This window comes from Streptomyces sp. CB03238 (genome assembly GCF_002099185.1).
GTDB lineage: Bacteria > Actinomycetota > Actinomycetes > Streptomycetales > Streptomycetaceae > Streptomyces.
In genome coordinates, this window is the sequence record NZ_NBCN01000014.1 from 1 (window position 1) to 57,671 (window position 57,671).

The window sequence follows — 57,671 nt, forward strand, 5'->3', positions numbered from 1 at the left end:
TCTTGATCATCACGGCATGAGGCGTGGATCGGAACCCGATCTAAAACACGGCCTAGCAGCCCGACGCGCCCGAGGCCGGCGCGCCCGAGTCGGGCGTGCCCCAAGCCGACGTACCCGAGCGGCCGGTGTGCCCGAGCGGCCGGCGCGCCCACTCCGCGTGCACGCGGCCAACCTGCCCAAGCTCGGCGTGCACGCGGCCAGGGCCCCCGAGCGGCCGGCGCGCCCAAGCTCGGCGTGCACGCGGCCGGTGTGCCCCGCAGGCCGGCGTAGCCGAGCGGCCGGCGTGGCCCCGCAGGCCGACGTACACGAGGGGCCGGCGTGCCCCAGGACGGCGTGCCTGGGGGCTGAATCGGGTGCCCGTGCATCGGGCGTTCGGGTGAACGGCATACTGACCGACCGGGCGCGATCACTTTCGACATGCTAGGAGCAGCCATGGTTGACCGGATCGCCACCGAGAAGACGACCTTCAGGCCGGTCTTCGAGGTGGGGTCGTCCTTCATGGAGCAGGCGCAGGGCGTCGAGGCCAGGTTCCAGCACGCGATCGCCCCGGCGACGGTGGATTTCGACTTCGGTGAGATCAGCCGGGCGGCGAGCGGTATCCCGGACAGCTCGACCGTGAAGATCATTCGCGGCTGGGGTCTGCAGGAGACGGCTCCCGTCAGCGTGATGGTCCTCTCCCTCAGGGAGGCCGTACGCCAGGCCCTTCCGCAGCCGTTCGCGAACCCCGCCTTCTGGGAGAAGGTCGAGCAGGCGCTCACCGACGCCTTCGTGGGACTGCACGGGCAGACGGGCACCCACCTCTCCTTCTACCGGGAGGACCCGGACAACACGAGCTACTACTACAACGTGTTGTTCGCCCTCCAGGACGAGGAGACCGACGACTCCCTGTACGCCGTCGCCTTCTGTGCCAATGTGACGGTTGCTCTGAGCCCGGAGGAGGTCAGGACCCTGACGGTCGAGGACACCGCCCAGTACACGATCCGTCTCAACGCCATCACCGTGCAGCGGAAGCTGCCGTCCGCCGGCTGATCGGGAGGGATACGGCCGCCGGGGCGGCGCCGTGCCTACGCGCTCGTCGCGGGGCGCGGCGCCTCGGCGGGGGCGGTGACGCGGTCGGGGAGGCGGTTGCCGATGCTGCGGTACGTGAGGGGCAGGCCGGCCAGCCGTTCGGGAAGCAGGCAGTTCTTCCCGTCCACGACGACCGCGGGCGGCGCCATTCTGGCGGCCATCAGGGACCAGTCGGCCTCGATGGTCTCCGGCCACTCGGTGAGGACGACCGCCGCCCGGGCGCCCTGGACGGCGGCGCGCAGTTCAGGGCACGGTCGGGCGCCCGGAAACAGCCGTTGCAGGTGTTCGGGGTCCGTGGCCGGGTCCCAGATGCGTACGGCCGCCGCCTCGGCGACCAGCTGGGGCACGAGGACCCGGCTGGGCGCCGCCCGCATGTCGTCGCTCCACGGCTCGTAGCGGGCTCCGAGGACGGCGATCTCGCAGTCGGCGAGCTGCTCGCCCAGCTCCTCACGGAGCACGTCGCGCACGAGTCCGGGCTGGGCGCGGTTGACGGCGATGGTCGCGTCGAGGAGAGGCGTGGCCACGCCGCGGCCGGCCGCCCAGTGCGCCAGTGCCTCGGTGTCCTTGGGGAGGCACGAATCGCCGAAGCCGAGCCCCGGCTGGAGGAAGGCGTGCCCGATACGCGGATCGAGGCCCGCGCCCTGCATCACCTTGTCGATGTTGAGGTCCGGCGCGGCGCACAGTCGTGCGAACTCGTTCGCGAAACTGATCTTCATGGCGAGGAAGGTGTTGCCGGCGTACTTGATCATCTCGGCGGTGTCGGGCGTGGTCACCACCCAGGGGCACGTCTGCTCCCCGTACAACTGGTGGAGCACCGGCAGCGCGCCCGGCGACCAGAGGCCCACCACCGTCCGGGACGGGGTGGTCCAGTCGTCCAGGGCACTGCCCTGGTTCAGGAACTCGGGGTTGTAGGCGTAGCGGTCGCGCATCTGCGGATGGGCCTGGAGGAGCCGGGCGCTGGTGCCGGGCGGCACCGTGGACTTCAGCACCACGGCCGGTGGCGGCAGCAGGGCCGCCACGGCCGCGAGGGCCGACGTCACTTGTGACAGGTCCGCGGCCCCGGTCTCGTCGGGCGGTGTCCCCACGGTGATCAGGACGACCTCGAAGGGCTGTCTGAGGTGCGTGTGCGCCAGGTCGGACGCGAAGGTGAGCCGCCCGGTCTCCCTCGCCAGCGACAGCTCCTGTTGCAGACCCGGCTCGGACACCGGCGTGCGCCCCGCCTCCAGCGAGGCCAGCCGGGCCGGCTCGCGCTCGATGCCCGTCACATGGTGCCCCTGCCGGGCGAGGGCGACGGCCCCGGTCACTCCGACATAACCCTGCCCAACGATGGCGACCCGCACGTGACTCTCCCGACACCCCGGCGATACCAGCAGGACCTGCTGCCGCTCCGTACGTGGAAACGCCAGCTTGCGGTCGCCGATACCGCCGGTCCACCGGTCCCGGGCAGACGGGTGACGGCTGAGGGCTGACGGGTCCGGGTGGCGGGTGCCGGGGTCAGCCCCTGGTGCCGGTGAACCAGGTGAATCCGTCGCCTTCCTGGTCCCCGTCCTTGTCGAGGGCCGGGCCGCCTCCACCGCCGCCGGCCGTGTCGGCGCCGTTCGGCAGCAGGAGTTCGACCCGTACGGTCCCGGTTTCGCGCTGCTGGGCGACGAACTCGTCGATCTGCGTCCGGCAGGCGTGGTCCAGGTGTGTCATGGCCGTCAGGTCGAGGCGGATACGGGGCGTCCCGGCGGTTGCGAGCGCTTCGAGGGCCTCCAGCGCCTCCAGCAGCTGCGGGAGCCTGACGAAGGTGGCGCTGCCGGCGATGGTCAGCTTCGCCGTTTCCCCGTCGCTCGTCCGCCGCACGGTCGTCCGCGACATGCGCAGCACGGCCAGCAGGGTCCCTGCCGCGGGCCGATCAGTACGCCTTCCAGCAGTGCCGTACCGAAGATGGCGAGGGTGGTGATCCGAGATGGCCTGGAACATGCGGCCCAGCCGGATGATCGCGAGGGCGATCTGGAGCAGGCCGCTGACCGTGACGATGATTCCGAGCATGGCCGGCCCGTGCTTCAGCACGGCTTCGGCCACCAGTGCCGCGAGGCCCGCGGCGGGGCCGCTCACCTGGAGCGCACTGCCGCGCATGAGGCCGACCACGAGGCCGCCCACGATGCCGGAGACGATGCCCAGCTCGGGCGGCGCGCCGGAGGCGACGGCGATGCCGATGCACAGCGGCAGGGCGACCAGGAAGACGACGAACGAGGCGGTGACCTCCGTACCGATGCGCACGCCGCGCAGTTCGGCGGCGAGACCGGGAGCCGGCGCGGGGCTGGGGGCGGGGTCGGAGGTGGGCGTGGTGGAACGGCCGGTGGGGCGGGCGTGCCGGGCGCGCTGCCGGGGTGGGGACGGGGAGGACTGGCCGTCGGCGAGGCGCCGGTAGGTGTCACCGGCGTCGGCCACCTGACGGTGGAACGGGCGTGGTCGAGAAGGGCCTGCATGTGTCCTCCTGGTCGACGAACGCCGCAGACAACCGGGCACACGCGATGCGTTGCGTTGCGATGTTGCGATGCGTTGCGGGGCCGTGCCGTGCCTGCGGACCGTGCGGACGACTCTAGGAAGTCGTCTTCCAGGCGAAGGCCGGCGTTTGGTCAGGACGAGCCCAGCAGCCGCCCAGATTTTCGCCGCCGGAATCTGTGAGCTATCGCTCGAAGAGCGGAAGTGGCGGCGTGTGGCGACGGGTCCTGCTGTACGGTGCGGAATCCGAACAGGCGGTTCGAGAACCGGTGTTGACGCATTCCGGGCGCCGTGCGGCGAGTTGTGCGCCGGTGTGAACCGGAAGGACGGGAACGACTCATGCGGGTGCTGCTCATCGAGGACGACGAGACGATCGCCGAACCACTGGCCGAGGGGCTCTCCCGCTACGGACTCACGGTCGGACGCGTGGCGAGACGTCCATGTGGCGGCGCTGCGGCGCAAGCTGGGGGACTTCGGCTGGATCCATACGGTACGAGGGGTGGGGTTCCGCCTCGTCGTCCCGGCGTCGCAGGGCTGACGGGCGGGGCCCGCCATGACCCGACGCCTGCTCCTGAGCTACCTGACGGTGGCCCTGCTGGTTCTACTGTGCCTGGAGGTGCCTTTGGGCATCGTTTACAGCCGGGCCGAGCAACAGCGCGCCACCCAGGCCGCCGAGGACGAGGCGGAGTCGCTCGCGGCGTACGCGGCGGTCTCCCTCGAAGGAAACCGGACCGAGGCCCTGAACGACCGTGTGGCGCACTGCGCCCAACGCATCGGCGGAGAGGTGTTCGTCTTCGACGCGAGGGGCCGCCTCACCGCCTCCTCCCGGTCCCTGGCGCCGGACGAGGCCCGGGACATGGCCGGCCGGCGGGAGGTACGGTCCGCGTTGCGCGGGCGAGCCGCCATCGACGTACGCACCCGGACGGTGAGCGGCGGGGTGCGTGTGCCGGCCGCCGCGGCGCCGGTGCCGCTGGGCGCCTCCCGCTTCGGGGCCGTACGCGTCACCCTTCCCACGGACACGGTGCGGGAGCGGATCCACGGGGTGTGGCTGACCCTGGCCGGGGTGGGGCTGCTGGCGCTGGCGGCCGTGGCGGGGGTGGCGTTCGGGCTGGCCCGCTGGACGAGCCGGCCCATCCTGGAACTGGAGCGGGCCACGGCCCGCCTGGCCGAAGGCGACCTCCCCGTACGGGCGACCCTGGCCACGCCGACCGGCCCGCCGGAGGTACGCAGGCTCGCGGTCACCTTCAACGAGACGGCCGCTCGCCTGGAGCACCTGCTGGAATCGCAGCGCGCCTTCGCCGGCGAGGCCTCCCACCAGCTCAAGACGCCGCTGGCCGCGCTCCGGCTGCGGCTGCGGCTGGACAACCTGGAGCCCGACGTGGCCGTCCACGCCAGGAGCGGCCTGACGGCGGCGATGACGGAGACCGAACGCCTGGCTCGTATGGTCGAGGGGCTGCTGGCGATGGCCCGGCTCGACGAGAAGGCCGTCATGCGCGTGCCCGTGGATCTCGACCGCGTCGCTCTCGACCGCTTACGGACCTGGACCCCCGTGTTCGAGGCGCGGGGCTGCCGGCTGGCGCTGGGGGTGGAGCACGCCGGGCAGGCCCTCGCCGTGCCGGGTGCCGTGGAACAGATCCTGGACAACCTGCTGTCCAACGCCCTGCGGGCGTCGCCTCCCGGGTCCGTGGTGCTGGTGGACCGCCGGCTCCCCCGCCCGGTACGCAGGTCCCCTCGCGAACACCGGCCGGTGTGGGCCGAGTTGCATGTGATCGACGAAGGCCCCGGGATGCCTCCCGAACAGCGTGCACGCGCCTTCGACCGGTTCTGGCGCGCACCGGGATCGACCGAGGTGGGCAGCGGAATCGGTCTCTCCCTGGTGCGGCGGCTCGCGGCCGCCTGCGGCGGCAACGCCGCCCTGGAAGAGGCCTCCCGGGGCGGCATCGACGCGGTGGTCAGGCTGCCCTCGATCCCGTCACGCGGCAGTGGGACCGGGCCGGCTCCGGGGCTGGTCGAGGCGGTGAGGCAGTGGCCCGCCCGGAGGACCGTCCCCGTGCCGCGTCTCCGTACCAGGCACACCGTCTCCCGGCCGCGCTCCACCGACCCGGGAAGGCTCTGACCGCCTACGCCGGCCGGTCGGGGCGCGCGGCCGGAAGGTGGACCACGATCAGGGCGAACGCCGCCAGTACGACGTAACGCAGTGCCGAGTCCAGCCCGTTCCAGTCCGAGGACTGCCACATGACGAACCACTCTCCGCCGATGCCGAAGAAGCCGAGCCCGAACAGCAGCAGGACCATCACCAGGCCGGCGGTGCTCGCCCGGCGGGCACGGTCGTAGGCTCTCCGCCGCAGCCCCACCGCCCAGAGCCAGGTGGCGACCACGAGGACGGACGCGGTGAGGACCTCCCAGACGATGATGGCGAGGTACGCCGCGTTCTGGAGGGCGGGCGAGGTGATCGCCCGCCACATCAATTGCGGGTCCTTGAACGTGGTGTCCATGGCCAGGACGTGCTGGACGAACTGCTGGTTGGACCCGAAGTCCGTGATGTTGCCGAAGGCCACCAGAACCATGGACAGCGCCACGGTCCCCGTCAGCGCGGCCGCCGCGACGGCGAGGGTGCCGAGCGATAGGAGCCGGTCCAGTGGGCTGTCGGTACGTTCGGTGGTGCCTGCCACGTCAAATCCCTCTCAATGGTTGGGTGGTCGCGCGCAACCTCTTGCCGCTGGTTCACATCATCCTCCCTGCGACAGGTCAACACAGCAGTGGGGGAACGGACGATGGACCGGACGACGACACCGGGAAGCGGCACGCGAACGGAACCGGGCGGCGGGCCGAGCCGTCGTCGCCTTCTGGGCGCCGGTGCCGGCGCCGCCCTCTCCGGGGCGTTCCTCACGGGGGTGGCGGGCACCCGGGCGTCGGGCGCGGGAACCGGTACGGCGGGCAGGGCGCCGGGCGCGCCCCGCCCGGCGGACTGGGCGGCGCTGGCCAAGGGACTGGACGGGACGCTGGTCCGGCCGGGCGACCGCGACTACGACGTGGCCCGTACGTTGTTCAACCCCCGCTTCGACGCCGTGCGCCCGGCCGGGATCGCCTACTGCGCCCGGCCCGAGGACGTGCGCGGCTGCCTGGAGTTCGCCCGCCGGCACGGGGTGCCGGTCGCGGTGCGCAGCGGCGGGCACTCGTACGCGGGCTGGTCGTCGGGGCCGGGTCTGATCGTCGACGTACAGAGGATGGCGTCCGTCTCCCTGACGGGTGGTACCGCGACGATCGGCGCGGGCGCGAAACTCATCGACGTCTACGACCGGTTGACCGCCCGTGGCCGGACCGTACCGGCCGGGTCCTGTCCCACGGTGGGCGTCGCCGGTCTGGCGCTCGGCGGTGGTATCGGCGTCGTCAGCCGGGCCTACGGGCTGACCAGCGACAGCCTGACGGGCGCCAGGATCGTGACCGCCGACGGCCGGATCCGGGACGTGGACGCCCGCCGCGACCCCGATCTGTTCTGGGCGCTGCGCGGCGGCGGCAACGCGCAGTTCGGGGTCGTCACCGAGATGCGGATGCGGACGCACGCGGCGCCGGAGTGCACCACGTTCTTCCTCCGCTGGACATGGTCGCGTGCCGCCGCGGTGGTACGTGAGTGGCAGCGCTGGGCTCCCACCGCGCCGGACGGGATCTGGGCCAACCTCCATCTGGCCGCCCCGGTGGGCGGGCGGCCCGGGTCGGTCCGCGTCGGCGGTCTGGCCCTGACGGGCCGGCGGGACCTGGAGAACCGGCTCGACCGGCTGGCCGGCGCCGTCGGCGCGCCGCCCACGTCGGAGTCGATCCGTACCCGCCCGTTCATGGACGCGATGAAGGTGATGGGCGGGGTGTCCGGCATGACCGTCCCGCAGGCCCACCAGAAGGGGACCCTGCCGGGCCGCACCCCGCAGGGCCGGGTGGCGCGCGAGTCGTACGCCGCGCGCTCCGACTTCTACACACGCCCCGTTCCGGCCGACGGCGTCAAGGCGCTGATCGCCCGGGTGGAACAGCTGGCGCGGCTCAGCGGCGGCGGGGCGGGCAGTGTCGCGCTGGACGCGATGGGCGGCGCGGTGAACCGGGTCCGGGCGGCCGACACCGCGTTCGTCCACCGCGACGCGCTCTTCCTGGCCCAGTACATCGTCTCCTGGCCCGACCGCGCCCCCGCCGCCACGGTGGCCCGTCACCGGGCCTGGCTGGACGCCACGTACGACGTGATGCGGCCGTGGGCGAGCGGCCAGGCGTACCAGAACTACACCGACCCTGCCCTGCGGGACTGGCGCCGTGCCTATTACGGCGCGAACATCGACCGACTGGTGAAGGTGAAGGCGACGTACGACCCCGGGCATCTCTTCCGCCACACCCACACCTTCTGAAGCCCTCTCACCGGTTCGTCCCTCCCGGAGGGCGAATGTCAGTGGGGGGTGTCACGCTGCTGCCGTACGCGATTTCCGTGACACCCGCGAAACGAGGCATGCGCCGTGATCACCACTGACTTCGCCCCCGGCTCCCCCTGCTGGCTCGACCTCGGCGCGCCCGATGTCCCGGCGGCGGCCGATTTCTACGCCTCGGTGTTCGGCTGGGAGTTCCAGCCGTTCACCCCGGAGGAGGGGGACTACGGCTTCTTCAAGCTGGACGGCAGGACGGTCGCCGGGCTCGGGAAGCTCACCGAGCAGGGCGCCCGTTCGGCCTGGATGATCTACTTCAGCACGCCCGACGCCGACGCCACGACCGAAGCGGTGCAGCGCTCGGGCGGCACGGTACGGGTCGCCCCGATGGACGCCGACGGCGAGGGCCGGATGGCCCAGTACACCGACCCGCAGGGGGGCCAGTTCGCCGTGTGGCAGCCTGGGTCGACCAAGGGCGTGGAGGCGGTGGACGGGCCGGGCAGCCTGGGCTGGATCGAGCTGTACACGACGGACGCGGCCGCCGCCAAGGACTTCTACGCGAACCTGTTCGGCTGGCAGACCCAGGACATGGAGCTGCCGGGCGGCGGTGGGACGTACTCGCTGATCACTCCGGCAGGCCTGCCTCCGGAGCGTATGCACGGCGGTGTGATGCAGCTTCCGCCCGACGCGCTCGCCCTGACCGGCGGCCGCCCCTACTGGCACCCCGTCTTCGGCACCACCGACTGCGACGCGACGGTCGCCAAGGTCAGGGAGAAGGGCGGCACCATCCAGATGGGCCCCGAGGACGCGCAGGACGTCGGACGGCTCGCCGTCTGCGTCGACCCGGCCGGGGCCGACTTCGTGGTCCTCACCCCCGCCCAGGGCTGAGCAGACCGGCCGCCCGGCCGTTCGCGCCGGTACGGGGGGTCGCCGTCATCAGCAGCCGGTCGGGGAACGTCGTGACGCCGCCCACCGCGCGTACCGGGCGGTGGGGGTCGGCAGGGCGGAGGCGGAAGCGGGTGGCGATGGCCGCCAGGGCGACCGGGGCGGCGAGGGAGGTGAACGGGGCGCCCACGCAGCGGTGCGCGGCCGCGCCGAAGGGCAGGTAGGCGGTGCGCGGCACCGGGTGCGGGGCGTCGGGTGACCAGCGGTCGGGGTCGAAGGCGGACGGGTGGGGGTACACGGCGGGGTCGCGGTGCATGGCGTACAGGTTGAGGACGACCACGGCTCCGCGCGGGAGGCGGAAGCCGCCGACCGTCACCTCGCGCAGCGCTTCGCGGGGCAGCACCGGGACGGGATAGAGCCGGAGGACCTCGGAGATGACGCGGCTGGTGAGAGGCAGGGCGTCGAGGACGCTCGTCGGCAGGGGCCGGCCGCTGAGGAACAGGGCGTCGGCCTCGCGCTGTACGGCTTCCTCCAGGCGGTGGTTCGCGGCCAGTTCGTGGCAGGCCCAGGCCACTGCCCGGCCCGTGGTGCCGACGCCCGCCAGGAAGAAGGTGGCCATCTCGTCGAGTACCGTCGCGCGCGTGATGCCGGGGGTTCCGTCGCGGGGTGTTCCGTCGGGGGGTGTCCCCTCGTCGGCCGTCCCCTCGCGGGGTGTTCCCTCGCCGGCCGTCCCCTCGCCGGGGCACGCGGCGCGGTTCAGCAGGCTCAGCAGGTCGCCGCCGCAGGCGGGCGGGGCGTGGTGTGCGTACAGCGCCTCCAGGGCCTCCCGCAGCAGGCGTACCGCTCGCCGGTAGGCGAGGTTCCCGGGGGTCGGCACGCGGGAGTACCACCGCGGTGCGACGCCCCGCAGCCGGGTGCCTTTCGACAGCATGGCCCCACTGCCCACGAGGCGTGCCACCCATTCCGTCGACGCCTCGGAGCGGAACAGGGCACGTACCGTGAGAGCGGTGCTCAGCTTCAGCGCCTCGTCGCCCACGTCGAACGCCGTGCGCACCGGCCACTGCCCGGCGACGTCCGACGCGACCCGGCACATCAGGGGCGCGGTGGCGGCCAGGGAGGCACGTCCGAACGCGGGCTGCACGATCCTTCGGCGCTCTCGGTGGATCTCCGCCTCGACGGTGAACAGCCCGTCCCCCATGGCCTCCCGCATTCCCCGGGCGACTCGCTCGCGGCCGAAGGCGGCGGCCCGGTCGGCCAGGACCTCGTGCGTGAGGTCACCGTCGCTCACCACGTACACGGTGGTGGTGCCCAGTCGGGCCCGCACCATGGGCCCGGCGGCGCCCAGCTTTAGAAGTGCGGGCAGCAGTCCGCGCCGCAGCAGCGGCAGGTGGCCCAGCGGCCCCCGGTGTCCGGGGGCCCAGGGCACCTCACGCACCTCACGCGTCACGGCGGCGTTCACCGGCCCGCCGGACCGCGTCCGGCCTCCGCGCCGTCGTCGGGGCGCAGGCTCAGCCGCTGGTGGACGAGGCGGGCGACGTCGGCCAGCGTCAGGCCGCTGCCCATGAGTTCGGCGGGCGAGATGAGCAGGTCGAAGCGGTTGCGGACGGCGACGAGGAGTTCGGCGCCCATGAGCGAGTCCAGCCCGTAGTCCTCCAGGCGGCGACGGGGGTCCAGTTCGTCGCCGCTCATGTGCAGTACGCCTGCCAGGAGGGTGGCGAGCATGGCGGTGACGGCCGCCTCGGCGTCGTCCGGTGCCATGCGCGCGAGTTCCCGCAGCACGTCGGCGTGGGGGCGGCTGGTGTCGTCCGTGTCGTCCGGCACGAGCCGGTGGAAGCGGGGGCCTGCGAGCAGCGGGAACAGGTCCTTGGCGCGTGCCCAGTCGCAGCGCTCGACACCGGCGACGGCGGTCTCGCCGGCCGGCAGAGCGCCGGCCGCGGTGAACGCCTCCCGTGGTGTGAGGGGGACCATTCCGGCTCGTGCGAGGGACTGCTCCATGTCGTGGCGGGCCACGTACCCCGCCTCCCCGATGACGCCCCACGCGATCGTCGTGGCGGGCAGGCCGGCGGCCCTGCGGTGCCGGGCGAGCGCTTCCAGATAGGCGTTGCCGGCCGCGTAGGGCGCCTGCGTGATGTTGCCGAGGGAGGCGGTGAGCGACGAGTACGCGAGGAACAGGTCCAGCGGCCGGTCACGGGTGAGCAGGTCCAGCAGGGCGCCGCCCGTCGTCTTGGGAGCCAGGACGGCGCCGACGCGCTCGTCGGTGAGCTCGGTCAGGCGCGCATCGTCCAGGTGCATGGCGCAGTGCACCAGCCCGCGCAGCGCGTGGCCGGTGGCGTCGATGTCCCGCAGGAGCCGCCGTACGGCGTCCGGGTCGGTGACGTCGGCCGCGTACGCGGTGGCCGTCACGCCCCGCTCGGTGAGGCGTGCCAGGACGGCGGCCGCTTCGGGGGCCCGGTCGCCGCGCCTGCTCACCAGGGCGAGGTGCCGGGCCCCGAGGTCGGCCAGCCGGGTCGCGGTCGCGGCACCGAAGCCGCCCAGGCCGCCGGTGACGAGGTAGGTGCCGGACGGGTCGAGGGCGGGCGCCGCGCCTCCGGCGGTCACCTGGACCGGCTCGTCCAGGGGGTCGAACGTGACGACGACCTTGCCGATGTGGCGGGAGTGCTGGAGGAGGCGGAAGGCCTCGTCGACGCGTGCGGCCGGGTAGGCGCTGTGCGGCAGCGGCCGGTACGTTCCCGCCGCCACGCGGTCCGACACCTCGGCGAACAGGGCGCCGTTGCCGGGTGCTTCGGGCGGCAGCGTGTTGAGGTCGACGCCGAAGAAGGCGATGTTGTGGTTGAAGGGGCGCAGCGACAGCGGCTTGTTCTCGTAGATGTCGCGTTTGCCGAGTTCGATGAAGCGTCCGCCCGGCCGCAACAGGTCCATGCTGCGGGCGATGGCCTCACCGGCGAGGGAGTTGACGACCACGTCGACCCCGGCGCCGTCGGTGATCCGGCGTACCTCGGGTGCGAAGTCCAGGCTGCGGGAGTCCAGGACGTGTGCGACGCCCAGGGCGTGCAGCCAGTCCCGTTTGGCTTCGCTGCCCGCGGTGGCGATCACCCGGGCGCCGCAGGAGCGGGCGTACTGGAGGGTGGCGAGGCCGATGCCTCCGGCGCCGCCGTGGACGAGCACCGTCTCCCCCGGTGCGAGCCGGGCGAGGCGGTGCAGGCTGTGGTGGACGGTGGCGTGGACGACGGGGAGCGTCGCCGCTTCCGCGAAGCCCATCCCGTCGGGGATCCGGCCGAGGGCCTCCTCGGAGGTGACGGTGTGCGAGGCCAGCGCGGCGGGAGCGAGACCGAACACCCGGTCCCCCACCGCCCATCGCGTCACACCAGGGCCCACCTCGGTGACGACGCCGGCGCACTCCAAGCCGGGGCCTTGCGCGCTGGGGGTGCCCTCTACCGCTTCCTGTGGCAGCAGCCCGTTCGCGTTCAGCGTGTCACGGTAGTTGAGCCCCGCTGCCCGTACGGCGACGGCCACCTGTCCGGCGCCGGGCCGGACGGGGGTGGTGCGCTGCCAGGTGAGGCGGTAGTGGAGGCCGGGGTCGCACACGCGGAGGGTGTACGCGTCGGTGGGCGCGGTCGCGGGCGTCGTAACGGCCGCGGTCACGGGCGCGGGCGCGGTCACGGGCGCGGTCACGGGCGCGGGCGCGGTCACGGGCGTGGTCACGGGCGCGGGCGCGGTCACGGGCGTGGTCTGCGGTACGAGGCCCGGCCGGGTGTGCGTCTCGCGCGGTACGAAGCGGCCATTGCGGGTGAGGACGATCTCGTCCTCGTCACCGGGAGCGAGTAGTTCGGCGGCCAGCCGCCGGGCATCGGTGTCCGGTTCGCCGCAGCGCTCCAGGCTGACGCGGCGGATGCCGAGCGCGGGCTGCTCGTTGGCGAGGGAGCGGGCCATGCCCCAGACGGGGGCGTCAGCGGGGAAGGCGGGGTTCTCCGGGGCGGGGAACAGCCCGCTGGGCCGCGTGACGAGCCAGAGCCGGACGGTGACGCCCTCGGGCAGGTCGTCCCGGCAGGCGGAGGCCACGGCGCGCAGGAGGGCGGCCCTGCGGGTGGCCTGTGCGGTCGTACGGGCCGGGTCGGTCTCCGGTTCGGCGAACAGGATGGTGAGGGCCACCCCCTGGGCGCCCGTCGTCAGCAGGCGGGCGTAGGACTCGGGTGCGGTGTCGGCGACGAGGGTGGTGACGGTGGCGGGGGCCTCGGAGGACGCGTGCCGTAGCTGTTCGGCGACCGCACGGCCCATCGCGGTCTCCCGCTCGCTCTCGACGGCGACGATCCAGGCGGTGTGCCCGTCCGGGGCGGGCGACGGCGCCGGGGCGGCGGGCCCCTCGGCGGCCGGAGCCGCGGCGAGCAGGACGGAGTAGTCGTCGCGCGTGGGCTGCCGGTCGTCGCCGCTGAGGACGACGTCGGTGAAGCCGCACTCCTCCAGCAGCGGTGGCCACTGGTCGCGGGCGAGCAGGATCGAGTGCGGGCGCAGATGCTGGTCGGCGCGCTGCCAGAAACTCTCCAGGGTGCCGAAGACGGCGCTCAGCTGTTCCGTGTCGTGGGGTTCCAGGGCCAGCAGCAGTCCGCCCGGCGCCAGGAGGGTCCGGACCCGGCGCAGCGCGGCGGCCACATCGGTGGTGGCGTGCAGGGCGTGCGCGGACACGACCAGGTCGAAGGCGCCTTCGGTGAAGCCTTGCGAGCCGGGGTCGGCGTTGAGGTCGAGGGTGCGGTAGTGGAGGAAGTCGTAGGCGGCGAAGCGGTGTTCGGCGCGGGTGAGGAAGGCGGCGGAGACGTCCGTGTACGTGTAGTGGGTGCGCTCCGGCGGCAGGAACGGCAGCAGAGCGGCCGTGGTGCCGCCGGTCCCGGCGCCGACCTCCAGGACCCGCAGCGGCCGGTCGCCCGGCCACGCCTCGACGAGGCCGCGCACCAGTGACTGGGCGACGCGGTTGTGGAACCGGGTCACCGGTGCGAGGTCGTAGGACTGTTCGTACGCGGAACCGTCGGACGCCAGGAGCTCCAAAGGGTCCCGGGTGCCGCGCAGAACCGCGTCCAGGTGCCGTGCCCGCCGGGCGTAGAGGGCCGCCTGGGAGCAGAAGGCCGGGTGGTCGGCCACGAACGCGCGCAGCAGTTCGGCGGCGCGGAAGGTGCCGGTCGTCAGCCGCCACCGCCCGTCCGGCAGGGACGACAGCAGGCCGTGCCGCTCCATCAGGGGCAGCATCAGCTTGACCAGGCGGCGATGGCGCATCTGGAGCCCGGCCGCCGTGAGCGTCCGCATGTCGAAGGCCGCGCCCGGCTCGGGCAGGAAGCCGCTCAGTACGTCGCCCCAGAGGTGGGCGAGGCCTTCCTTCGACGCGGTGACGAACGCCTCGTAGGGCGTTTCCCGCCAGGCGGTACGCAGCGCGGTGATCCGCTCGGCGGCCGCCGCCGCGATGCCGGAGGGTGTGAGCGGCGGGAACACCGGCGCGGGGCTGTCGGGGCGGGGCGCGGCGCGCAGCACGGTGTGGCGCAGCATGACGGGTGCCGTCTCGGCCTCGGCGAGGCGCCGCAGCCGGCAGCCCGCCATCTCCACGGTGACGGTGCCGTCCTCGTCGGTGACGGTGATGTCCCAGCAGACCTCGGCCGCGGTACGGGATCGCTCCCGTACGTGCACCAGGCCGGTGGCGGAGGGGGTGCGCCAGACGCGTACGGCGCCGATGGCCGACGGGAGGTAGGCGGCCCTGGCGGCCGGGTCGTCGTACAGCAGGGGCGCTCCTGCCTGCAACGCGCCGTCCAGCAGGGCGGGGTGGGCCTCGTAGGGGTTTTCCTCGGCGGTGCTGTCCTCGTGCCGGTAGGAGGCGAGCACTTCGCCGCTGCCCACCCGCAGGTCCATGAGCACGCGGAAGGCGGTCCCGTAGGTCAGGCCCGCGCGGTCGCAGGCCCGGTAGTGGTCGATGCCGCTGACGGTGCGCTGGCACCGGTCGCGTACGGCGGTGGCGTCGAGCGACCGGGGGCGCGCGCCGAGCAGGGCGCGCACCTGGGCCCGTACGTGTACGCGCGGTTCGTCGCCACGTGCGTCGGTGCTGGTGACCGTGAGGACTCCGTCGTCCGGTGTCACCGCCACCTGCGTACCCAGCGACTCGGGGTCGGGCCACGGCACCGCCAGGGGGCGGTGGATCTGGACGTACGCCACCTCGGCCGGGGAGGCGAAGGTGCGCCGCCCGGCCGCCAGGGCCATCTCGACGTAGCCGGTCGCGGGCATGACGACGGTCCCGGCCACCTTGTGGTCGGCGAGCCAGGGGACGAGGGAGGGGTCCACCTGGCCGGACCACAAGGGCTGCGGGGCGGGGATCCGCTCGCCGAGCAGCGGGTGGTCGATCCGGCCGTTGCCGCCGGTGCGCAGCGCCCAGTTCTCGGGGGCGCCGTTCCAGTGGCGTTCGCGCTGCCACGGGTACGCCGGCAGGTCGGCGGGGAGGGCGGGCCTCGGGAAGTGGCGGTCCCAGTCCACCCGGGCGCCCGCCGCGAGCAGTGCCGCCAGGGCGTCCGCCAGGCCGGCCGGGCCGTCGGCGTCGCGGTGCAGCGTCGGTACGTACGTCCTGTGTGCGGCGCGCCGCAGGTAGGGGCGCAGCACCGGGTGCGGGCCGATCTCGAGGAGGATGTCGGCGCCGTCGGCGAGGGCGCGGTCGACGGCCTGGGCGAACCGTACGTGTTCGCGGACGTTGCGCCACCAGTAGTCCGCGGTCAGTTCCTCGCCGGGGACGGGTTCGCCGGTGACGGTGGAGACCATCGGCAGCCGTGTCGCGGTGGGGGCGAGGCCCGTCAGGGCGTGCGCGAGCGGTTCGCGCAGCGCGTCCATGGCGCGGCTGTGGAACGCGTAGTCGAGGCCCAGGTCGCGGAAGAAGACCTGGCGGGAGGCGAGTTCCTCGCCGAGGGCGGCGAGGGCTTCGGGGTCTCCGGCGACGGTGACGTCCCGGCCACTGTTGATCCCGGCGACCTCCAGCCGCCCTTCGTACGCGGCGAGGACCTCGCGTACGCCGGCCTCGCCGAGACCCACGGCGGCCATCCGTCCGCTGCCCGCCGTAGCGGCCTGGGTGCGGCTGCGCTCGGCGATCACGCGTGCGGCGGAGGGCAGGTCCAGCGCCCCGGCGGCGTGGGCGGCGGCCACTTCGCCGACGCTGTGCCCGATGACGGTGGAGGGGCGCACGCCCCGCTCCGCCAGCAGGGCGACCAGGCCGGCCTGCACGGTGAACAGCATCGGCTGGGCGATCTCGGTGCGCTGCCAGTGGGTGCGGTCGCCGGTCTCCAGCCGTTTGGCCACCGACCATCCGAGGTGGGGGGCGAGGGCCGTGTCCACCTCGTCGACGGCGGCTGCGAAGACCGGTTCGTGCGCCATGAGGTCGGCGGCCATGCCGGGCCATTGCGAGCCGTTGCCGGAGAAGACGAACGCCACCGTGCCGTTTCCGGTCGTCTCGCCGACGGCCCCGGCGGCGGCTTCGCCGGTGCGGCCCGGGGCGTTGCTGTCGCCGTCGCCCGGGAACAGTCGCGTCAGCCGGGCCGCCGCCTCCCGGGCCCCGCTCGCCAGGACGACGGCGCGGTGCGGGTGCGCGCTCCGCCGGAGGCACGTGGTGTGGGCCAGGTCGTAGAACTCGCCCGGGTCGGCGGTGGCGAGGCGCTCCGACACCCTGGCGGCCGCTTCGCGCAGCGCCTGTGCCGAGCGCGCGGAGACGAGCACCGGCAGCGGCCGGTCGCCGTCCGGTGCCGTGGCCTGCCGGGGCAGCGGGGCGGCGGCGGGCGGAGGGGTCAGGACGACGTGGGCGTTGGCACCGCCGAACCCGAAGGAGTTCACGCCCACGGCGGACCGCTCGGTCACCGTGACGGGGTGGGGCTCGACGGCCGGGGCGAGCCCCAGGCCGGGGAAGTCGATGTCCGGGTGGAGCGGCGCGGCGTGCAGGGACGCGGGGACGTGCCCGTGGCGGAGGACGAGCAGGGCCTTGAACAGGCCGGCCATGCCGGACGCGGGCTCCAGGTGCCCGAGGTTCGACTTGACGGAGCCCAGCGGCAGCGAGCCCACGCTGCGGCGCCGCCCCAGCGCGTGGCCGACGGCGCGGGCCTCGACGGGGTCACCGGCCGGGGTGCCCGTGCCGTGTGCCTCGAAGTAGACCAGGTCGTCGGGGTCCACTCCCGCCTCCGCGTAGACGGAGCGCAGCAGTTCCTCCTGCGCCGACGCGCTGGGCAGCGCCACGCCCTGCGTCCTGCCGTCACAGTTGCTGCCCGAGCCGGCGATCACCGCGTGGACGCGGTCGCCGTCGGCCATGGCGTCGGCCAGGCGCTTGAGGACCACCACGCCCCCGCCCTCGGCGCGTACGAAACCGTCGGCCTCGGCGGAGAACGCCGCACACCGCTCGCGCCGCGACAGCATGCCCGCCTGGGAGAAACCCACGTAACAGAGAGGGCTGATCAGGAGGTTGACGCCACCGGCCAGCACCGTACGGCCGCCGCCCTCCTTCAGGAAGCGGCATGCCCGGTCCAGTGCCACCAGTGAGGAGGAGCAGGCCGTGTCGATCGCCATGCTGGGCCCGCGTACGTCCAGGAAATGCGACAGGCGGTTGGCCCCGAGGGCGGCCGCGCCACCGACCATGGTGTACGGGTTCACGCCGGCGGGCAGCGAGAGCTGCAGCGTGCCGTACGAATGGTCGGACATTCCGATGAACACACCGGTATTCGAACCGGTGAGTGACGAGGCCGGGATTCCGGCGTCGTCCAGCGCCTCGACCGCCATTTCCAGCAGCAGCCGGTGCTGGGGGTCCAACTGCGCCGCCTCCCTGGGGGAGATGCCGAAATAGCCCGCGTCGAATCCGGCGACATCGGAAAGGAATCCACCTGCGGCCGTGTACGCCTTTCCGGGCCGCGGCGTACGCCTGTCGACGAACCGCGGCACGTCGAAGCGGTCGTCCGGCACCTGGCCGACCAGATCCCGCCCGTCCCGCAGAGCACCCCACAGGCCGCTCAAGTCGTTGATGTCACCCGGCAGTCTGCATCCGACACCGACCACAGCCACGGCACCGTCAGAACCGTCGACGTCGGTAAATCCCATGAGTATGCCTTCCGTAGGAGTACACGGCCGTGGGGCATCACAGTCCTCGAATCTTCAACCTACGGCCGTCGGCGGAAGGCGTTCGGCGCACACGCCGGGCTCCCCCGGATCGGCAAACTTCCCTCCTTTGGAGGGAATACGATGTCCGTATTCCCGGACTGATCCGGTACGACTCCGAAATCGATACCGTGGCGCAATGCTGCCTCCCACACGCGCCCGCCTCTCCGGTCTCGCGGTCTCGCTTCCCGCCCAGTACCGGACCATGGAAAAGACCCGCGAGGAGATCGCGCGTCAGAGCCCCTTCGTCCCGCCACCGGGGGCGCTCGAAGACCTGACCGGTATCCGTGGGGTACATGTCAGGGATGCGGGTGAACAGGCCTCCGATCTGGCCGTCTCCGCCGCCACAAAGGCCATGGCGGAAGCGGGCGTCGGGGCCGAGGACCTCGATCTGCTGCTGTTCGCGTCGTGCTGCCAGGACCTCTTCGAGCCGGCCACCGCGCACATCGTGGCCGCCAAACTCGGCGCCGGCTGCCCCGTGTTCGACGTCAAGAACGCGTGCAACAGCGTGCTCAACGGGCTCGAAGTGGCAAGCGCCTTCATCGAGTCGGGCCGGTACCGCACGGTACTCATCGCGTGCGGGGAAACGCCCACCATGACCACCCGCTGGCGCGTGCCCGACCAGGAGGCGTTCCTCCGCGCCCTGCCCGGATACACCCTGTCCGACGCCGGAGCCGCCCTCCTCCTGACCGCCGGACCGGCCGGCGCCGACGACCCGGGCGTACTGACCACCCACTTCGGGGCCGACTCCACCGCCTGGGACGCGTGCACCGTGGAGAGCGGCGGCTCCCTGCACTTCCGCCCGGCCGACGACGAGCCCACCTACATCCGGCTCAACGGCGACCTGCTGCGCAGCGCCGCCCTCGACATGGCGCCCCGGGCCTTCGGCCGCGTACCGGAGGAGCTGCGACGGGCCCGCGAGAGCGCGTTCATCGCCTTCCACCAGATCTCGCGCCGGCAGTACGACGAAGTCCTCACCGCCCTCGACCTGCCCGCCGACCGCTGCCTGCCGGCGGTGGTCGACCACGGCAACACCGCGTCCGCCTCGCTTCCCCTCCAGCTCGTCCGTGCCCGGGAGAGCGACCGGACCGAACCCGGGGATGAGGTGGCCCTCATCGGCATGGCGAGCGGCTTCAGCGCCGGACTGGCCCTCATCCGGCTGTGACGTCCTGTTCCTCCCGGGCCACCAGGCGGGACAGTTCGACGCGGGAGCGCACCCCGAGGAGCGAGAAGACGTTGCGCAGGTGGTGGTCGACGGTACGGGGGCTGATGGACAGCCGCAGCGCCACCTCGCGGTTGGTCGCCCCTTCGGCGACGCACCGGGCGATCCGGAGCTGCTGCGGGGTGAGGCACGCCAGCGGACCGGCCGCCTCCCGTGCGGCGGCCGCGCCGGTGGCGCGCAGTTCGGCCCGGGTCTGTTCGGCCCACACCCGGGCACCGGAGCGCTCGAAGGCGTAGAGCGCGTCCTTGAGCCGGCCCCTGGCCTCACGCGGCCTTCGCCGCCGCCGCAGCCACTTGCCGTACAGCAGCAGGGTACGGGCGCGCTCGAAGTCGCCGCCCGCGCGTTCGTGCCGGGTGAGGGCGTACGCGTAGAGCGCCTCCGTCTCCCCCGGCGGGGCCAGCAGTGCGCGGCAGCGGGCGAGCTGGGCGGGGGCCTGCGGGTCGCCGCCCACCGCCGCCCAGAGGGCGAACTCCTCGACGGCGGTGCGCGCGTCGGCGCCCGGCTCGCCCGCGAGCACGGCGGCCTCGACGAAGCAGGGCGCCATGAGCATCCGTACGGCGAAGTGACCGCGCCGGTGTCCCGGCCGCACCAGGGGGCCCAGCCGGGAGGCGGCGTCCAGGGCCAGGCCCCGCCCCAGGTCCGCCCGGGCGCGGGCCCATTCGGCGAGGCTCGCGGCCTGGGCGAGCCCATGGGGACCGGCGACCGCCAGGGCCGCCTCGGCGTGCGCGGTGAGCGCCGCCCCGTCGCCCTCGATCGAGGCCACCAGGGCGAGGGCGGCGTGGTGGTGGGCCACGACGTTGCGCTGGCCCGCGTGGTGCGCGGCGCGCAGGCCCTCTTCGGCGTGGGCGCGTGCGCGGGTGTGCCGCCCGGCCCGCAGCTCCGCGTACGCGAGGTGCTCGAGGGCTTGGGGTACGAGAGTGGCGATGTCGCGTGCCCGGGCCGCCGCCAGCGCCCGGGCGTTGACGTGGCAGGCGGTGGTGGTGTCGCCGAGCACGAGCGCCGCGACCCCGGCGCGCAGCAGTCCGGCCGGGTCGTCGTCGTGTCCGGCCCGCTCCAGCACCCGCCGCAGCGGGCCGCGCGCCTCGCCGAACCGGCCGCTGAGCGCGGCCAGCATCCCGGTCCGGTAGTCGTCGGTCCCGTGGTCGTCGGTCCCGTGGTCGTCGGTCCCGTGGTCGTCGTGGCCGGGTGCGGGGGCGACCTGGCCCTGTCCGCCGAGGGCGGCCAGGCAACCCGGGACGTCGCCCGCGGCCCACGCCGCCTCCATGGCGCCGAACCGGGCCGTCCGGGCGCCCTCCGGGTCGTACGGGTCGAGCAGTGCGGCTGCCAGGAGCAGCGCCTCGTGCGCGTCGCCCACGGGGCCGTCCCGCAACGCGAGGGTGCCGCGTACGAGTTCGGTGCCGCCCCGCACCGCGTCGTGCGCCGCCGCGCCCTCGCGGGCCGCCGCCAGCAGCTCCCTGGCCCGGCGCGGGCGGCCGCCCAGCCTGGCGTACTCGGCGGCGGCGGTCAGCCGTGCCGCGCGGGCGCTGTCCGTGGCGGTGAGGTCGGCCGCGCGGACGAACGCCAGGGACCGCTGTAAAGGCTCCGCCCGTACGTCCGGTGCGGCCGCGGCGGACACGAGCTCGGCGGCGAGCCGGGGGTCGGGGCCGTCGGCGGCCAGGGCGCGGTGCGACAGGTGGGCCAGCCGGTGGCGCTCCGCGTCCAGGACGGCCGCGAGCAGCGTGTGCGCCGCGCGCCGACGGGAGAGCGGGGCGCGGCGGTAAACGGCGCGGCGCACGAGGGGGTCGTCGAACCGGATGCGGTTCCCGGCGCTGCGCGCCACGCCGGCCGCCTCGGCGGGGTCCAGCGCGGCCGGGTCGAGGCCGGCGGCATGGGCGGCCCGCAGCACCAGGGACGCGTCGGCGCCCGAGCCGTCCGGGTGCTGTTCGTGGGCGGCGGCGACCAGGAGGAGCAGGTCGCGGGTGGTGGGCGGCAGTTCGGCCAGTCGGCCGCCCACGACACGCAGCAGGGCCGGTCCGTCGGCGAGCGGCCTGGGCAGCGGGGCGTGCCCGGACAACTGGGGCCCGGACAGCCGGTCGACGAGGGCGGTGAGCAGGGCGGGGTTGCCCTCGGCCTCGTACAGCAGTTCCTCGCGTACGAGCGGGTCGGTGGCGCCGCCGGTCAGCTCGTTCAGCAGCGCGCCCGCGGCGTGTTCGGTGAGCGGGCCGAGGCGCAGGAGGGGCAGGCCGGCGAAGTCGGGGGCGCCGGCCCGGTGTGCGGCCACCGACAGCAGCAGGCCGACGGCCGGGACGGAGTCGACGCGGCGGGCGGCGAAGCCCAGGGCGGCGCGCGAGGGCGGGTCCCACAGGTGCGCGTCGTCGACGCAGACCAGGAGCGGCCGGTGTGTCCACGTACGCCGCAGCAGGTCCAGGAGGCCGGTGGGGGGCAGGCCGGTGCGCAGCAGGGCGGCGGGCGGGCCGCCCGTGCCGGCCGGGAGGGGGGCGGTGCTCAGCAGCGCGTGCACCCCGCTGTGGGGGAGGTGGCGCTCGGCGGGGGCGGCGCGGGTGTGCAGGACGGGTCCGGCGCCGAAGTCCCGTACCGCCCGGTCCAGGAGGGCGGTACGTCCGAGGCCCGGCTCCCCGGTGAGCAGCAGCACTCCTGACCGGCCGGACAGCAGGCGTCCCGACAGGGCGGCCACGGCGTCCAGTTCGGCGTCGCGGCCGAACAGTCGCGGCGAAGCCGCGGCGGCGGTCGTGTTCGTGGTCACACCGGCCACGTTACTTGCGCGTAACGCGGGTCGGAAGCCTTGCGTCCGGCGGCTGCGCGGGGGCGCTCGTACCCTTTTGACGTGGGAAAACGACATGCGGGTAGGCCCGCCGATGGGCCCGCTCCCAACGGCGGTGCGGCAACTCTGTGCGCGTGCACAACGTGCGCCGGTGGCGGCCGCGCCCGCGGCGGCCGCCACCGGACCGGGGTGGAGCGTCAGGAGGTGTGCGGGCAGTTGCCGCGGTACTCCTCGATGGTCAGGCTCGGGCGCGGGAGCGGGCACAGGAACTGCTCGTAGCGGGTGTCATTGTCGATGAACCGCTTGAGCCACGAAATGCTGTACTTCGCGATGGTGGTGTCCGAGGTGTTCGGCGTGAAGTGGGACGCGTTGTTCAGCTCCAGGTACGCCTTGTCGAGCGTGGCGGGCAGCGACTCGTAGAACGGCTCGGAGTGCGAGGAGACCGGTGCGACCGAGTCGCCGTCGGCCCCGACGATCAGCGTGGGGGTCCTGAGTTCGGGCCACGTCTTGTCGGTGTTCCATCCGGTGAGCGGGATCGCGGCCTGGAGGGACGGCCGGCTCTTGGCCGCCTCCAGGGAGCCGCCGCCGCCCATGGAGTGCCCCATGACGCCGAGTCTGGTGCTGTCTATCCGGTTCCTGACCGTGCTGCGCTGGGTCAGGTGGTCCAGGGCGGCCAGGAGCTGGCGGCCCCGGCTGTCGGGCTGGTCGAGGGTGGTGATCGTGTCGATGGTGATGACGACGAACCCTTGGGAGGCGAGCCGCGGGCCCAGCCAGGCGATGGACGACTGGGTGCCGGTGAAGCCGGGCGAGATCGCCACGGCCCCGAACGTACCGTCGCTGGTGGTGGTCGGGTAGTAGATCGTGCCGCCACCGAAGCCGCTGGCGCTCAGCGACGAGACAGTGGTCTGCGAGACCGCGTAGGGCCCGCGCGCCGCCTCGATGCTCGCGGTGGTGGGGGCGGGGCCACGCTCGTAGGGGTTGTCCGCCGCCTGGGCGCCCGAGGTCATGGCGGTGCTGAGGCCGGCGACGGCCAGGAGCGCCACCAGGGCCGCGGTGAACGGCCGCTGGCGCCTCGGCGCGGCGGATGCAGGGGCGGGGGCGGGGGCGGTGATGTGTGTTCCGTTGCGGCTCTGCTGCTGCACGACGGAGTCGTCCTCTCTGTCGTGGCGGGTGCGTCCCGGTTGGGGGCCGGTCGGCATCGCCGTGGTGGGGATGGCGGTGCCACTGTCGGGGCGCCCGGGCCGGTGCGGCATCGGTGTAATCGCCGGTCTCGGAGGTGGCCGGCGGGGTCGGGCGGCACGGGCGGGCCGAAATTCGGGGGCGGCGACCGCCCGGGTTTGCGAAACTGGCGCGAATGGACGAGCGGGTGAACGATGCGGGGCGGTTCCGGTCGGCGGTGGTCGCCTGGGCGGCAGGCCGCGGCGACGCGCGGGCGGCCGCCGCGGACGCGCGTGAACTGGCCGCTCGTATCCGGCCGAAGAGGGTCGTCCTCGTCGAGGGCCGCAGCGACCAGGCCGCGGTCGAGGCGCTGGCCGCGCGGCTGGGCAGGGACCTCGACGCCGAGGGTTTCCCGGTCGTCGCGCTCGGCGGCGTGACGAGCATCGGACGGTTCCTGGAGGTGCTCGGGCCCCAGGGGCTGGGCCTCGGCGTGGCCGGCCTGTGCGACGCCCCGGAAGAGCGCTGGTTCCAGCGCGGGTTGGAGCGGGCCGGGCTCGGAAGCGCCCTCGGCCGCGCCGGGATGGAGCGGCGCGGCTTCCATGTGTGCGTGGCCGACCTGGAGGACGAGCTGATACGGGCGGTGGGCGCCGACACGGTCCGGGACGTCATCCACGCCACGGGCGAGTGGCGCGCGTTCCGCACCTTCCAGAGGCAGCCGGCGCAGCGGGAACGGACCCTCGAGCAGCAGCTGCACCGGTTCATGGGCACCCACAGCGGCCGCAAGTCGCAGTACGCGCGCCTGCTCGTCCAGCGCCTGGACCCGGCCCGTGTGCCGGTACCCCTGGCACGTCTGCTCGCGGACACGGCCGCCTGAAGGCGGTGGCCGTTTCCGGCCCGTTCCGCCCTCGTTGATCTCCGGGGTACCGGCACTGGCGTGGAGGGGCGAGGGATGCGTGGGCGTTGGGTATGGACGTGGACGCTGTGCGGGGCCGTGGCCGTGTCACTGGCGACCCTGCTGGCGCAACGCGGCAAGGATTCCGTCGCGACGTGGAGTTCGATCCTCTCGGCGGTCGTCGCCCTGTTCGGCGTGCTGTCGGTCTGGGCGTGGGCGCCATGCTCCCCGGCGAGGACGTTCCTCCACGGAACAGCTGACGGAAGCACAGCAGGCACTGGCGCGGCTGGTGGAGCGTCAGTGGCGCAAGGAGGCGGGGCTACGGCAGTTGTTCCATCCGGTGCCGCTTCCGGTGGTCTGGTCGGACTCCGTCCTGGAGGAGATCGCCGACCACGCGCAGTCGATCGGCGGGGCGGTCTCCTGCCGCACGGACCAGCTGGAGGAGCTGTCGGCGATGTTCCGCCGGCTGCCGCGCCGCCGGCTTGTGGTGCTGGGCCCGGCCGGGTCCGGGAAGTCCACGTTCGCGGTGGTACTGGCGCTGTCCCTGCTGGAGGGCCGGGAGCGCGACGAGCCGGTGCCGGTCCTGCTGTCCGCGGCCTCGTTCGACCCGGAGCACGAAAGCCTCCACGCCTGGCTGTGCCGCCGGATCGCCGCCGACTACCCCGCCCTGACCGATGGGGACACCTACGGGGCCGGCGCGGTCGAGGACCTCATGTCCGGGCATCGGGTGCTGCCGGTCGTCGACGGCCTGGACGAACTTCCCGAGTCCGCCCGGCCGAAGGTCCTCGAAGCCCTCAACGACACGTTCGACGCCCACCCCCACGCGCGCGTGGTCCTGACCTGCCGTACCGAGGCCTACACCGCCGCCGTGGCCGCCGCCGACGTCCTGGCCGGCGCGGCGGTCGTCGAACCCGCCCCGGTGGACGCGGTCGACGCCCTCGAACTGCTGCGCCGGAGCCGTCCGGCGCGCTGGAACGGCCTGGCGGGGCATGTGGCGCGCAGCCCCCACGGCCCGGTCGCCCAGGCCCTGTCCAGCCCCTTGATGGTGGCGCTCGCCCGGACGGTGTACGCCGACGCCCCGCCCGGCCCGGACGAGCTGGAACGCTTCACGAGCCGGGAGGCCTTCGAGGACCACCTGCTGGACGCCCTCGTACCCACCGTCCACGCCCGCGCCCTGCGCCAGGATCCCTCCGGGCCGCGCCGGTGGAGCCCGGAGTGCGCCCACCGTCACCTCGCCGAACTCGCTGCGGGTATGCAGCGGCAGGGCATCTACGACCTCACGTGGTGGCAGCTCCACCGCTGGGTGCCGACACTGGCGTACGCCTGGTCCCGCGCGGCTTTCTGGACGGTCGCCCTGATCGGGCTCACCCTGCTGGGCTACGGGGTGTCCTGCGTGGTTCCCGGGCTTCCCGCGGCCGATTGGGGGGCGACGACCTGGTACCTGCTGGGGATGGCCGCGGCCACGCCCTCCATGTGCCTGTTCGCGGCCTGGTACGCCGCACGGCGCGGACCCGGCGCTTCCCGGCTCCTGGGCGCCGCCTTGACCGCCGTGTGCGGGGGCGTCGCGTTCGCCGTTCCCGGCGTGACGTTCGCCCCCGTGCACGGGGTGCCGCCCGGTTTGTACATCGTGGGGTGCGGCTGCTTCGTGGGGTTCGCCTTCCTGCTGGTCCTCCACACCACGGGGCTCCCGGTCCCGCCCGTCATGCCGAGCCGGGGCACGCTGAGCACACGGCACTGGCGTCACCGGCTGCCACGCGCGGCAGCCGTGTTCGCCGGCACCACGGTCCTCACCGGGGCCGCTCTGCGTGTCTACGCGCTCGTCGTGGTGCCGCCGCAGAAGACCCCCGGGGGCGATCCGTCGCAGACGCCGGAACTGCCCTGGACGTACGGCCTGTCCATGGGTGCCGTCTTCGGCGCGGTACAGGCCCTGCTCTACTGGCTGCGCGGCACGACGAGCGCCGACGACCTCACGACCCCGGCCTCCGCCGTCCGGGCCGACCGGCTCGTCACTCTCGTTGGCGGCGGTGTCGGGGTTCTCCTCATCACCCTTCCCCACGACATCCTGGCCGTGCTGGAGGCGAGCACCGCGCCCCACGGAGCGGCGCTCGACGTCGTGCTGCCGCGTCTGGCCGTCACGTTCCTGGGCGTGGGCCCGGCCGGGCTGGTGCTCGCCCTGGCCGCCTCCTCGTGGCCGCACTACACCGTCGCGCGCCTGGTCCTGGCCGCCCGGGGCCGGCTTCCCTGGCGGCTGCAGGACTTCCTCGCCGACGCCCACCGGCTGGGCGTCCTGCGGCAGGTGGGGCCCGTCCACCAGTTCCGCCACGCCCGCCTGCAGCAGCGTCTGGCCCAGCAGGTCCACCTGCCGGGTCCGCGTACGTCCCCGGCGGGCTCCGACGCACCCTCCCGGCGTTGACCTCCGGCCCGGTGACCGGCTGGTCACCGGCGGTTTCCCGGGTGGGCGCCGGACGGGCAACAGGAAACCCGTCGACCCGGGCGCGTGGCGTGGACAGGCTGAAGTCGTCAGCACACCGCAATACCCACCAGGGGGAAACATGCGCAGGACCAAGCTGATGAGGACCGCCGCGGCACTCGCGCTCGCCGTCGGGACGATGACCACGGTCACCGCGACCCAGGCCCAGGCGGCGGAGACGGCCGCCAGCCACGGCTGCCAGTCCGGGTACGTGTGCCTGTACCCGGGTGCGGGCTGGAACAACGACCGTCCGACCCACACGTACTACACGTACGGGGCCCACAACCTCAGCAACATGTACGGGACGTACCGCATCTTCAACAACCAGACCGGTGGGGCCACCATGCGGACCTGCACCGGGTACAACGGCACGGGCTGCCAGGGCTACCTGCCGGCCGGCTACTACATCGACAAGGACATGACGCCGATCAACTCGATCACCCTCCAGCCGTAACCCGGCGTCATGGACGACTTCCGGAGCCGCCGACCCGGCGGCTCCGGAAGTCCTGTTTCCGCCACACCGGACGATCGGCCGGGCCGACCGTCGGACCCCCGCTGTAGCCTGGACGCCTGTCATCTCACAATCTGGGCGCACCTTGCCATGGGGGATGCTTTGGGGGATCCGGAGCGCGGACGGAAGACCGGCCGTCCGCACGAGTTGCCCGACGACACCGCGGCGTCCTTCTCCGCGCAGTTGAGACGCCTGCGGCTGCAGCGCGGCCTGTCGCTGGCCGACCTAGCACGTCAGACGCACTACAGCAAGGGGTATCTGAGCAAGATCGAGACCGGCGCGAAGCGGGTCACCGTCGATGTCGCACGCCGCTGTGACCAGGTCCTGCGGGCGGAGGGCGAGTTGCTGCGGCTGGTGCGGGAGGCGCCGGCGCCCCACTCACCGCCCGCACAGCCGTCGGACGCGGACTGCCCCTACCGGGGCCTGTCGGCGTTCACCGCCCAGGACGCGGGGTGGTTCTTCGGCCGGGAGCGGGCCACGGCCGCGCTCGTCGAGCGGGTCTTCGAACGGATCGGCGGCGGACCGCTGTTGCTGGTCGCCCCCTCGGGCGCCGGCAAGTCGTCGCTGCTCAACGCCGGTCTCGTACCGGCTCTGCGGCGCAGGGGCGGTTTTCCGATGGCCGGTGCCGACGGCTGGCCGGTGGTGGTGCTCACGCCCACCGCGCAGCCGCTGCAGGAGCTGCTGGACTGCACCGCGAAGGCCGTGGGCGGCGATCTCGGGATCAGTACGCGGCAGGTGCGCGACCGGCCCGAGGCGCTGCTCGAAGCCGTCCACCGGCTCCTCGGCGACCGGCCGGGGCCGGCTCCCGGAGAGCGGCAACCACCGCCCGTACGCCCGGTGCTGATCGTCGACCAGTTCGAAGAGCTGTTCACCCTCTGCTGCGACGAGGAGGAGCGGCGCGCCTTCGTGCGCGTGCTCACCGCCGTCGCCACGTCCCGGCCGGAGACGGCCGGGTACGACGCGGCCGTCGTGGTGATCGGCGTGCGGGCCGACTTCACCGGGAACTGCCTGGACCTGACCGAGCTGACCCCGGTCTTCACCGACGGGCTGTTCGTGCTGCCGCCGATGTCCGTGGCGGAGTTGTGCGAGTCCATCACGCGCCCGGCGGAGCTCGCCGGTGTCACGCTCGAACCGGGCTTGGTCCCCCTGCTGTTGCGGGACGCGGGGCTGCGCGACGAGACGGGTGCCTCGGATCCGGGGCACGCACCGTCCGGTGCCCTGCCGCTCGTCTCGCACGCGCTGATGGCCACCTGGCAGCGGCGGGAGGGCACCACGCTGACCGTCGCCGGGTACGAGGCCACCGGCGGCATCCAGGGGGCGATCGCGCGTACGGCCGAGGACGTGTTCGCCGGCCTGTACCCGGCCGAGCAGCGGACCATTCGCCGCGTCCTGGTGCGGCTGGTCCATGTCGCCGACGGCGCCGGGGCCACGCGGCGCCGGATGACCCGGGCCGCCGTGCTGGGGCAGTCGGCCGACGCGGAAGGTGCCTCCGCCACGCTCGACGCCTCGGCCGCGCTCGACGCCTCGGCCGCGCTCGACGCCTCGGCCGCGCTCGACGCCTCGGCCGCGCTCGACGCCTTCGTACGGGCCCGGCTGATCACCATGGACAGCGACACCGTCGAGATCACCCACGAGGCCCTGCTCCACGCCTGGCCACGGCTGCGCGGCTGGATCCACGCCGACCGGGCCGGCCTGCTGATCCACCAGCAGCTGGCCCACGCCGCCGAGGAGTGGGAGCGCGAGGGCCGTGACCCGTCCGCCCTCTACCGCGGGACCCGGCTGGCCACCGTGCGCTCGTGGGCCGACGAGCTCGGCGGCTCGGGCCGGCTCAGTCCCCGGGAGGCGGCCTTCCTCCGGGCGAGCCAGGCCGAGGAGGACGGCCGGACCGAGCAGGCCAGGCGCCAGGTCCGGTTGCAGCAGCGGATGCTGGCCACCCTCGTCGTCCTGCTGCTCCTCGCCCTGACCGCCGGAGGCCTGGCGTACCAGCAGCGTGCGGGCGCCCTCGGCCAGGAGCGCGTCGCCCGCTCACAGGCGCTCGCCGTGCGGTCCACGTCCCTGGCCGCCGGTCAGCCGGAGGCCTCCATGCTGCTCGCCGAGGAGGCCTACCGTACGGAGGCGACGACCGAGGCGCGCGGGGCGCTGCTGAGCACCCAGTCGCAGCCCTTCTCCGCCCGGCTCGGCGGGCACCGCGGTCCGGTCAACGCGGTGGCCTTCGCACCGGGTGACGGGCTGCTGGCGTCGGCGAGTTCGGACGGGACGGTGCGGCTGTGGCGGGTCGCCGACCGCCGGACGACCGCGACGTTCCCGGTCCCCGGGCGGGTGCGGGCGGTGGCCTTCAGCCCGGACGGGCGGACGCTCGCGGCGACGTCGACGGACGGGCCCGTACGGCTCTGGGACACATCCGGCCGGCGTACGGAGCCGGCGGCGGTGCTGCCCGCGCGCACGACGGGCGCACGGGCCGTGGCCTTCGCCCCGCGCGGGCGGGCGCTGGCCGTCGCGGCGGCCGACGGGACGGTCCAGTTGTGGGACGCCACCGGCAACCGTCCCCGGTCCGTCGCGTCCCTCACCGGTCACGCCGGGAGGGTCAACGCCCTGGCGTACGCGCCGGACGGGCGGACGCTGGTGTCGGCCGGCACCGACCGGACCGTACGGCTGTGGGACGCGGTCCGTGGCCGCCCGCTGGCCGTCCTGCGGGGGCACACCGACGAGGTGCTGGGGGCGGCGTTCGCCCCGGACGGGCGGACGGTCGCGACCGGGGGCGTGGACCGGACGGTGCGGCTGTGGGACATCCGGCTGCGCCGCGCCGTGGGGGCGCTGACCGGGCACAGCGACGACATCAACGCGGTCGCCTACACGGCGGACGGCGCGATGGTGGTCAGCGCGGGCGGTGACGGTACGACCCGGCTGTGGGACGTGCGCAGCGGCCGGCCGACCGCGACGCTGACGGGCCACACCGACTATGTGCTCGGGGTCGCCGTGGACTCGGGCGGCGCGGTGCTGGCCACCGCCGGGTTCGACCGGTCCGTGGTGCTCTGGGACCTGCGCGGTTCGGTCCTGACGTCGCGTCCGTTCACCGAGGTCTGGCAGGCCGCGTACAGCCCGGACGGGAAGCTGCTGGCGACCGCCGACGCCGATCACACGGTGCGGCTGTGGGACGTGGCGGGGCGCCGGGTCCTGGCGACGTTCACGGGTCATCGCGAGACGGTGTTCTCGGTCGCCTTCGCGCCGGACGGGCGGACGCTGGCGTCGGCGGGTTCCGACGGCACGGTACGCCTGTGGGACGTGGCCGGGCGCCGCCCGGTGGCCACGCTCACCGGCACGCACGGGGACGTGTTCTCGGTGGCCTTCGCGCCCGACGGGCGGACGCTGGCGTCGGCCGGCTCCGACCGGACGGTACGCCTGTGGGACGTGGCCTCGCACCGTCCGGTGGCCACGTTCACCGGCCATACGGACTTCGCCAACGACGTCGTGTTCAGCCCGGACGGGCGGACACTGGCCAGCGGCGGTGACGACCTGACCGTACGGCTGTGGGACGTGGCCACGCGCCGCCCGCTGGCCACGCTCACCGGCCACACGGGCGCCGTGCGGGGCGTGGCGTTCAGCCCGGACGGGCGGATGATCGCGAGCAGCGGCAACGACGGGACCGTACGGCTGTGGGACACCCGGCTGCGCCGCTCGGTCGGGGCGCTGACCGGGCACACCGGCTCCGCGCGGGGCATCGCCTTCTCCCCCGACGGGCGCACGCTGGCGAGCAGCGGCAACGACCGTACGGTACGGCTGTGGGACGTGGCCGGGCGCCGGCTGTGGGCCGCTCTGACGGGTCATACGAACGCGGTGTGGGGCATCGCGTTCTCCCGCGACGGGCGGACGGTGGCCAGCAGCAGCAACGACGGCACGGTACGGCTGTGGAATCTGGACGTCGGGGCCCGGCTGGCGGAGATCTGCCGGGTGCGGCAGCGCATCGGTCCCAAGGAGCGGGAGACGCTCATGCCGGGTCTGCCGGTCTCCCCGGGCCGGGCCTGTGCCGGTCGCTGACGCCCTGGTCGTCCGGGGTTTCCCGGGTGTTTCCCGTTGCCCGTTCGGGCAGGGCGACGCGGGGTGCTCGACGAGCGGGTGCCACGGGCAGCAGGCTGCTGTCCGGCAGGCGCGTCGACAGGAAACGAGGGTCCAGCATGCTTCGCCGCTCCGGTCTCATCGGCACTCTCATCGGATTACTCGCCTTCCTCCTCTGGGCGCCGGCGCCCGCGTCGGCGGCGGCCGCCGACACCACGTGCGCCGTCCGCGCGCCGGGAGCCTCCGCGGCTGCCGAGCGCGCCGTCGCCGCCGCGTGCGCGCAGGTGGCAGCGGGCGTCTGGTACACCTGGGGCGGTGGTCACGGCCCGAAGCCCGGCCCTACGTACGGGCAGGTGGACCCGACCGACCCGGCCAGCGAGCACGACCCGGAACGGCTCGGCTTCGACTGCTCGGGGCTGGTCCGGTACGCCTACGCCGAGGCCACCGGTTCGGACATCCTCAACGGGGTGGCCAGTGCCCAGTACTACACGCACCGCGCGGCCGAACGCTTCACCGCCGCCCAGGGCCTCGCCCCCCTGGTCCCCGGCGACCTGCTCGTCTGGGGCACCTCGCAGAAGCTGCACCACATCGCCCTCTACCTGGGCGCCGGCAAGATGGTGGAGGCACGGCAGTCGGGCACCACACTCATGGTCAGTGACGTCCGGCTGAACGGCGGTTACCACGGCGCCGTCCGCGTCGACACCGGCCCGGTCACGGGCCACGTCTTCCAGACCTGGGGCACCGGCGTGTGGACCAAGGCCGAGCCCTCCACGAAGGCGGCGCGCGTGTACGCCTTCCCGGGGCCGACGACGATCCGCGTCCAGTGCCAGAAGCACGCGGAAACGGTCACCTCCGACGGCTACACCAATGACGCCTGGTCCTACCTCCCCGACTACAAGGCCTGGGTCACCAACATCTACATCCAGGGACCCGCGTGGCTGGAAGGAGTCCCCACCTGCTCCTTCTGACGCCACCGCGCGCCGCTCGCACCAGTGACCGCCACGGGGGTCGGCCACTGGTGCGAGCGGTGTGCCCGGGGGCACCGTGCGGGGCCGAGCGTCACTCCCCTGGCCAAGCCCAGGTCGTCGTCCACCGGCCGGACGCCTAGCGTGAGAAACCGTCGCGGCACTTCGCGGAGGTGACCCTCATGGCCGAGACCGATCCGCCGCAGCGGCAGCCGCTGACGGGAGGGCCGGCCAAGCGACGGCGCCGCGCGATGCCATGGGCCTGTGTGGCGGCGCTCGCCGTGGTCGCCGCCGTCGTCCCGATCGCCCTGACGTCCCGGAACGGCGGAGCACCGCCCCCAGCGGCACAACCGACCGCCCCCGGCATCGCCATCGCCATCGCCGCTCGACAGCCCACGCCGTCGGCCAGGAAATCCCCGGCCGGGATCCCGGCCATCCGCCTCAAGGGCAGCGGCAAGCAGGCGTCCGCGCCCTTCGCGGTGACGGACGGTCTGGCGGTCTTCCGGTCGACGTGTTCCTCCTGTGCCGCCAATTTCATCGTCGAGCTGCTGGACCCCTCGGGCCAGACCAAGGATCTCCTGGTCAACACCATCGGCCGATACGACGGCTCGAAGGGTGTGGGCCTGAGCGCCGGCCGCTACCGGCTCAACGTCACCGCTGACGCGGCCTGGTCGGTCACCGTCACCCAGCCGCGGGACAAGAAACCGGCCCCACTGCCGCAGACGTACACGGGCAAGGGCGACCACGTCAGAGGCCCCTTCGACGCCGACCACGCGGTCGACATGCGAGCGGACAATCGCGGCCAGGGCAACTTCATCGTTGTCGTGCTCGACGCCGAGGGCGGCGTACAGGATCTCGCGTTCAACGAGATCGGCACGTCAGCGGCTCCAGAGTGGCACAGATGTTCGGCGACGGGCCGTACTACCTCAATGTGACCTCGGACGGCACCTGGAAACTCCGGCTGTCCGCTCCATAGGCGCCGGCCGGTGTCAGGGGCGGTAGCGCAGCGGGTGGTCCGCGGGTACCTCGGTGAGCACGATGCGATGGCCGTCCGGGTCGGCGATCCACATCTCGATCAGGCCCCAGGGCTCCTTCACCGGCTCCCTCAGCACCTGCACACCGCGCCCGGACAGCTCCTCATGGGCCGCGGCGCAGTCGGCGACCTGCATCCACAGTTGCAGCGTGGTCGTCGGCGGGTCGTCCGAGCGCCCGGACACCTCGAGGAAGCCGCCCCCGAGGAAGTAGACCGTCCCGCGCTCCGGTCCGGTACCGAACTCCCGGTAGACGGCGAGGCCGAGAGTCTCGCCGTAGAAGTCGCGCGAGGCTTGCGGGTCACTGGGACGCAGCAGCACCCTGCTGCTCAATACATGCACCATAGGCGGACCTTACGCGATCGTCCCCAGGGAGCCCCTTCCGCGCCGCCGTACCACTCAGCGCCCGGCACGGCTACGCGCGGCCGAGCAGCCGTTCGTGTTCGTCGTCCGTGACCTGTGTCCCCGAGGACGGCAGCAGCTGCGGGATGCCGTCGACGACGGGGTACAGGCGCCGAAGGCGCGGGTTGTACAGCGCCTCGTCGGCCGGCAGGAGGGTGAGAGGGCCCTTGTCCAGGGGGCAGACGAGGATCTTCAGCAGCGGGTCATCGGGCTTCATGGCTCGGCTCCTCCGGTTTCTGAGCGGACTGGACGGACAGCGCGAGAAGGACGGACACGGCCAGGGAGGCCCCCACCAGCAGCAGGACCAGGCGCAGCGGCTCCTCGGGCAGCGACTCGCCGAACGCGAGGGTGCCCAGCGTCGCGGTGTACAGGCACGAGGTCGTCGTGCAGACCGGGACGACCAGGGACGCCCGGCAGCGCTGCAGCGCCGTCTGCGACAGGACCAGGCCACCGGCGCCCGTGATCAGCAGCAGGTACGGGTACGGGGTCGCCGCCAGCGAGAGCGCCGAGGCGAGCGGCGCGTCGAGGGCGAGGCGCGCGGAGATGCCCTTGATGGCCAGGGAGCTGACTCCGTAGACCAGGCCGACGGCGACCGCGTACGCGATCCCCGCCGGGGGTGCCGCGTGCCGGCGGCGGGACGTGCGGCGCTCGGCGGTGGCGTACAGCCAGAAACCGGCGACGAGCGAGACGGAGCTGAGGGCGAGGACGGAGGCGGCGGACGCGCTGTCGCCCACCGCGTCCGTGTCCTGGCGCAGTGAGGCGACCACCATCAGCAGCGCGGCCAGGATTCCGGCCGTGGCGTACCGCTCGCGCGGTGACAGGCGTTCGCCGAGGACCAGGGAGGACAGCAGGAGGAGCAGGACGAGCCCCGAGACGAACAGGCCCTGCGCGGCTGCCATCGGCAGGGTCCGGTACACCACCAGCTGCGCCCCGAAACCGGCCGCCAGGGCCAGTGAGCCGACGATCCACAGCGGGCTGCGCAGCAGCAGCCGCACCAGGCGCAGGGGGCGGCGGACGTCGAGGGCCGGGATGCCGGACAGGGCGCGTTTTTCCAGGACGAAGCCGGAGCTGTAGAGGACGTTCGCGGACAACGCGGCCGCCACGCCCCACCACATCCCGCTCGTCACCGGGCGCGCCGGGCGTGCACCAGCAGGATCGAGGCCGCGCTCGGCACCGCGCAGGCCAGCCGGTCCAGTGGGCGCAGGGCACGCGGTACGCCGTGGAAGGGCGCCCCGGCGACGCGGACGACCCGGAACCCGGAGGCGGTGAGGAACTCCCGCAGGGCGCGGGCGGTGTAGAGCCGCAGGTGGCCCACGACCTCGGAGCCGGGGCGGCCGTGGATGCCGCGCAGGCTGACCTCGGAGAACACCGGCTGGACGCCGGCGAGGAGGAGGGCCCGGTTGTACCAGGCGGCCAGGTTGGGGGTGGACAGCATCAGGTGGCCGCCGGGTGCCAGGACGCGGCGCAGCTCGTCGAGCGCGCTGTCCGGGTCGACGAGGTGTTCGACGACCTCGCTGAACAGGACGGCGTCCACCGCCCCGTCCGCGAACGGCAGCCCGCCGTCGCCCAGTTCGCCGCGCACGACCGTACCGACGCGGGGCGCGGCCCGGCGCAGCGCGTCCTGCGACCAGTCGACGCCGATGATCCGGTGGCCGGGGAGCAGCGGTGCCGCGACGGCTGCCGCGGTGCCGTCCCCGCAGCCGACGTCCAGGACCGTGGCGCCGGTCCTGCCCCGCAGGGCGTCGGCCAGCATCTGTGCCTGGCGGCGGCTGCGGGCGTCACCGGAGGCGACGGGGACGGCCGGGTTCTCGTAGAAGTCCCGCAAGCCGGGGGCCGGGGGCCGCACCGTGGTCATACGAGCCCGCCCGTCTCGTCGAGGTACTGGGCGAACAGGTCGCGCAGCCGGGTGCCGTCGTCCGGGCCGAGCAGTGCGGCCGACCAGCGCAGCGCGAGGTGCAGCCGGCCCCCGGTGCTGGCCGTGGTGACGGTCAGGCCGCGCGGCATGCGCGCCGGTGCGGAGAACCAGACGGCTCGCGCCGTGCCCACCCCCTCGCCGAAGTCGAGCGGGTAGGGCACCCGGCCGATGTTGCTGAGGAGTGTGGTGGACGTCCACGGCGCCAGGGCACGGCGTGCCGCGCGCGCCACCAGGGAGCGGACCGCCACCGGCAGGACGGGCGCGGTCAGCAGGGCGGCGCCACGGCCGAGTTGGGGGCGGTGCAGGGCCTTCAGCGCGCGGGTGCGGGCGGCGGTCAGCCGGAGCAGGTCCGCTGTGGGGAGCGCCAGCTCGCCCGGCGCGAAGGGGACCTCCACCAGGCGGGTGCCGTTGCCGATGGGCATGTCCATTCCCCGCGTCCGGTCGTCCACGGGCATGGTGATCCGCAGCGGGCGGGACGGCCCGCCACGCTCGCCGTTCCGCTCGCCGTTCCAGTGGGCGATCATCCGGGCGGTGGCCACCATGAGCTGGTCGTTGACGGTGTACGGAGCGTCCTTGGGCCGCTTCGGTACGCCCAGTTCGGTGACCAGCATGCCGTTGGCGGCGTGACCGGGGCCCGGGGTTCCCCGGGCGACCCGCGCCACCCGGGCGAACCCGGTCCCGCCGGGCTCGGGGAACAGGCCGCGCGGCGCGCCGTCGGCCGGGGGCCGTACGGGGGGTGTCGCGGGCGCGTTGTCCCGGCCGCCGTAGAGTTCCGCGGCGGTCGCCAGGACCCGGAGGCAGGCGGGGCCGTCCAGTGCCGTGTGGTTGACGGTGAGGACCAGGACGCGGTCGACGATCTCCAGCCGTACCGGCGGGGACACGGTGAGGGGCGGGGCCTCGCTCAGGGCCCGCTGCCTCGCCTGCTCCAGCGCGCCGGGGCCGGGGGCGGGTACGGAGACGACTTCGGCGCCGGTGTCGGGGCCGGCGGTCAGCTCCCATGCGTACCGCCGCCGGTACCAGCGCCCGGGCGCCTCCCGCATCAGGATGCGCGGGTGGCGCCCGAGGGCCTCGGTGAACGCGGCGCTCAGCCGCGTGGCATCGGGGCGGCCCGGGAGGTGCACCTCGATGTGGACCGTCTCCGGCTCCTGCGGGGTCAGGCAGTGCCGGGTCACCTCGTCGACCGTGGAGAAGGGCACCCGGCCGAGCGGCTCGCGGCCGCCGCCCTGCCGGGCCGGATGGTGCAGTGCCGTCATCGGCCGGTCCCCTCTCCTGGCGGACGTGGTGCGGGAGTTCGCCGCCGCTGTGGCAGCGGGGTGGTGCGCGGTTCGGGCCGCGTGTCCGGCGCCGGGGGCCGGGCACCGTGATCCGCGCCGGCCTGTTCCGGTGGCGTATGCCCGGTTCGCGGCGCCTCACCGGCGGCCGGGGGCCCCTGTGCGTGCCCCGGGGCCCCGGAAGCACGCGCGTCACCGCGGCCACCCGGGCCACTCCGTGCCGCCCGCCGCCCGGTCGCCCGGCCCGTGGTCACCACGGCCGCCGTCAGCGCCGTCACGGCGAGGAACTGGGCCGCCGGCCCGAACGCCCCCTCCCGTGCCGACGGCAGGGCACCCGCCTCCCAGGCCGCCACGATCCCCGCCGCGCCCATGGCGGCCAGCGCCACCGGCACCAGCAGCGAGCGCCGCAGGTGCGCGATCACGGCGAGGACGGGTACGACGAGCGCCGCCCATCCGGCGACCAGCGCGATTACCACCGTCAGCGCCACCACCCCCAGCACGGGCCCCGGCGCCGGAACCTCGTCCGGCTCGGCGGCACCGGAACGCCGGCCACGCGCCAGGGCCAGCACCAGGCCCACCAGCAGCACGACGCCCACGGCGCCACCGATGAGACCGGCGACGTACCACCGCGCCGGGGCGAACTCCAGCCGTACGCTGCCGCCTTCACCCTCCGGGATCAGGAAGCCCTGCTGCCAGCCGTCGATCCGGACCGGTGTCAGTTCGCGCCCGTCCAGGGTGGCGCGCCAGCCGTCGTTGTGGTTCTCGAACAGCTGGAGGTACGAGGCCGGACCGGTGCCCACGTCCAGGGTGCGCCGGTCGCCCGACCAGTCGCCGACGGTCAGTTCGCGCCGTTCCGCCGCCGTGGCGGGGGCGGGCGCCCGGCCCCGGGTGAGGGTCAGGTCGGTGATGGCGAGCGGACCGGTGTCCCCCGCCTCCACCCGGTGGGTGCCGGCGGCCAGCCGGGCGGTGCCGCCGCTTTCGGCACCCGCGCACAGGCCGACGTCGACCGGGCGGCGCTCCGTCAGGTCGCGGACCTTGCCGCGGGCGGTGGTCGCGTGCAGCGTGCCGTCGATGGACAGCACCGGCCCCTGGCCGCAGGGCAGCTCGAATGTCGTGTCGGGGTCCGGCTGCGGCACCCGGTATGCGTCGAGTGCCGGTACGTACACCTCGCTGAGCCCGACCGGCAGTTGCAGCCGGCCGTCGGCGACCGGGTTGTGCAGTGTCAGCGGCGCGGTCCGCGAGATGGTGATGTCGAGCCGGTCGGTGGTGATCGGCTGGAAGCGGGCGAGGCCGTTCTCGTCCACCGAGGCGGTCGCCGCGCCGTCCGGTGAGCTGATCTCCACCTGCTGGGCGCGGGTGGAGAGGCCTCCCGCCGGCGCGAACACGATCTCCCCGACGGCCCGCTTCTCCGGCCACCGCAGGTGGATCACCGCCCGCTCCCCGGCGATCCACGCCGTGGTGAGGTCGCCGTCGACGAGGTTGCGCGGGCTGAGGGAGGCGCCGAGCCGGGCCGTCGAGTCGGCGGTGGCGGTGAGCTTCCTGCGCTGCTCGGGTGCCAGCCGGTACAGCAGCTCGTCCAGCGCGTCGCCCGGTACGGGCAGCGCGGTCGCCCGCAGCGCGTACGCGCCCTCCGTCCGGGTCAGGAACTGCCGGTGCAGCCCGACCTCGGCGGACGCGGGCGACAGGCCGCCGGGGTCGCTGCCCCGGTGCAGGGAGTACACCTCCTGGGGCGCGCTGTCCTCGCCCGCGGTGTCCTCGGGGAGGGCCAGCAGCCGGGTGACCGTGACGCCGGGGATGTCGACGGAGGAGAAGCCCGCACCGATCAGGCCCGGCCGGCCCTGCTGGGCACCCTTGATGGTGATCTTCAGGTAGCCGCTCTGCCCCGCCGGTACCCGCACCGTCTGCGGCGTACCGTCCGGCCGGAGCGGACTGACCTCGCTGCCCTGCTCGGTCTCGACCCGTACGGAGGTGGCCGCCGCGCGCAGCCCGCCGGAGGGGAGCGGTGTCAGCCGGATCGAGCCGGGCAGGGACAGCTTCCGCTCGAATTCGACGCGCAGCCACTGCCCGACCGGGGAGTCGGCGCCGCCCTCGGTCCAGGCGGTGTCGGGGTTGCCGTCGAACGCGTTCACCGGGTCGTACTGCGGGAGGTGGAACAGCCAGTTGCCGCTGCTCGACGCGGTGACGGACGCGGCTCCGCGCAGCACGGCCGTCGTCTGGTGGCGGATGTCGTCCACGGGCAGGATCTGGCGGGGCGGGCGGCCCGGGTCCTGGACGCTTGCCGAGGGGTTCCGCTCCGTCGCCGTATAGGTGTACGAGGTGTTGGTGTTGACCAGCCCGAACCGGGTGTCCGCGCGCCGCAGTCCGTCCCCCACGGCCCGTACGGGCGGTGTGCCGAGCCCCGGGGTCGCGTCGCCGGCGAGTACGGCGGGCCGGTCGCGCATCAGCGGGTCGGCGGACAGCCGCAGCAGGGACTCGGGGCCGCCGCTGACGACGGCCGTGTCCGCGACGGGCTTGACGGCGGCCTGGCCGGGCCGCTGGACGGCCCGCGGCGGTTCGTAGATCTCCACTGCCTGCTGGCGCGGGTAGAGGCCCTCGATCTGTACGGGGGTGTCGTCCGGGATCCGCCCGCCGGTGAGGACCGGCCCGAACCCGGTGGTCCGCCGGTAGCCGGAGGCCTCCAGGGTCCGTTTGACGGTCTGCGGCGGGACGTAGCCGATCTGGTCGGGGTCGAGGTCGTTGCGTACGACGACGTAATGGAGCCCCGCCCGGTGCAAGTAGTCGCCCAGGCCCGGCACTTCACCGCCGGACAGCAGCGCCTGCTCCACGGCGTCCAGCGCCCGCCGGTTGCCGGGCGTGCCGAACGGCACGTAGTCGCGCTGTGCCCACGGGGATTCGGCGAGGACGTCGAGGGGCTGGTCGATGGTGGTGCCCCAGGTGTATATCCCGTGGGCGGTCGCGGGGACGACGAGGGCGCGGGCCGTCGGCGAGTGCTCCTTCAGCCAGTCGGCGGTGCGCTCCCAGTGTGTGGGGAGCTTGCTGAAGGCACCCGGCTGGAGGATGCTCCCGTTGACGTACGGAAGGAGCAGGCCGGGCAGGACGAGCGCGGCGGCGATCAGCGGGACGTACGGCCGTCCGCGCGCCGCGCGTTGGCCGCGCCGGCGTGCGAGGACCGCGGTGAGGTGGGCGAGCCCGAGAACGAGGGCGAGCGCCAGGCCGGGCTGGAACTTGTAGATGTTGCGGAACGGCACGAGCCAGCCGTTCAGCCAGTCCTGCACGGTCCCGTGGAAGAGCCCGCCGAGCGGGCCGCCGTACCCGGCCAGGGTCACCAGGGCCACCGACAGCACCACGAGCAGCAGCCAGCGCCGCTCCGGGATGTCGCGCCGGGCGAGGCCCGCCAGTCCCAGGGCGGCGGCGAACGCCGAGCAGAGCACCGTCAGGGCGGCGGTCGCCACCGTCCAGCCGGCGGGCAGCCATGCCTCACCGAAGTGGAGGTAGGCCACCCAGTTGCCCGCGCCGCGCAGCAGCTCGGTGGCGGACATGGTGGCCGTCGTGGTCTCGGACTGCTCGACGTACGGGAGGAAGTTCTCGCCGTACAGGCCCAGCAGGAGCAGGGGGACGACCCACCAGGCGGTGGCGAGGAGCACCCCGGGGATCCACCAGGCGAGCAGGGACCGGCGCCGGGGGCCCGCCGGCCGGCTGAGCAGGTACAGGCCGACGGGCAGCAGGGAGGCGAGCGTGGAGGCCGCGTTGACGCCGCCCATGAAGGGGATGAGCAGCGCGGAGCGCAGGGCGGCGGCCCTGGCCGGGGTGCGGGGGTCGGTGAGGGGCAGGAGCACCCAGGGCAGCAGGGCGCCCGGCAGCGCGGCTGCGGACGTGGAGCCGATCACCACGGTGAAGGTGGGCCACAGGGCGTACGCCACGGCGGCGGGCAGCCGGGTGCGGGCGGTGCCGATGTCCAGCCGTTCGGCGAGCCGCAGGGCGCCCCAGAAGGCGGTGGTCACGATGATCGACAGCCACAGCCGCTCGGCCAGCCACACCGGGACCTGCGCCAGGTCGGCGAGCGCGTAGAACGGCAGCATCGGGAAGGCGTAGCCGACGTACTGGTCGAAGATCCCGCCGAAGCCGGCGCGGTTGTGCCAGAGCTCGCCGAGGTCGGCGAGGAAGCGCAGGGGGTCGAGTGCGACGCCCAGCTTGGTGTCGAACGTCATCCGGCCGGGTGACACGGCCAGGAACGCGATCAGTACGGCGGCCCAGAAACCCCACAGCCAGCGACGCGACCGCGGCCCGCCGGCCGGTTCGGCGGTGGGCGGCGCTCCGGGCGCGGGCGTGTGGGGAGGCGCCGGGATGGTGGTGGTCATGGGCACCGCCGGAGGATGAGGAGGAGGTTCCAGGTGGCGAACTCGCGCAGCAGCGGCACTCTGGTGACCAGGCCGGGCAGGAACGGCCAGTAGCGTGCCCGGGCGGAGACCACGGTCACGTCGTCACGGGCCCGGACCTGGCGCAGGGTCGCGCCGACGTGGACGGGGAAGAGGTTCTCGCCGAGGACGTGCTTGGCCGGGCGCCCGGTCCGCCGCTCGTAGCGGCGACGGGCCCGTTCGGCGCCCAGGTAGTGCCAGGGCGCCCACTCGTGACCGCCCCACGGTGAGAGCCAGTTGGTGAACGACACGTAGATCAGTCCGCCGGGGCGGGTGACGCGGATCAGTTCGCTGAGGAAGGTGCGCGGGTCCTCCACGTGCTCCAGGACGTTGGAGCAGAAGCAGATGTCGGCGGTGCCGTCGGCCAGCGGCAGCAGGTACCCGTCGGCGACGACGGCCCCCTCGGGCGGCCGCCGTCGATACGCCGTCAGCTCGCCCGGCTCCGGTTCGAAGAGGAAGCCCTGGGCGCCGCGCCGGCGGAACTCCTCGGTGAAGTGGCCGCCTCCGCCGCCCACGTCGACGACGACCCGCCCGGCGAGCGGCTCGTACCGCTCCACCTGGTTGGCCGCGTCACGGGCCAGGAGTTCGTAGAAGCCACGAGGGTCGGACGGTTCGCGGAGGAAGCCACGGAAGAGGGCCAGGGACCGGCGCAGGGAGGGGTCCTTCATTCGGCTCGTCCGACAGGAGCGCCGCGGAGACCCGCGTGGTCATGGGTTCCCGCGTCGGGGCCGCCCGGGGCGTGCGCGGTGACGCCGTCGCGCCCGGTGGCGCGGTGGCGCGCCGTGACGCCGCCCGGCCGCCCGGCCGTCCCGTGGCGTGCGGCGGCCTCCGTCGCGACGGCCCGGAAGCATCGTACGGTCGTGGCCCACCGGTAGTGCTCGGCCCGCGCGGCGGCGGCCCTGCCCATGGCTGCACGCCGCTCGTGGTTCAGGGCGAGCGCGCACCAGGCGGCCGCGAAGGCGCTCTCGCCGCGTACCAGCGCCCCGGTCACGCCGTCGTCGACGGAATCCCGCAAACCCGGCACGTCGAAGCCGATCGAGGGTGTGCCGCGCGTGGCCGCCTCGGTGACGACGAGGCCCCACCCCTCGACGGCGGAGGGGTGCAGGAGCAGCCAGGACGCGCACAGCAGCCGGTGCTTCTCCTCGTCCGACACCCGGCCCGTGAAGACGACGCCGGGGCCCGCGAGGGCTTCGAGCCGCCGGCGCTCGGGGCCCTCCCCGACGATCACCAGCTCGCCCCCGGTGACCGGCCGCACCCGCTCCCAGAGCCGCAGCAGCAGGTCGATGCGCTTGTACTCGACCAGCCGGCCGACCGCCAGGAACATCGGCTGGGCCGAGCGCGGTGTCCGGTGCCCCGGCTCCTCGACGCCGTTGTGCACGACGCGGATCCGGCCGGGGTCGACGCCCAGCGCGCCGAGCGCCGACGCGGTGGACTCGGAGACGGCGACCAGGAGGTTGTCGCGCTGGGCACCGGACAGCGCCCAGCGTTCCAGCCGCCGCCCGATGCCCGCCGCGGGGCGGGGGTAGCGCATGCCCCACAGCTCGGTGTGCACGTGGTTGACCAGGCAGAGGGTGGGCCCCCGGTGCCACAGCGGGGCCAGGTAGGGCAGGCCGTTGCACACCTCGACCAGCAGGTCGCAGTCGCCCACCTGCCGGGTGAAGGCGCTGGGCGCCCGGAGGAAGTGGCCGAGGTCTCCGCCCGCCGAGACGACCCGGTAGTCGCGGTACGCGGCCGGACCTCCGCACAGCAGGGTGACTTCGTGGCCCAGTGCCGTGAGGCCCTCCGCGAGCCGGTCGACGAGCAGTTCGGAGCCGCCCGCGGCGGGGTTGCCGAGGTCGCGGCGGGAGAGGAAGACGATGCGGCGAGGGGGACGGACAGCAGCGCCCTGGGACGACCGGGCACCGGGGGGAACGGCAGCGGTCAGTGTGGGGGGTACGTGCTGGGGCATACGAGCTCCAACTCGTTCGGGTCGGTGACCGGATGACGGTTGCTCCGGGCCGGCAGAGCGGTCGCCGGCACCGGGTGGGGGTGGAGCAGGTCATGGGGCGCCCGGGGAAGCGGATGTGGCGGTGCGGTGGGTTGGTCAGTTTTCGCCAACTCCGTCGGCACAGCTACTCACCTGGGTGACAAATTTCGCCCGATCAGGGCGTGACGCACCGTCACATCGCTGGCCCGGCAGGGGAGTCGCGTCGTCCTCCCCGGACGAGAAGCACCGCGCCGGCCGCCGTCAGCAGCGCGCCGAGGACGGCCGCGCCGAGGGGCGCCGCCTGCCCCAGCAGGCGCAGCTTGCGGTTGTCGGCCGAGGCCAGCGCCACCTGGGCGCGCTGGGTGGCGGGGGAGAACTCCATGCGCGGGCTGTCCAGCAGCACCACGGCGTCCTTGGCCGAACCGGGGGCGCGCAGCACCTTCCGCGGCCCGATCGCCGCGTTCACGATACGGCCCGTCCGCCGGTCGACGACGAGTTCGATGCCGTGGTTGGAGTACCACTCCTCGGCGAGCACCTGGGGCCGGCCCGGTTGTCCCACCAGCCGGCCGGGCACCAGCCGGGTGCCCGTCTTCGCCGGTTCCACGCGGCCGGTGAAGCGGTAGCCCTCGTATCCGTGGACCTTCTGCGTCCCGTCGAAGCGGAGGGTCACGGTGGAGCCGAGTGTGCCGTCCCACCAGCGGTAGGACCGCTTCTCCACATCGAAGGGGAACTTCAGGTAGGCCTCGCCGTCGAAGGTCGGCGTCTCCTGGCAGCAGTGCACGGGTTCATTGGTGCGCCGGTCGGTGACCCAGCGTTCCAGCGTCCACTGGAGCGAGTCGTGCGTGGCCGCGGCGGGCAGGGTGTGCTCGGCGTCCACCGAGGTGGAGACGTCCCAGACCGCCCGGCCGCTGCGGACGCTGTCGGCCACGTCACCGCGTACCTGGCGGGTGATGGTCAGCGGGCGTCCGGTGACGGTTTCGATCCGGCGGGTGTCGAAATAGCTGCCCGTACCGGTGAAAACGGTGACGGTGTCGACGTCGACGGGGGTCACTTTGGCGCGTGGCTGGACGTACCAGACCAGTAACGGCGCGAGGACCAGCAGGAAAACACCGGTACCGAGAAGGATCAGGGACAGGGGTGAAGCGGTGCGACGCATTGCGGACACTCCGTTGGGGGGCCGGGGCGGGACTGCGCGGCGTACACGTGCACTGGCGTATGGGCCGGGAACCGTAGGGGGCCTCTTGACGGACTGTCAATGCACTGGTGCCATGGGGTCGTCGCCGTTCGGGGTGGCGGACTCGTGGTGGGGTCCCAGCGTCAGAAAGGCCGACCCGACCATGCCCAGACTGCTCGCCGCCGCCCTCACCGTGGCGGTCGCCGCGGCTCTCGCCGTGGGAGCGGCCCTCGCCATCGTGGCCCTGCTCGACACCACCCCGGAACAGCCCAATGTGCCACTGATCAGCCATGAGACGGCTCTGCCCCGGGGGTGACCCGAGTTGACCGGAGTGGACACGCAAGGCCTGCGGGCGCCGGCCGGGGAACGTTCGGCCTGGGCGGACCTGCCGCACCGCCAGGTCCGCGAGTTCGCCGACCGCGCCATGGCCGAAGTACCCGCACTCGCCCAGGAGATCCTGGACACGATCTGCCGCGAGCACCCCCGGATGCCGCTCCTCGTCGACGAGTCCGGCGAGCTGGTCGCGCTGGTCGGCATCCGGCGCGCCCTGGAGGAGTTCCTCCAGCACCTCGTCCGGGGTTCCGGCAGCCCCCAGCTCCACCTGGAGGTCTTCCAGGACTTCGGCCGCGGGGAGGGGCAGCAGGGCCGCACCCTCGACTCCCTCCAGGCGGTCTACCGGCTGGGAGTACGCCTCGCCTGGCGGCGGCTGGCGGAGATCGGCCATGAGGCCCGGATCCCGCCTCCGGCGATGTACGACCTCGCGGAGGCGGGCTTCGCCTTCCTCGACGGCCTGGTGGACCAGACGGTACGCGGCTACGCCGAAGCCGCGGCCCGCCAGGCCGGTGAACGGCTCCGGTTGCAGCGCAAGTTGACGCAGGCGCTGCTGGGCGAGCGCCGCCCGGACCGGTCCCGTCCCCTGGAGGAGTACGCCGCCGCCCATGCCGCCCGCATCGGCTGGACCCTCCCGCAGCGGGTGGCCGTGGGGGTGCTGCTGCGCCCGGCCCGTGACTGCGTGGCACCGGCCGTGGGTGCGGAGGTGCTGCTGGACATGGAGAGCGAACGGCCGCTGCTCTTCGTACCGGATCCGGCGGTACCGGGCCGCTGTGAGCAGTTGCACCGGGCGCTGCGGGGCTGGACGGGGGCGATCGGTCCGGCCGTCCCGCTGGCGGACGCGGCGGCCTCGCTGCGGTGGGCGACGGAGGCGATGGGCCTCATCGAGCGCGGCCTGCTGCCGTCGGGCGAGCTCCTGCACTGCACGGAGCACATCGACGCCCTGGTCCTGCTGCCGCCCGAGGAGCTGATCGAGGCGCTGACCGACCGGTGCCTCGCCCCGCTCGCCGATCGCGGGCCCACCCAGCGCCGCCGCCTGGCCGAAACCCTGCTGGCCTGGCTGGAAACCCGGGGCGGCGCACCGGAGGTCGCCGCGCGGCTCGGGGTGCACCCGCAGACGGTCCGCTACCGGATGCGGCAGATCAAGGAACTGTGGGGTGACGAGGTGGAGGACCCGGACCGCCGCTTCGAACTGGAGCTGGTCCTCCGGGCCCAGCGATTACAGGGACGCCTGTCGCTGCCCGACCACTGAACCGACCGGCCGACGCGGCATGCCCTTGCCCGGCTCTTGACTGCTTCGGTGACAGCCGCGATCCTCCTCGCACAATTTATGCGAACATGACAACCACCGCGAGGCTCGGGACTCCCCCGCGCCCGGCTCCTCGTCGGTGCCGCCCCGTCCGGACATGGGTGATGACCTTGCTGCGACGCTCGTACGCCAGGCTCAAGGGTCTCGCGGTGCTGTCCCTGATCCTCTCCCTCATGGCCCTGGGCCCCACTCCGGCGGGGGCAGGCCCCTCCTCCGATCCCGGGTGGTGGGATCCGGTCGCCCGGCCCACGCCCGACTCCCGCATCGACGTCGCCGGGGAGCCGTTCAAGGGCACCGACGCGCAGGGCCGGGTGCGGGGCTTCGTCGACGCGCACGACCACCTGATGTCCAACGAGGCCTTCGGCGGCCGGCTGATCTGCGGCAGGCCCTTCTCGGAGCTCGGCGTCGCCGACGCGCTCAAGGACTGCCCGGAGCACTACCCCGACGGCTCCCTCGCGGTCTTCGACTTCATCACCAAGGGCGGCGACGGCAGGCACGACCCGAACGGCTGGCCGACGTTCAAGGACTGGCCCGCCCATGACTCGCTGACGCACCAGCAGAACTACTACGCCTGGGTGGAACGCGCCTGGCGCGGCGGCCAGCGCGTGCTCGTCAACGACCTCGTCACCAACGGCGTCATCTGCTCGGTCTACTTCTTCAAGGACCGTGGCTGCGACGAGATGACCTCCATCCGCCTCCAGGCACGCAAGACGTACGAGATGCAGGCGTACGTCGACCGGATGTACGGCGGGCCCGGCAAGGGCTGGTTCCGGATCGTCACCGACTCGGCGCAGGCCCGTGCGGTGATCGAGCAGGGCAAGATGGCCGTCGTCCTGGGCGTGGAGACCTCGGAGCCGTTCGGCTGCAAGCAGATCCTGGACGTACCGCAGTGCGGCAGGGACGACATCGACCGGGGCCTGGACGAGCTGCACGCGCTGGGTGTCCGCAGCATGTTCCTGTGCCACAAGTTCGACAACGCCCTGTGCGGGGTCAGGTTCGACTCGGGCACCCTGGGAACGGCGATCAATGTCGGCCAGTTCCTGTCGACGGGCACCTTCTGGAAGACGGAGAAGTGCACGGGGCCCCAGGCGGACAACCCCATCGGTCTCGCACCGGCGGCCGAGGCGGAGAAGAAACTCCCGCCGGGCGTGACGGTCCCCTCGTACACCGCCGACGCGCGCTGCAACACCCGCGGCCTGACCGCGCTCGGCGAGTACGCGCTGCGCGGCATGATGCAGCGGGGGATGATGATCGAGATCGACCACATGAGCGTGAAGGCCACGGGCCGCGTCCTGGACGTCCTGGAGTCCGAGTCGTACCCCGGCGTGCTCTCCTCGCACAGCTGGATGGACATCGACTGGACGGAGCGGGTCTACCGGCTCGGCGGCTTCATCGCCCAGTACATGCACGGTGCCGAGGGGTTCACCGCCGAGGCGCGGCGCACCGACGCCCTGCGTGAGAAGTACGGAGCCGGCTACGGCTACGGCACCGACATGAACGGTGTCGGCGGATGGCCGGCGCCCCGCGGCACGGACACCCCCAATCCCGTGCGCTACCCGTTCCGCAGCGCCGACGGCGGCTCGCTCATCGACCGGCAGACCACCGGCGAGCGCACCTGGGACATCAACACCGACGGCGCCGCCCACTACGGCCTGGTGCCCGACTGGCTGGAGGACATCCGGGTCACCGGCGGCCAGGACGTCATCGACGACCTCTTCCGTGGCGCCGAGTCCTACCTCACCACCTGGGGCGCCTCGGAGCGCCACCGCCCGGACGTGAACTTGGCGGCCGGCTCCTCCGTCACGGCCAGTACCTCGGAGTGGAACCCGTTCACGAGTTACGCCCCCGGCCGCGCCGTGGACGGCGACCGCCGCACCCGCTGGGCGAGCGACCGGCGCGACCCCCAGTGGCTGCGGATCGACCTGGGAACCACGCGCCCGGTCGGACGGGTCACGCTCGACTGGGAGCGCGCGTACGGCAAGGCGTACCGGATCGAGGTGTCCGCCGACGGCGACGAGTGGCGGACCGTCCGGTCCACCACTGCCGGTGACGGCGGCCTGGACACCGTACGGTTCTCCGCCGTACCGGCCCGCTTCGTCCGCGTCATGGGACTGGAACGCGGGACCGGATGGGGCTACTCGCTCCATGAGGTCGGCGTGTACAGCCGCTGACGCCGGCCGGCCGTGCTTACAGTGCCCAGCCAGTCCGTCCTGAACGGCAGAGAGGGCATCGGCGTGCAGTGGGCGTACATCGGCTCGTTCACCTCGGGGGGCGGCCGCGGCATCACGGTCGCGGCCGTCGACCCGGCGACCGGGGCACTGACCCCGCGCACGAGCGTCGACACCGTCGTCAACCCCTCGTGTCTCGCTCTGGCCCCCGGGGCCGGGGTGCTCTACGCGGTGAGCGATACGGAGCCGGGCGCGGTCGCCGCCTTCCGGGCCGGGGCGGACGGCAGCCTCACCGCCCTCGGCCCGCCGGTCGACGTGGGCGGCTCCGGCCCCACCCATCTCGCCGTGGCCGGACGCAGACTCCTCACCGCCAACTACGGCTCGGGCAGCATCAGCAGCCTCGCGCTGGAACCCGACGGCAGCCTTGCCGGTCCCCCCGCCGTACTCGCGCACCGGGGCTCGGGCCCCGACCCCGAGCGGCAGCGAGGACCGCACGCCCACCAGGTGCTGCCCGACCCCGGCGGGCGATGGGTGCTCAGTGTGGACCTGGGCACCGACTCGGTACGGGTCTGCGCGCTCGACCGGGCCACCGGAGAGCTCCGGCTCCACGCCGAGACCGCGCTCCGCGCCGGGTCGGGGCCGCGGCACCTCGCCTTTCACCCGGACGGCGAGGTGGTGTACGTCCTGCACGAGCTGGAGCCACAGATGACCGTATGCCGTTGGGATCCGGCGTCAGGGCGCCTGGAACCGCTGGCGGAGGTGGCGATCGACCCCGAAGGCGCGCCCGAGGGGGGCCGGGTCCACCCCTCCGTCGTCTGCGTCTCGCACGACGGGCGTTTCGCCCGGGCCGCCGTGCGCGGCAGCAACACGGTCCTGACGTTCTCCCTCTCCGACGGGGCCGAGAAGCCACGGCTCACCAGCAGCGTGGACTGCGGTGGCGTGTGGCCGCGCGACCTGGTGGCGGATCCGTCCGGGCGCAGGCTGTACGTCGTCAACGAATGGTCCGGGGACATCACCTGGTTCGACGTGGACGCGGACAGCGGACAACTGCGCCGCGCCGGCGCGGTGGCGGTGCCGGCCGCCGCGTGTGTGGTCTTCTCCTAGCTGTGGCCCGGCTCGTCGACGCGCAGCGCTTCCACGTCAGCCCGGGCGTACCGCCCGAGGGCTCCCGGTTGTGTTCCGATGCGCTCGACGGTCACTTCGAACTTCCCGACGGGCCAGCCCAGGAGTGCCGCCGCTTCCTTGGTCGTCAGGCTGACCTCGATCCAGGCCTGGCGCTCGCGCACCGTGGCGAGGATCTGTTCCTCCGGGAGCCCGTCGAGATCGTCCAGGGCATACATGGGGTGTCCCTTGAACTCGCCCACGGGGCGCAGCAGGCCGCGATCGGCCAGGGCCTGCACATCCACGCGTTCGACTTCCACCCGCGTGCGCTGGGAGAGGTGCTCCGCCGCCTTGATGGACCCGAGACCGGGATGGTCGCCCACGGCGGCGCGGATCTCTTCGACGCGATCCGGCAGAGTAGCGGCCACGGTGTGCGACCAGCGTTTGTCGTCCACATCCGGGGGCGGGATCAGGCCGTGCTGCACGGCACGGGGTACCTGCCAGTTCTCCAGGCCCAGCCATTTCGCCAGCTGGATCGGTCCGAAGGCCCGCCCCTTGGCAGCGCCCGAGCGCGAGGTCCGCGGAGACGGTGCCGGCACGGAGGCCGGTCCGCTGCCTCCGCCGCCCAGCGCGGCCGCTATCTCCTCGATACGATCCGGCAGCGTCTTGGCCATGGTGAGTGACCAGCGCTCGTCGTCGATGTCAGGGGGTGGAATCAACCCACGCGCCTGTGCCCGGCGCACATCCCTCGGTTCGAGCCCCAGCCAGTCAGCCAACTGGATCGGTCCGAAGTCTCGTCCCTGGCCACGTTCCCCTCCCAGTACGGTCGCCGCGCTCAGTCGTACAGGCCGTGGGGAGCCCGTTCCGGCTCCCCGACGATCACTCTACGCGGCGGGTCCGACAGTCAGCCGGACGCCCGGGAGCCCGGCTGGATCGATGCCTTCGACTGCACGGCATCGACGGTGTGCACGGCCTCGTCCAGCACATGCTGTCCGAGCTTGCCGTCGACTCCGACCTGGACTCGGTCGATCAGGCCCTCGTTGAGGGATTCGGCATGGGCGGTCCCGCAGACCGACAGGGCGGCGCCGGTGAGGGCGAGCGTGACCAGGGCGCGCTTGCTTGTACGTGGCATGCCCGGCCAACGATCCCCTGTCGGCCCGGTCACGGCGCGGGTCGCCCGTCCGGGGGAACCGACGGGACCGCCGGCGCATCGACGCGGCGGGCGGTACGGCGGGGGGCACACCGGCCCGTACAGCGAGGTACACCACCGGGAAGGCTCGGCGCGTGCACGGGGGTGGGCCCCCTTCGAACGGTGCGTGGGCGCCGGCCTCACACAAATCCGTGGACACCGGCTCCGGGCACCACCTAGCGTGGGCGGTGACGCCCACGACAGCGGAAAGGAGGCGAGTGCCGTGCATCAGTCACGTTCCCCGCGCTCCCGTTCCGTTTACCCGGCGTCCTTGGCCTGACCGGGAGCGTTTCACTTCACTTGCGTCCCGGAGGACAACTCCCATGACCGATCCGGTCATCCGCGTGCTCGACACGAGCGACGCGCATCTTTTCGACACCCTGCCCGACCCCCTCGGCGCCCGTGCCGCGCATGCGCGCAACACGCACCGGCCCGAGTGGAAGCGTGTGGCGCTCCGTGGCGGCGAAGTCGTCGCCCGGGGTGCCTGGTGGGGCGGCCCCGACGACAACACCCCCATAAACATCAACTGGTTCGATGTCGCCGAGGGCGAGGAGGAGGCGGGCGCCCATCTGCTGCGTACCTCCCCGTACCAGGTGGAACTGGAAATCAACCTGCCCGCCGGCTGGCGCGGCGACGCGGTCACGCGCGCCGCGGGTGAGGCCCGTCTCCGGGCCGCGCGGGCGGCCGGTTACGAGGTGCTGGTCGAGCGGTTCATGTACCGCTGGACGCCGGACCGCGGACTGCCCGAGCGGCCCGGGCGCCTGACCTTCGCGGCGGAGCCGGACGACGCCGTGTTCTTCGACGCGCTGCGCCGGATCCATTCGGTGACGCTGGACGCGCACGCGCTGCGGGCGATCGCGGAGGGCGGGCTCGACCAGGCGGCGCAGGAGGAGCTGGACTTCTTCCACTGGTGCCCGTCACCGCGCGAGTGGTGGCAGGTGGCGTACACGCCGGACGGCGACCTGGCCGGCATCCACATCCCCGCGCACAATCCCTCGGGCCCCTGCGTCGGCTTCATCGGCGTCGTGCCGGAGCAGCGCGGGCACGGCTACGCGTACGACCTGCTGGCGGAGTGCACCCACTTCCTCGTCGAGCGCGGCGCCGACTTCGTCGCCGGTGCCACGGACCAGGGGAACGTTCCGATGGCCACGAACTGCGCGAAGGCGGGGTATCCGGTGGTCCGGGAGCGCGTGAACCTGGTGCCGGGCAAGCGGGGCTGAGGACCAGGAGCCCGGGGGCGGGCCGGTCGGCGTGCCTCCGGGCGGTCACCCACAAGCGGTGGCGTTCAGTACGACTAGTGCGCGCGGGCGGATGACACGCCCTGCTGCTGGGCAGCGACAGACCGGCCGCACCGTTCGCCCTCGCGCCCCATGGGGATGACCATGAAGAAACCTCTCCTCGCCTGCCTGGCCGCGGCTCTCACCGCCGCCGCGGCCACCGGCGGGTACCTCGCCCTCCAGCACGTCACCGGCCCTTCCGAGCCGGCCCGGTCCGTCACCGCCTCCTACGACCCCGGCGAGGCCCGTGACGTGGCGAGCAGCGCCGACGACGTCTTCCACGGCACCGTGGTACGCCTGACGGGCCGGCGGACCATCGCCGAGATCCCTTCCCGGCTGTACGAGGTACGCGTCGGGCACGTCTTCAAGGGCGACCTCACAGGTACCGTCACCCTCACGCAGCCGGAGGGCCATCCGGCCCTGGAGCCGGGCGGCAAGTACGTCTTCGCCACCACCTCGTGGCACAACGAGGACAATGAGCACGGCCTCCTGTCGGGCTCCCGCCCCTACCCGGCCCCCGACCTCACGGCACCGGTCGCGGGCACGCCGGCCCGGGCGGGGGTGACCGTCGCGGAGTACTGGCGGGACGCCGTGGAGCGCGTTCAGCACAGCACCTTGAGCGCGCCCGGTCGCACCCGGGCCGTGACGGGAAGCGTCGCGTCGACCTCGCCGTCCGTGCCGTAGGGGAGGTCGCGGTCGGCCTCGATGCGGATCTCCTTGCCGCGCAGGACCTCGACCTGGGGGCGCCGCAGGTGCGCGCCGGTCTTGAGCTCGTTCATCATCGCGAAGAAGAGCCGTTTCGGGGCGTGCTGGATGACGACGACGTCCAGCAGGCCGTCGTCGACACGCGCGTCCGGCGCGATGCGGCGGCCGAAGCCGTAGAAGCCGGAGTTGGCGGCGACGACCGTGTAGCCGCGCCGTTCGTGTGTCGTGCCGTCGACGGTGATGCGGTACGTCACCGGCCGCCAGCCGGCCACCGCGCGCGCCCCGCCCGCGTAGTACGAGGCGGAGCCGCGCAGCAGCCGGGATTGGTTGGCGTACCGGTTGGCCACCGCGTCGACCCCGGCGTACACGCTGCCGAGCACCGGGACCTTGGGGTGCGCGGCGGATTCGGCCTCGATGGTGTCGACGGCGCGTGGTGCGGCGTGCAGCAACAGGTCGGCCAGGGCCGGGGGGTCGGTGGGCAGACCCAGGGCCCTGGCGAAGTCGTTGCCGCGGCCGGACGGGACGAGGCCGAGGACGGCGTCGGTGCCGCTGAGCGCGCCGCCGACGGCGCCGGCCATCCCGTCGCCGCCGACCGCGAGCACCACGTGCCCCTCCGCGGCGGCCTGCCGCGCCAGTTCGCGGGCGTGGTCGAGGCTGCGGCTGTAGCGGGTCTCCAGACCGGCTCCCGCCTCTCGCAGGAGCCGGGCCACGGGCAGCAGGGCCGCCGTGCCGCTGGAACTTCCCGCGGCCGGGTTGACGACGGCGGTGAACTGTCGCATGTGCGCGCCTCCGTAGGGCAGGGCAGGGGCAGGGCTCGGGTCAGGGGTGTCGGACGGGGACGAGGATGCCGGGATTGAGCACCCCCGCCGGGTCGAGCTCCGCCTTGACGGCCTGGAGGACGCGGACACCGAGGGGGCCCGCTTCCCGGGCGTACCAGTCGCGGTGGTCGGTTCCCACGCCGTGGTGGTGGCTGATGGTGCCGCCGGCGGCCAGGATCGCCTCGTTGGCGGCGTGCTTGGCCGGTGCCCAGTGCGCGACGGGGTCCTCGCCCTGGGCGGAGACGACCGTGAAGTAGAGCGAGGCGCCGTTCTCGTACACGTGCGAGATGTGGCACATGACCAGCGGGGGCGTGCCCGCGTCGGTGAGGGCGGTGGTGAGCGCCTGGCGGACGCCCTGGTACAGCTGCGGGAGCGCGGACCAGAAGGCGGCCGTCTCCAGGGTCTCGGCGAAGGCCCCGGCGTCGAGCAGCGCGTCGCGCAGGTAGGGCGCGTCGTAGCGGCCGTGTGCCCAGCGGTCCCCCGGTTCCCGGCCGACGCACTCGCCGCCCTCCGCCTGGAGCACCTTGTGGACGCCCGCCTGGCACTGCTCGGTCTCGGCGGCCGTTCCCTCGTACCCGACGATCGCCATGCAGCCGGCCGGCTCCATGGCGCCGGCGCTGCCGATGCGGTCGGGGTGGGCGAGGCCGATGAAGGTCTCGGTCTCGTCGGACAGGCGCAGGACGGTCGGGCGCGGACCGTCCTGGGCGAGTTTGCGCAGCGCGGCGGCGCCGGCCTCGAAGGAGGCGAAGCGCCATCCTTCGTAGAGCCGCTTCTGGGGCAGGGGGCGGATGCGGAGGGTCACGGAGGTGATCACGCCGAGCGCGCCTTCGGAGCCGAGCACGAGCTGGCGCAGGTCCGGGCCGGCGGCCGAGCGGGGCGCGCGGCCGGCCTCCCAGGTGCCCTCGGGGGTGGCCATGGTGACGCCGAGGACCATCTCGTCGAACCGGCCGTAGCCGGCGGACGCCTGGCCGCTGGAGCGGGCGGCGGCGAAGCCGCCGATGGTGGCCCATTCGTACGACTGGGGGAAGTGGCCGAGTGTGAAACCGCGTTCGTTGAGCAGCGCTTCGGCGCGGGGCGCGCGCAGGCCGGGCTGGAGGGTCGCGGTGCGGGAGACCTCGTCCAGGCCGAGGAGGGCGTCCATACGGCGCAGGTCCAGGGCGACGAAGGTGGGGCGTTCGGGGGCGAGGCCGCCGACGACGGAGGTCCCTCCGCCGAACGGCACGGCGCCCACCTGGTGTCGGGCGCACACGCGCAGGGCGGCGAGGACCTCGTCGTGGCTGCCGGGCAGCAGCACGGCGGCGGGGATGTCGGCGACCTCGCCGGCGCGGATGCGCAGCAGGTCGGGGGTGGACTTGCCACGGGTGTGGCGGATGCGGGTCTCCGCGTCGGTACGCAGGTGAGCGGGATCGTCCAGGCACGCGGCGAGAGCGTGACGCGCCTCGTCGGTGAGCGGGGACTCGGGGACGGCGATGTCCTCCAGCGCGGCGGGTCCGTGTTCGCGCGGGGTGACGCCGAGCAGGTCGCGCAGCAGGCCGGTCACGGTGTCGGGCAGGGGTGCCGCCTTGGCCGGGTCGCCCCAGCCGCTCCACAACATGTCCACGGGGTCGGTTTCCTCACCGTCGGTTCTGGATCGTGGCGCGCTCTGAGGCCCGCACTGGCGGTACACTGTGACAGATGACGCCCATTCGTCACAACCATTCGGACGGGGAAACCGTCCTCGACGCGGCCCGTGACTGCGTCCTCGCCGTCGGAGTACGCCGGACGACGCTGACCGACGTGGCCCGCCGCGCCGGGGTCTCCCGTATGACGCTCTACCGCCGCTGGCCCGATGTCCGGACGCTGGTCGGGGATGTGATGACCCGTGAGTGGGTCGCCCTGGCCGTGGCGGCCATGCCCGAACCCGGCGCCCCCGCCCGGCGGCGGCTGGTCGACGGGCTGGTCGCCGGGGTCGAGGCGTTCCGCGCGCACCCGCTGTTCCACAAGATCCTGGACGTGGACCCCGAGCTCCTGCTGCCCTATGTGCTCGACCGGCGTGGCGCCAGCCAGGACGCGTTGCTGGGCCTCATCACCGGCGCGCTGGAGGAAGGGCACGCCGACGGATCGGTCCGGGCGGCGCACCCCGACCTCCAGGCCAGGTCCGTGCTGCTGATCGTCCAGTCCTTCACGCTCTCGCTGCGCACCATGACCGATGACGCCGACCCCGAGCTCGACGAAGCGGCCTTCCTCGGCGAGCTGCGGATCCTTCTGGAAAGGACCCTCGCCCCATGAGCCACCCGCGCCACCTGCGCCACCCCGCACACTCCGCCCGGGTTCCGTCCTCGCTCACCGCCGCGCGCCGCCACCGCGAACTGGCCGAACTCGCCGACGGCACGCAGGTGGACGTCCTGGTCGTCGGCCTCGGGGCCACCGGCGCGGGCGTCACCCTCGACGCCGCCTCCCGTGGCCTGACGGTCGCGGCGATCGACGCCCACGACCTGGCCTTCGGCACCTCGCGGTGGAGCTCCAAGCTCATCCACGGGGGCCTGCGTTACCTGGCCTCCGGACAGTTGGACGTCGCCCACGAGAGCGCCGTGGAACGGGGCATCCTGATGGAGCGGACCGCGCCGCACCTGGTCGGCGCACAGCCCTTCGTCCTGCCGCTCACGCCCCTGGTCTCCCGGTCGCAGGCGGCGCTGGCCCGGGCCGGCCTGCGCGCCGGTGACCTGCTGCGCGCCTCGGCGCGTACGTCGCGCTCCACGCTGCCGGCGCCGCGCGCCCTGTCCCCCGTGGAGACCCGGCACATGGCGCCCGTCCTGCGGCCCGCCGGACTGCGCGGAGGGCTGCTCTCCTGGGACGGCCGGCTCAGCGACGACGCCCGGCTGGTGACCGCCGTCGCCCGTACGGCCGCCGCGTACGGCGCGCGGATCCTGACCCGTACGCGGGCACTGTCCCTCGACGGCGGCGGGGCCCTGGTGCGGGACGAACTCACCGGTGAGGAGACGCGGATCAGGGCCCGCTCCGTCGTCAACGCCACCGGTGTCTGGGCCGGCGGTCTGATCGACGACATCCGGCTGCGGCCCTCCCGGGGCACCCACCTGGTGCTCCGCTCCGAGGACCTGGGCTCTCTCACGGCGGGCCTGCACATCCCGATCCCCGGCGAGGCCAACCGCTTCGTGCTGGTCCTGCCGCAGGGCGACGGCCGGGTGTACGTGGGACTGACGGATGAACCGGTCGACGGCGACATACCGGACGTCCCCGACGTGCCGGAGACGGACATCGGCTTCCTGCTCGACGTGCTCGGCTCCGCCCTCGACGTGCCGCTGGGCCGCGCCGACGTGATCGGCGCGTTCGCGGGGCTGCGGCCGCTGCTCGACACGTCGGGTACGTCGGGTACGCCGGGCACGTCCCGTACGGCCGACATCTCCCGCAAGCACGCGGTGCTGACCTCGCCCGACGGGGTGGTGACCGTGGTGGGCGGCAAGCTCACGACGTACCGGCGTATGGCGCAGGACGCCCTGGACGCGGCCGTCTGCGCGCGCGGCCTCACGGCGGGGCCCTGCCGCACGGCCGGCCTGCCTCTCGTGGGCGCGGCCGCACCGGGCACGCTCGCCGCCCTGGACGCTCCCCGGCGGCTGGTACGCCGCTACGGCACCGAAGCCCCGGCCGTGCACGCACTGGGGCTCGCGAACCCGTCCCTGGCGCGTCCCGTCGTACCGGGCCACCCGGTCACGGTGGCCGAACTCGTGTGGGCGGTACGCCATGAGGGCGCCCTCGACGAGGCCGACGTCCTCGACCGCCGCACCCGGATCGGCGTGGTGCCGCACGACCGGGAGGCGGCGCTGGCCACGGCCCGCGAGGTGCTGCGCCACGAGGACGGGCGGCTCACCCCGCACACGCCCTAGGAGCGCCAGGTCAGTTGCTGTGCCTGGTCAGGCTGTAGAGGAGAACCAGCACGGCGATGACCATCACCGTCACATGAAGCCACGCCGGTGCGGTCGCGGCGTCTTGCGCGGCGGTCACGAGGGGGTTCACCGGTGCCTCCGTGTCGCATCGTCGTTCTCGTCCTGGTGGTGTCGTGTCATGCTCCGCGCGTACCCGGCGAGAGGCGGCCGACGCTTCGAGGCCGCACGTCGGTCCTGTCCGTCGCCTGTGATCCGGTGGAGGCGGGCAGGCCCCGCCGCCGGCTGCGAGGGGGAGCGCTTCCCGGACGACGTCGACATGCCACGCGCGCGTACCGGGGCGCGGGCCCTGCTCGCCGTACTGGAGCAGGGCGAGTGACGCCGCGGCCACCGCGGGCCGCGCCGACGGCGGTTCAGCCTTCCTTCAGCTCGTCCACCACGTGCCGCACCACGTCCAGTGAGGAGTGCAGCGCCTCACTGGACGCGCCGCGGGCCACCCGCAGCCGCTTCGAGCCGTAGTGGACGAGGACCGAGGCGCCGGACGCGTAGAGGAGGGTGAGCGCGCCCGCGACCCGCTGCGGCTCCCAGACGCGTTCCAGGCCGCGCAGCAGCGTCGTGTGCGCCGACCACAGCGCGAGCAGGCCGCATGCGCCGCCGGCCGCCAGCGCCACGGCGCCCTGTCGCGCCTGCGCCACGCCGAGGGCCG

General features: G+C 73.8%; 41 protein-coding genes and 1 pseudogene (1 of these 42 running past the window's edge). 21 read left to right on the plus strand and 21 right to left on the minus strand.

Annotated elements, in window-relative coordinates; genetic code table 11:
* Positions 1 to 432: 432 nt before the first annotated feature.
* Positions 433 to 1,029 (plus strand): Type-2Aa cytolytic delta-endotoxin, encoded by a 597-nt coding sequence (locus BKD26_RS24740; protein WP_084902169.1) that lies wholly within the window; start codon positions 433 to 435, stop codon positions 1,027 to 1,029.
* A 35-nt stretch (positions 1,030 to 1,064) separates the two neighbouring features.
* Here BKD26_RS24740 and BKD26_RS24745 read toward each other — a convergent pair whose 3' ends face one another.
* Together BKD26_RS24745 and BKD26_RS24750 are read right to left on the minus strand one after the other, a co-directional pair.
* A complete protein-coding gene (locus BKD26_RS24745; RefSeq protein WP_084902172.1) occupies positions 1,065 to 2,408 on the minus strand; it encodes a nucleotide sugar dehydrogenase in 1,344 nt (447 codons plus the stop codon).
* Between the two features lie 154 nt (positions 2,409 to 2,562).
* Positions 2,563 to 3,504: a SulP family inorganic anion transporter gene (locus BKD26_RS24750; RefSeq protein WP_084902174.1), complete on the minus strand. Its 942-nt coding sequence runs from the start codon at positions 3,502 to 3,504 to the stop codon at positions 2,563 to 2,565.
* A gap of 393 nt (positions 3,505 to 3,897) precedes the next feature.
* Here BKD26_RS24750 and BKD26_RS41530 point away from each other — a divergent pair.
* Positions 3,898 to 3,978: pseudogene (locus BKD26_RS41530) on the plus strand (DNA-binding response regulator); the annotation flags it as partial.
* Between the two features lie 133 nt (positions 3,979 to 4,111).
* Entirely contained in the window at positions 4,112 to 5,674 is a 1,563-nt protein-coding gene (locus tag BKD26_RS24760; RefSeq protein WP_179166681.1) for a HAMP domain-containing sensor histidine kinase, read from the plus strand.
* A gap of 4 nt (positions 5,675 to 5,678) precedes the next feature.
* Here the strand turns inward: BKD26_RS24760 and BKD26_RS24765 are convergent, their stop codons facing one another.
* Positions 5,679 to 6,197 (minus strand): DUF2165 domain-containing protein, encoded by a 519-nt coding sequence (locus tag BKD26_RS24765; protein WP_241518822.1) that lies wholly within the window; start codon positions 6,195 to 6,197, stop codon positions 5,679 to 5,681.
* Between the two features lie 135 nt (positions 6,198 to 6,332).
* Between BKD26_RS24765 and BKD26_RS24770 the strand changes: the two genes are divergently transcribed.
* Entirely contained in the window at positions 6,333 to 7,943 is a 1,611-nt protein-coding gene (locus tag BKD26_RS24770; RefSeq protein WP_084902179.1) for an FAD-binding oxidoreductase, read from the plus strand.
* A 105-nt stretch (positions 7,944 to 8,048) separates the two neighbouring features.
* Positions 8,049 to 8,843, plus strand: a complete 795-nt coding sequence (locus BKD26_RS24775; protein ID WP_084902182.1) for a VOC family protein — start codon at positions 8,049 to 8,051, stop codon at positions 8,841 to 8,843.
* On the opposite strand, the gene BKD26_RS24780 is transcribed toward BKD26_RS24775, so the two are convergent.
* Positions 8,824 to 10,266, minus strand: a complete 1,443-nt coding sequence (locus BKD26_RS24780) for a cytochrome P450 (RefSeq protein WP_143662707.1) — start codon at positions 10,264 to 10,266, stop codon at positions 8,824 to 8,826. The genes BKD26_RS24775 and BKD26_RS24780 overlap by 20 nt on opposite strands.
* Positions 10,267 to 10,295: 29 nt before the next feature.
* On the minus strand, positions 10,296 to 17,927 hold the full coding sequence (locus BKD26_RS24785) for a type I polyketide synthase (protein ID WP_084902186.1): 7,632 nt from the start codon (positions 17,925 to 17,927) through the stop codon (positions 10,296 to 10,298).
* 196 nt (positions 17,928 to 18,123) lie between these two features.
* On the opposite strand from BKD26_RS24785, the gene BKD26_RS24790 reads away from it, so the two are divergent.
* Positions 18,124 to 19,149 carry a ketoacyl-ACP synthase III gene (locus BKD26_RS24790; protein ID WP_084902188.1) on the plus strand — a complete coding sequence of 342 codons (1,026 nt, stop codon included), beginning with the start codon at positions 18,124 to 18,126 and terminating at the stop codon, positions 19,147 to 19,149.
* Here BKD26_RS24790 and BKD26_RS24795 read toward each other — a convergent pair.
* Positions 19,136 to 21,949, minus strand: a complete 2,814-nt coding sequence (locus tag BKD26_RS24795) for a LuxR family transcriptional regulator (protein ID WP_241518815.1) — start codon at positions 21,947 to 21,949, stop codon at positions 19,136 to 19,138. The two genes, BKD26_RS24790 and BKD26_RS24795, sit on opposite strands and share 14 nt — an antisense overlap.
* Before the next feature lie 215 nt (positions 21,950 to 22,164).
* A complete protein-coding gene (locus BKD26_RS24800) occupies positions 22,165 to 22,974 on the minus strand; it encodes a dienelactone hydrolase family protein (RefSeq protein WP_107417993.1) in 810 nt (269 codons plus the stop codon).
* 359 nt (positions 22,975 to 23,333) lie between these two features.
* On the opposite strand from BKD26_RS24800, the gene BKD26_RS24805 reads away from it, so the two are divergent.
* The 6 genes from BKD26_RS24805 (at position 23,334) to BKD26_RS24830 (ending at position 32,951) form a co-directional block, all read left to right on the plus strand.
* On the plus strand, positions 23,334 to 23,999 hold the full coding sequence (locus tag BKD26_RS24805; protein ID WP_084902470.1) for a TOPRIM nucleotidyl transferase/hydrolase domain-containing protein: 666 nt from the start codon (positions 23,334 to 23,336) through the stop codon (positions 23,997 to 23,999).
* Between the two features lie 307 nt (positions 24,000 to 24,306).
* Complete coding sequence (locus BKD26_RS24810; RefSeq protein ID WP_143662708.1) at positions 24,307 to 26,430, plus strand: NACHT domain-containing protein; 2,124 nt, start codon at positions 24,307 to 24,309, stop codon at positions 26,428 to 26,430.
* 139 nt (positions 26,431 to 26,569) lie between these two features.
* Positions 26,570 to 26,941, plus strand: a complete 372-nt coding sequence (locus tag BKD26_RS24815; protein ID WP_084902195.1) for a hypothetical protein — start codon at positions 26,570 to 26,572, stop codon at positions 26,939 to 26,941.
* A gap of 147 nt (positions 26,942 to 27,088) precedes the next feature.
* On the plus strand, positions 27,089 to 31,033 hold the full coding sequence (locus BKD26_RS24820) for a helix-turn-helix domain-containing protein (RefSeq protein ID WP_107417980.1): 3,945 nt from the start codon (positions 27,089 to 27,091) through the stop codon (positions 31,031 to 31,033).
* 137 nt (positions 31,034 to 31,170) lie between these two features.
* A complete protein-coding gene (locus tag BKD26_RS24825) occupies positions 31,171 to 32,019 on the plus strand; it encodes an NlpC/P60 family protein (protein WP_084902199.1) in 849 nt (282 codons plus the stop codon).
* A gap of 179 nt (positions 32,020 to 32,198) precedes the next feature.
* Positions 32,199 to 32,951 carry a lipase chaperone gene (locus BKD26_RS24830; RefSeq protein ID WP_084902201.1) on the plus strand — a complete coding sequence of 251 codons (753 nt, stop codon included), beginning with the start codon at positions 32,199 to 32,201 and terminating at the stop codon, positions 32,949 to 32,951.
* Positions 32,952 to 33,005: 54 nt separating this feature from the next.
* Here the strand turns inward: BKD26_RS24830 and BKD26_RS24835 are convergent, their stop codons facing one another.
* The 9 genes from BKD26_RS24835 to BKD26_RS24875 form a co-directional block, all read right to left on the minus strand.
* Positions 33,006 to 33,392 (minus strand): VOC family protein, encoded by a 387-nt coding sequence (locus BKD26_RS24835; protein ID WP_084902204.1) that lies wholly within the window; start codon positions 33,390 to 33,392, stop codon positions 33,006 to 33,008.
* A gap of 70 nt (positions 33,393 to 33,462) precedes the next feature.
* Positions 33,463 to 33,666, minus strand: coding sequence for a Trm112 family protein (locus BKD26_RS24840; RefSeq protein ID WP_084902205.1), 204 nt, complete (start codon positions 33,664 to 33,666; stop codon positions 33,463 to 33,465).
* The gene (locus BKD26_RS24845; RefSeq protein WP_084902206.1) at positions 33,653 to 34,564 is read right to left on the minus strand and encodes a hypothetical protein; all 912 of its coding nucleotides are present in this window, start codon (positions 34,562 to 34,564) and stop codon (positions 33,653 to 33,655) included. The genes BKD26_RS24840 and BKD26_RS24845 overlap by 14 nt, the downstream gene beginning before the upstream one ends.
* Positions 34,565 to 34,572: 8 nt before the next feature.
* Positions 34,573 to 35,304: a class I SAM-dependent methyltransferase gene (locus BKD26_RS24850; RefSeq protein WP_084902208.1), complete on the minus strand. Its 732-nt coding sequence runs from the start codon at positions 35,302 to 35,304 to the stop codon at positions 34,573 to 34,575.
* Positions 35,301 to 36,617, minus strand: a complete 1,317-nt coding sequence (locus BKD26_RS24855; protein WP_084902211.1) for a condensation protein — start codon at positions 36,615 to 36,617, stop codon at positions 35,301 to 35,303. The genes BKD26_RS24850 and BKD26_RS24855 overlap by 4 nt, the downstream gene beginning before the upstream one ends.
* Positions 36,614 to 40,993: an alpha-(1->3)-arabinofuranosyltransferase family protein gene (locus BKD26_RS24860; protein ID WP_084902215.1), complete on the minus strand. Its 4,380-nt coding sequence runs from the start codon at positions 40,991 to 40,993 to the stop codon at positions 36,614 to 36,616. The genes BKD26_RS24855 and BKD26_RS24860 overlap by 4 nt, the downstream gene beginning before the upstream one ends.
* On the minus strand, positions 40,990 to 41,718 hold the full coding sequence (locus BKD26_RS24865; RefSeq protein WP_084902217.1) for a class I SAM-dependent methyltransferase: 729 nt from the start codon (positions 41,716 to 41,718) through the stop codon (positions 40,990 to 40,992). Before BKD26_RS24865 ends, BKD26_RS24860 begins: the two co-directional genes overlap by 4 nt.
* Entirely contained in the window at positions 41,715 to 42,998 is a 1,284-nt protein-coding gene (locus tag BKD26_RS24870; protein WP_107417981.1) for a glycosyltransferase family 4 protein, read from the minus strand. Before BKD26_RS24870 ends, BKD26_RS24865 begins: the two co-directional genes overlap by 4 nt.
* 211 nt (positions 42,999 to 43,209) lie before the next feature.
* Positions 43,210 to 44,172, minus strand: coding sequence for a DUF3068 domain-containing protein (locus BKD26_RS24875; RefSeq protein ID WP_084902220.1), 963 nt, complete (start codon positions 44,170 to 44,172; stop codon positions 43,210 to 43,212).
* A 181-nt stretch (positions 44,173 to 44,353) separates the two neighbouring features.
* Between BKD26_RS24875 and BKD26_RS40480 the strand changes: the two genes are divergently transcribed.
* From BKD26_RS40480 to BKD26_RS24895, 4 genes are all read left to right on the plus strand, one after another.
* Positions 44,354 to 44,506: a hypothetical protein gene (locus BKD26_RS40480; RefSeq protein WP_179166682.1), complete on the plus strand. Its 153-nt coding sequence runs from the start codon at positions 44,354 to 44,356 to the stop codon at positions 44,504 to 44,506.
* A 15-nt stretch (positions 44,507 to 44,521) separates the two neighbouring features.
* Complete coding sequence (locus BKD26_RS24885) at positions 44,522 to 45,772, plus strand: PucR family transcriptional regulator (protein WP_241518816.1); 1,251 nt, start codon at positions 44,522 to 44,524, stop codon at positions 45,770 to 45,772.
* Positions 45,773 to 45,933: 161 nt separating this feature from the next.
* Entirely contained in the window at positions 45,934 to 48,000 is a 2,067-nt protein-coding gene (locus tag BKD26_RS24890) for a discoidin domain-containing protein (RefSeq protein WP_084902227.1), read from the plus strand.
* A 21-nt stretch (positions 48,001 to 48,021) separates the two neighbouring features.
* A complete protein-coding gene (locus tag BKD26_RS24895; protein WP_241518817.1) occupies positions 48,022 to 49,101 on the plus strand; it encodes a lactonase family protein in 1,080 nt (359 codons plus the stop codon).
* On the opposite strand, the gene BKD26_RS24900 is transcribed toward BKD26_RS24895, so the two are convergent.
* Complete coding sequence (locus BKD26_RS24900) at positions 49,098 to 49,874, minus strand: hypothetical protein (RefSeq protein WP_206603710.1); 777 nt, start codon at positions 49,872 to 49,874, stop codon at positions 49,098 to 49,100. The genes BKD26_RS24895 and BKD26_RS24900 overlap by 4 nt on opposite strands.
* 128 nt (positions 49,875 to 50,002) lie before the next feature.
* A complete protein-coding gene (locus BKD26_RS24905) occupies positions 50,003 to 50,230 on the minus strand; it encodes a hypothetical protein (protein ID WP_084902233.1) in 228 nt (75 codons plus the stop codon).
* A 380-nt stretch (positions 50,231 to 50,610) separates the two neighbouring features.
* On the opposite strand from BKD26_RS24905, the gene BKD26_RS24910 reads away from it, so the two are divergent.
* Both BKD26_RS24910 and BKD26_RS24915 read left to right on the plus strand, forming a co-directional pair.
* Complete coding sequence (locus tag BKD26_RS24910) at positions 50,611 to 51,507, plus strand: GNAT family N-acetyltransferase (RefSeq protein ID WP_084902236.1); 897 nt, start codon at positions 50,611 to 50,613, stop codon at positions 51,505 to 51,507.
* A 162-nt stretch (positions 51,508 to 51,669) separates the two neighbouring features.
* Positions 51,670 to 52,248, plus strand: coding sequence for a hypothetical protein (locus tag BKD26_RS24915; protein ID WP_084902238.1), 579 nt, complete (start codon positions 51,670 to 51,672; stop codon positions 52,246 to 52,248).
* Here BKD26_RS24915 and BKD26_RS24920 read toward each other — a convergent pair.
* Both BKD26_RS24920 and BKD26_RS24925 read right to left on the minus strand, forming a co-directional pair.
* A complete protein-coding gene (locus BKD26_RS24920; RefSeq protein WP_084902240.1) occupies positions 52,167 to 53,048 on the minus strand; it encodes a YegS/Rv2252/BmrU family lipid kinase in 882 nt (293 codons plus the stop codon). The genes BKD26_RS24915 and BKD26_RS24920 overlap by 82 nt on opposite strands.
* 40 nt (positions 53,049 to 53,088) lie before the next feature.
* Positions 53,089 to 54,687, minus strand: coding sequence for an FAD-binding oxidoreductase (locus tag BKD26_RS24925; RefSeq protein WP_084902242.1), 1,599 nt, complete (start codon positions 54,685 to 54,687; stop codon positions 53,089 to 53,091).
* Between the two features lie 74 nt (positions 54,688 to 54,761).
* Between BKD26_RS24925 and BKD26_RS24930 the strand changes: the two genes are divergently transcribed.
* The 3 genes from BKD26_RS24930 (at position 54,762) to BKD26_RS42105 (ending at position 57,344) form a co-directional block, all read left to right on the plus strand.
* Positions 54,762 to 55,355 (plus strand): TetR/AcrR family transcriptional regulator, encoded by a 594-nt coding sequence (locus BKD26_RS24930; RefSeq protein WP_084902246.1) that lies wholly within the window; start codon positions 54,762 to 54,764, stop codon positions 55,353 to 55,355.
* On the plus strand, positions 55,352 to 56,968 hold the full coding sequence (locus BKD26_RS24935) for a glycerol-3-phosphate dehydrogenase/oxidase (protein WP_084902248.1): 1,617 nt from the start codon (positions 55,352 to 55,354) through the stop codon (positions 56,966 to 56,968). Before BKD26_RS24930 ends, BKD26_RS24935 begins: the two co-directional genes overlap by 4 nt.
* Positions 56,969 to 57,215: 247 nt before the next feature.
* On the plus strand, positions 57,216 to 57,344 hold the full coding sequence (locus BKD26_RS42105; protein WP_277622412.1) for a hypothetical protein: 129 nt from the start codon (positions 57,216 to 57,218) through the stop codon (positions 57,342 to 57,344).
* Between the two features lie 34 nt (positions 57,345 to 57,378).
* On the opposite strand, the gene BKD26_RS39305 is transcribed toward BKD26_RS42105, so the two are convergent.
* Positions 57,379 to 57,671, minus strand: partial view of a phage holin family protein gene (locus BKD26_RS39305; RefSeq protein WP_107417982.1) — the 3' portion only. Its footprint extends 67 nt past the window's final position; only the last 293 of its 360 coding nucleotides appear in the window; its start codon lies off the right edge, out of view; its stop codon occupies positions 57,379 to 57,381.

Coding starts and splice junctions, on each gene's coding strand:
- BKD26_RS40480 (WP_179166682.1), top strand. CDS start 44,354: ATGCCCAGACTGCTCGCCGCCGCCCTCACCGTGGCGGTCGCCGCGGCT.
- BKD26_RS24790 (WP_084902188.1), top strand. CDS start 18,124: ATGCTGCCTCCCACACGCGCCCGCCTCTCCGGTCTCGCGGTCTCGCTT.
- BKD26_RS24850 (WP_084902208.1), bottom strand. CDS start 35,304: ATGACCACGGTGCGGCCCCCGGCCCCCGGCTTGCGGGACTTCTACGAG.
- BKD26_RS24815 (WP_084902195.1), top strand. CDS start 26,570: ATGCGCAGGACCAAGCTGATGAGGACCGCCGCGGCACTCGCGCTCGCC.
- BKD26_RS24915 (WP_084902238.1), top strand. CDS start 51,670: ATGAAGAAACCTCTCCTCGCCTGCCTGGCCGCGGCTCTCACCGCCGCC.
- BKD26_RS24910 (WP_084902236.1), top strand. CDS start 50,611: ATGACCGATCCGGTCATCCGCGTGCTCGACACGAGCGACGCGCATCTT.
- BKD26_RS24890 (WP_084902227.1), top strand. CDS start 45,934: ATGACCTTGCTGCGACGCTCGTACGCCAGGCTCAAGGGTCTCGCGGTG.
- BKD26_RS24860 (WP_084902215.1), bottom strand. CDS start 40,993: ATGACCACCACCATCCCGGCGCCTCCCCACACGCCCGCGCCCGGAGCG.
- BKD26_RS24935 (WP_084902248.1), top strand. CDS start 55,352: ATGAGCCACCCGCGCCACCTGCGCCACCCCGCACACTCCGCCCGGGTT.
- BKD26_RS24740 (WP_084902169.1), top strand. CDS start 433: ATGGTTGACCGGATCGCCACCGAGAAGACGACCTTCAGGCCGGTCTTC.
- BKD26_RS24845 (WP_084902206.1), bottom strand. CDS start 34,564: ATGTGGTGGGGCGTGGCGGCCGCGTTGTCCGCGAACGTCCTCTACAGC.
- BKD26_RS24800 (WP_107417993.1), bottom strand. CDS start 22,974: ATGACCTCGGGCGCCCAGGCGGCGGACAACCCCTACGAGCGTGGCCCC.
- BKD26_RS24830 (WP_084902201.1), top strand. CDS start 32,199: ATGGCCGAGACCGATCCGCCGCAGCGGCAGCCGCTGACGGGAGGGCCG.
- BKD26_RS24870 (WP_107417981.1), bottom strand. CDS start 42,998: ATGCCCCAGCACGTACCCCCCACACTGACCGCTGCCGTTCCCCCCGGT.
- BKD26_RS24865 (WP_084902217.1), bottom strand. CDS start 41,718: ATGAAGGACCCCTCCCTGCGCCGGTCCCTGGCCCTCTTCCGTGGCTTC.
- BKD26_RS24920 (WP_084902240.1), bottom strand. CDS start 53,048: ATGCGACAGTTCACCGCCGTCGTCAACCCGGCCGCGGGAAGTTCCAGC.
- BKD26_RS24835 (WP_084902204.1), bottom strand. CDS start 33,392: ATGGTGCATGTATTGAGCAGCAGGGTGCTGCTGCGTCCCAGTGACCCG.
- BKD26_RS24905 (WP_084902233.1), bottom strand. CDS start 50,230: ATGCCACGTACAAGCAAGCGCGCCCTGGTCACGCTCGCCCTCACCGGC.
- BKD26_RS24770 (WP_084902179.1), top strand. CDS start 6,333: ATGGACCGGACGACGACACCGGGAAGCGGCACGCGAACGGAACCGGGC.
- BKD26_RS24930 (WP_084902246.1), top strand. CDS start 54,762: ATGACGCCCATTCGTCACAACCATTCGGACGGGGAAACCGTCCTCGAC.
- BKD26_RS24840 (WP_084902205.1), bottom strand. CDS start 33,666: ATGAAGCCCGATGACCCGCTGCTGAAGATCCTCGTCTGCCCCCTGGAC.
- BKD26_RS24785 (WP_084902186.1), bottom strand. CDS start 17,927: ATGGGATTTACCGACGTCGACGGTTCTGACGGTGCCGTGGCTGTGGTC.
- BKD26_RS24820 (WP_107417980.1), top strand. CDS start 27,089: ATGGGGGATGCTTTGGGGGATCCGGAGCGCGGACGGAAGACCGGCCGT.
- BKD26_RS24825 (WP_084902199.1), top strand. CDS start 31,171: ATGCTTCGCCGCTCCGGTCTCATCGGCACTCTCATCGGATTACTCGCC.
- BKD26_RS24875 (WP_084902220.1), bottom strand. CDS start 44,172: ATGCGTCGCACCGCTTCACCCCTGTCCCTGATCCTTCTCGGTACCGGT.
- BKD26_RS24760 (WP_179166681.1), top strand. CDS start 4,112: ATGACCCGACGCCTGCTCCTGAGCTACCTGACGGTGGCCCTGCTGGTT.
- BKD26_RS24855 (WP_084902211.1), bottom strand. CDS start 36,617: ATGACGGCACTGCACCATCCGGCCCGGCAGGGCGGCGGCCGCGAGCCG.